Genomic DNA, 57,671 nt, shown 5'->3' on the forward strand with positions numbered 1-57,671 from the left:
CTTTCTTCGAATCTGCGACTCCATCTTTATCGGTATCTTCCAAAATAAGGATGCGGCTGTTCCCAAAATTTGAAAAACCTTCTTTTCGGTTTTCATAGTCTCGATTCTCGGCAATCCAAAGGCGGCCTTTATCATCCCAGCAAAAAGCCATTGGTTGAGTAATCATGGGTTCGGAGGCCCATGCATTTACTCCATAACCTTCCTTGATCGTCATATTATCAACCGCTTCCTGAGGATTTAGAAATTTAGCCTGCCGACCTTCTTCCTGTGCAAGCCCCCAAAGAGCCACACCTGTGTACATCCCATCTTCTCCGATAAAGGAATTCCAGTCATCGCGCATGGTAATATCATCCAAACGCCCTTTATAGAACAATAATTCATGTTGGTACAATAGAGACTCCCCCTTTTGCAAAGCCCTTCCTTTCTGACTCATACTTCCGCTCCCTAATCCCCTATTGCTTACTGTCCAGGCTTGAGGGAAATCGGCATTAGAAGGGTGATCAAAAAGCGCTACATGAAAGGGACTTTCCGACTGATCCAGACTTAAGTCTATCCACATCGCACGTTTGCCATTGGCCTGGGCATTTCTTTGTCGTGCTGCATTTACAATTTGCTTTTCTCCTACTATATGGGAGAAGAACAGGCCATTATCACTTGAGCTCCCTATTTCGACATCCGTCAGGGCTTTCCCTTCCCATTCCAAATCCAGACTCACCTTTTCCCCCAATACACTCATGGACCAAATCTGGCTTTCTTCCAGGATGCCAGTTCCTTCTTCATTCAGGTATTGATAAACGATTTGCCATTTGACTTGCTCTCCTTCTTTTTTCAATATCTCACTTGAAACCTTCTTCCAATAGCCCGCCCCATTTTCCTCTAAATAATTACGGCCATTGAGATTAGAGAAAGCCCAGAACAGACCTTCGTTTTCTGCCAGAAATTTTTGGGAACCGGGCAATTGTAAGGAATGGAGGTAAGGACGGGATTCCTCTTTCATTTCATGAATCAAAAGAGCAGCTTTAGTATCTCCTGCTCTGATCAGGTAGGAATCTCCGGATTCATTTTCGTATATCGAAAAGGAAGAAATCGTATCAGCAGATGGCTGAGAAGTACGACATGCTACGAATAAAAGGGCCAAACTGAGTAGATAGACCAGCCTATAAATTTGTCTGTTCATGTTATTAGTAGTAGTAATTTGTAAGATCAAGTTAGGAAATTTAATGTTCCTTTGTAAGCCAAATTTTTCGGAGAAAGCTAAGCCCATTTAAAGAGAAACTGTATTTGAGATGAAAGCCCTGGACAAATCAATTACTTGCCAAATCAAATGGTTGATCAATGGGAGAGCCCTGAAAAAACAGGAATTTGTCTCTACCAGCTACCTGAATCGCGGACAAGAAAGAAACCTGGCCCATCCAGATTTTCACAAGTTTCCCATTGAGATTCATTTAAGTCGAGATCTTTTTCTGGAGATATTTGCCCATGCTTATGATCCCTTTGTAGCAGGAGAAAAGGAAGAAGATCCCTATGAATGGGATCAATTTGAGGTTTTTGATAGACTGAGATGCCTATCCTATCCGGATTTGGAAGTCTTATACCAGGACCATAAAGACTTACTGACTCTTACTGTATTGGAATTGGAAACTGATTTTTCTGATCTCATTGCTATGGAAAGGGAATCAGAATCAGAGATTAGTGTTTATCTGCACCTTTGGAAACATTGTATAATAGAAAAGGAGCAGGTTTGTATACAGGGATTGGCTTTGAGTGCGCAGGCCCTGGATTGAAAGCTGCCAATTGCCTGCCCTAAAAGATTATTGCGAGACTTAAAATCAGAAGAAGCAATCTCCTGGAATCCCGATAGTATTTTAGGATCAAGGAGATTGCTTCGAAGCCTTGAGATATTCTTTCTATAAATTAGCTACTTCATCTTCCTCAAAGCATGCTGCGCCGATTCCATTTCCGGATCGAGGCTTAGGGCTTTTTCGTAATACTTTTTTGCATTAATCTTATCTCCCAGTTTTAGGCATACTTCTCCCAAACTATCCCAAACATTAGGGACCTCGGGAAAAAGTCGAGTATTCAATTCAAAAATATTTCGGGCGTCCTGTACTTTCTTATCTCTCATCAACTGATAGCCCAACATATTCAGAATCATATCTCTGGGGTCTGTCGCGTGAAAATTAAGGGTCAGCTCCTTGAAATTATTCTCAACATATTTGATTCCCGATTTTTTGTAGGCTTTAAATACATTTTGAACAGCAGGGAGATGGGGTTTGGGAGCTTCCTCTCCTTTGATCAAGTCCAAAATACCTGCCCCTAATTGTTCGGCAACCGGTTCATCCATATTGGCAAAAACCATGACGGATATTTTATCTCGCAGGTTTTCAAAATAAACTGTATTTGCTCCCTCATAGCCACCCGCATAAGCCATGGGCTGCCCATTTTCTTTAAATTTTTGCAAATAAGGATAGAGAGCATCCATCTGCTTTAATTCATCTGACCAAAGCTCCTCTCCATAAAAATAGGCCTGATAAAAACGCAAGATATCCCGAGTAGTAGATTGAAAACCTCCATCTGGTTTGGGAATTTCTACAAAGCCCGTATTATTCTGTAAGTCTCCTTTATAGTTTTTGAAATAGCCTATTGCTCTGTCCTTAATCTTATCCACCTCTTCCACATAGGTTTCTGTCATGGATAGGGGCTGGAGGATTTGCTCCTTTACATTTTCTGTGTAAGGTTTTCCACTCAGCTTTTCAATAATAGCTCCAAGCACCACATATCCGGCATTGCTGTATTCCTGTTCTTCCCCCGGAGGGAAAAGCAAAGCTTTCTTTTTTATCCTTTCCACCAAAGCTGCAATAGTTTTATCTTTTTTGGGTGCATCGAAATAGCCCGGATAAAAATAGGGAGCTATACCCGAGCTATGATTGAGCAACATTTCAACAGTAATTCCCTTTGCCGCTTCTGCTTGAAAACCGGAGAGAATATCGCCCAATTTATCCTCCATTTTCAATTGGCCATTTTCCAGCATTTTCATGATCAAGACCTTGGTAAAGGATTTATTCATCGAGCCTATATCAAATTTTGTAGTCAGTTTGTTGGGTAAAGATTTTTCACGATTAGCCAGGCCAAAAGCCTTATGGTAAACTTCCTTTCCTTGATCTGCAACCAGCACAATGCCAGAAAAAATATCCAAATCTACATACTGCTTAACCAAGCTATCTATTTGCGGCTCCAGGCGGGAAATATCCAGCTTTGCATCTTGGGCAAATGCCAGGGGTAAACAGAAAATTAAACTGAGAAATAGGGTAAGTACTTTCATTTTTTCCTCAAGAATACTGAGAATGCGAATAGCAGATAGAAAAATGGTAGGAATGGCCCTGCTTTTGGTAAGAACGAATCAAATAGACTTCCTCTGGCTTTTCATTGCTTTCATAACATAAATGCCTCGTTCATAACAGCAATTACCGTAGCTGCCCAAAGAATCCTATTTTTAAGCATGCAAAAGAAGTGGCTGGAAGGATGTATCAATCTTATTTTTTGGCTGTCCAGTGCCTGGCTGATCATCAGTAGTTTCTCTATAGAGGCTCAGGAAATCGAGATCATCAATGGAGTGGAAAATATCCAGATTAGTCGGAACGAAGGATTGATGCTGCAACTCAGCTTATTGGTCATTATTTCAATGGCTATGTTTTACCTAAATCTTTGGAACCTCAAAAAATTGCTGAGCGGCAAAGCCAGATTGTCAATTCTACTTTCTTCAGCATTTATTTTTATGGCTGCTTTTCTCCTTTATCTGGGCCTAAGGGGAGTCTCGGTTTTTAGCCTGGAATTGTATCCGGCAATTTCCCTGATTATTGGGATTTTGTTCTTTTATTTTAGCTTATCGACAGCTTATGGATTAGGGAAAGTTTGGCTGGCAAGTGATAAGCGAAATCAGGAGTTACTCTTTGCAAAGAAAAGTGCAGAACTCAGTCTATTAAGAGCCCAATTGCAGCCACATTTCCTATTCAATGTCCTCAATAATCTGCTGGCGATGGTAGATCAGCAAACAAATCCAAAGTTGGCGAAGAGCATTGGTAAATTATCTTCCTTATTGCGCTATGTTGTATATGAAGCAAAGCATGAGCAGGTTTCTCTTTCTAAAGAAATAGAATTCATTCGTGATTTTGCCGCTTTGTACCAGGATCGATTTGAAGAAGGAGAACTAGAGTTCAGACTAGAGGTAAAAGGAGATTCCGAAGCCATATTTGTCGAACCTGGCATTTTTATACCTTTTATCGAAAACGCCTTTAAATATGGTATTCTCCCTGAAAAGCAGTCCCTGATATCTATAACTTTTTACCTGGAGAAAGCAGGCCAAATCCTTTTCCAAATAAGCAATCCCATTCACCCGGAAATCCATAATCCAAATGAGGGAGGAAATGGTTTACCTGCTATCAAGAAAAGACTTGAACTGGTTTATCCAGATGCACATATTTTGGAAATTGATCGTTCGAATGACTATCGCGTAGAATTAAGCCTGAGCTATGATTAAGTTAATAATTGTAGATGATGAGCCTAAGGCTATACAAATGCTCGAATCCTATGTAGAGCATTTTCCTATGCTGTCTTGCCAGGCAAGTTTTCGGAATGCATTGAAAGCCTTTGAGTACCTGTCTCAGAGTAAGATTGACCTCATCTTGCTCGATATCAATATGCCACATCTCTCCGGTCTGGCACTTTCCAAAATGATTGACCCAAATATCCAGCTCATTTTTACGACTGCCTATTCAGAGTATGCTGCGGAAAGTTATGAGGTACATGCGATCGATTATCTTCTCAAACCCATCAGTCTGGAAAGATTTGGCAAAGCGATTTCAAAAGTCCTCAAACAAGAAAAACAGGCAGAAGCCCTCGAAAGCCAGCAATTATTGATTAAAAGTGGAAGCAGACAATATCCGGTACAAATTTCAGATATATTATACCTGGAAAAGGATGGAAATTATATGAGCTACTATTTGGCAGCGGGCAAGGTGATAGCAAGGCAAAGCGTAGCTGAGGCTCTCCTTCATTTACCTCAATACTTTGTTCAGTGCCATAAATCATTCATTGTAAATTGCCGTAAGATCAGTTTTTTTGAAAAGGATGAGATTAGCCTAGCTGAGTTGAAAATCCCTATTGGCAATTCCTATCGAGAAAATTTTCTTCTACAGATGCGTGCAGGTTTTTAATCAACAAAGAATTTCTTCCTAGTTTAGACCTATGAAGATTCTTTTTATCCAAACCGGTGGAACCATTGATAAAGATTATCCCAGAAAACAGGGAGGCTATGCTTTTGAATTTGGGGAAGCAGCGATGAAAAGAATTCTCGCAAAACTGGATACTCAAATTGAGTTTGAGATCATTACAGCCTTTCAAAAAGACAGCCTGGATATCACAGCCGAGGATCGACAAAATTTGGTAAAAATCATTGAAGGGCGCGAAGAAAAAAGGATCATCATCACCCATGGAACGGATACTTTAATTGAGAGTGCACAATATTTGGAACGTCAGGTAAAAAACCGATCTATCATCCTTACCGGAGCTATGCGTCCGGAGCGATTTAGCAATTCGGATGCAGACATCAATCTCGGCATGGCACTTGCAGCAGTTCAATTACTACATGAGGGGGTATATATATGCATACAGGCTTTGGTACGGCAGGCATCTCTCATAAAGCGCGACAAAGAAAGTGGCTCCTTTTATTAGGGAAAAATTATTGACTCACATGACCCGGAAATTTTATAACATTCACATTCTATTCCTTTCCTTTATTTTCACTCTTTCCTCTCTTTCTGCTCAGGAATCAATTGGCCTATATGCCAAAGCCAAAGATGATGGGATTGAGATATACAGAGATGGAAAGGCAGTTTTTTTCTACCAAACCAAAACCAAAAGCCTGGATGGACAATATCCTCGGGCCAATTATATTCATCCTTTGTACGGACTGAATGGCGAGGTTTTGACCGAAGACTTTCCAGAAGATCATTTGCATCAAAGAGGCATATTCTGGGCCTGGCATCAGATGATCGTAGAGGATCAATGGATGGCGGACCAATGGGATTGCAGAGGAATAAGCTGGGAGGTAGATAAGCTAAAGACGAAAAGCAATCAGTCAAGTTTGGAAATACATGCGAGCATAAACTGGTTAGGCATGCTCCCTTCTAAAAGTCGAGAAGAAAAGTTATTCCGGGAAAAAACCATCATCAAAGTCAATGGAGAACGCTCGGATGCTATTGAAATAGAATTTGACATCTCCATCACTGCCAATTATCTGGGGAGTAAGCTGGGAGGATCAAATGATGAAAAAGGATATGGCGGATTTTCAGCTCGTTTGAAATTACCAGAAGACATTAGTTTTCATGCCAAACAGGGAGTTGTGGAAGCTCAAAACACGGCCGTTGAAGCAGGTAACTGGATAAGCTTTCATGGAACTTTTGCTCCAGATGCATCTGTACAAAGCCGCATAACTATTATGAATCATCCCGATAACCCCTCCCCTTTTCAGGGATGGATTTTACGGGAGAAAAATAGCATGCAAAATCCCGCCTGGCCGGGCAGACATTCGGTCTTTTTCGTCAAAGGAAAACCCACTCGCCTTAGATATAAGCTTTTGATTCACGATGAAATGTGGACCAAAGGCATGATAGAAGAAAACTTCCGCAAATTCGTCCAGAGCCCCTAAAATTTACTTGCATATACAAGTATTTTATTTATCTTTGTTTTATGAGCAAAGATCAAAGACCGGCTACCCCAAATTTTGACAGGATAAACCCTGCCACTTGTGTCAATGCCCGTCTCCGACGTTTGCATCGCATGATCAATGCCGCATATCAGCAGAAAATCAATCCCTTTGGCCTAAGGGGAAGTATGCTTTCCATTCTCTTTATCATTGGTAAAAATCCGGGTATCAATCAAAAAACGATTGCTGATTTGCTGGTATTAGATGCTTCTACAATGAGTAGAGATCTAAAAAAGCTCATGGAGAAAGCCTGGGTCCAGATAAACAAAGGAGAGGATTCCAGAAGCTCTGTACTTAGTTTGACGGATGAAGGCTACAATCTCGTAGACGAAATTGCGCCAGTCTGGGAAAACCTTCATCATAAGGTTCAGGATATTCTGGGTAGTTTCAACCTCCAGCAAATCGACATCATCACAGAGGCCATTCGTTCAAACATGGAAGATATCAAAGCCTAAAATTTTACCCATACACTTGTATATACAACTAATTTAAGCACCACATCATGTTAGAAAATTTGCCAACTTATATTCCCCTCAGTTTTATACTGACAACTGTTGCTAGTCTGATCCTCTTCTATTGGGTACAAAGTCGATCAGGTATTGAAAAACGACTGAAGAATACGATCATAGGAGGTATTGTCCTCTGGTTGATTGTACATGCACTCCTGGCCATGAATGGTTTTTACCATCTGCATACCCAGGATATGCTGCCAAGATTTCTATTGGTATTTGGACCCATTTTTCTTCTCATTATCTACCTTTTCAATAGTGAAAAGGGGAAAGCTTATCTGGATAGCCTGGATTTGGAAGCTATGACCTGGCTTTCGATCATCAGAATCCCGGTAGAATTTGTGTTGTACTGGTTGGCCCTCAGTGAGGTCATTCCTGAGCTTATGACATTCGCAGGCAGAAACTTTGATATCATTGGAGGGATTACAGCGCCATTTGTGGCCTACTTTGGTATACAAAAAGGGAAAATGAATAGAAATCTCCTCCTGGCCTGGAATGTTTTGGGCCTATGCCTTTTGTTATTCATCATCGCAAATGCATTGCTTTCTGCCCCCTTCCCTTTTCAGCAGTTCGGATTTGATCAGCCTAATATTGCCATCCTCTATTTTCCCTTTGTATGGCTACCGGCTTTTGTTGCACCCGCGGTACTATTCTGTCACTTGGTGAGTATTCGTCAACTCCTTTATGCGAAAGAGGGAATAAAGACTTCTTTACATACAGCAGAAGCTTAATAAATGATATTCTGCTAATAGGTCCGGGCTTCCTTTTTCGGTCCGGACCTTTTTTTAATGGAGCCAGGCAAAAAACTCCATAAGTAGGGCAATGCCCGCATGAAGCAAGACACCGCCCCAGATATTTTCCGTTCGTAAGGCAAGCACGCCCAATATATATCCTCCGAATATTGAGGAAAAGGCTTCGAGGAAGGGTTTACCAAAATGAAGAGCCGCATAGGTACAAACCATAGGCAATACTACCTCAGGTCCCAGCAGGCGCACAAAACTATAGATGAGAAATCCCCGAAAGAAAAATTCTATTGAAAGGTAATTGAATCCATAGGCGCTCTCAAAGATCAAAACAGCCAGCCACTCAGGGATTGCGGTTTCCTTGATAAATCGAGCGGAACCACTTTTAGCATAGAGGGGATAGTAATTCTGAAACTGCTCGGCGAAACTTGCAAGACCGATAATTACCAACATAATCGCCAGCAGTGGGAAATACATTTTGAAACTTTCCCATTTGAACTTCATCCCATAAAAGGAATTGAGATGTTGTCGATCCTTTGGCCAAAAGATCAATAGAGGAATAAAAAACAGAATCAATCGATTGAATCGCCTCAAAACCCGCCAGACAAAGCGGCATCCATCCATTTCCAGCCATTGGCAAAAGGCTCCCTCTAACGCAATGGCCCGATACAGACCTAGTGCTACAAAAGCGATTATCACCTTTAACCAAAACTCTCTTTTCCGCAAAAAATCAGCTTTCTTAACTTTTGAGATACAAAAGGCTGCAAACAAAAAGGGAAAAAGCAGAAAAGTCGTATAGGCCAATGCCCGAGCCGGATAGTTTCTGATCGTATCAATGTATTGGTCCTCAAAATCCAGGCTGTAATTGAAGCTAAAAATCACCAATAAAAATATGGCGATAGGTAGGTATAGTTGCCAACGAAACTGTTCTTTACTATAGTTCCAAACATGAAGAAATAGCGGCTTCATAGATCGATCAATTCAGCCCAAACATACATATATGTATTTCCTATTCAAATATTAAAATAAAGAAGCCTATATTTAGTCTGATTCAGAAATGCTGCTGTCCTCATGCACAGGCCCAAATTATAAGAAAGTTGAGATGAGTTGATATGCAAAACACCTTCGACAATTCTGCCTCCTTTGGTCTTTCCTATGCGCTCAACCGCAGGAAATTCCTAAAACTGTCTGCTATGTATAGCACTAGTCTTTTGGTTGTACCTGCCTTAGCCTGCAGACCTTCCAAAGAGAGATTGAGATTTGGTTTACTGGCTGACTCTCATTATGCCCGAAAAGAGAATTGGAAAAATCGCCGTTATGATCAGTCACTGGCCAAAACGGAGGAAGCGGTACGGATCATGAATGAAGAAAAGGTTGACTTTCTTTTGCATCTGGGCGATTTCAAAGACGAGGGCAATACTCCTAATCGTGAAGAAACCCTGGGATTTTTGGACGAGATCGAATCCGTTTTTCAAGGCTTCAAAGGACCTACTTTTCATGCAATCGGAAATCATGATGTAGACAGCATTACCAAAGCGGATTTTCTTCAACATATAGAGAATACAGGGATTGCCAGAGATAAAAGCTATTACTCTTTTGATCAAAATGGTTTTCACTGTGTGGTCCTGGATGCCAATTACCACAAAGATGGCAGGGATCAGTTTTATGCTGAGGGAGCGGACTGGCAAGATCCCAATATTCCTCAAACACAATTGGATTGGCTGAAAGCGGATTTGGAAAAAACAAACTTGCCCACACTCGTTTTTTGCCATCATCCCCTTTATGAATTTCGGCGAAACGACAATCAATACCACGTAAATAATTTTGCGGAGGTTCAGCAAATCATGGAAAAGTCCCAGAAAGTCATGGTCGTCTTTCAGGGGCATGTGCATGCAGAAGAACACAGCAAGATCAATGGGATTCACTACATCACCCAATTAGCCATGGTGGATTATGAAGGTCTGGAAAACAATAGTTTTTCCATTGTAGAAATCAAGGATCATCAGATTCGCATAGATGGTTTCAAGCGAGTTTCCGATCAGCTCATAGAGTAAATGCCTGAACGCAAACTATCCATAGCAGAACGAATTCTGGGGCTCTCAAAAATATGGAAGGAGGCCAATTATAATTTCGCGTATTTTGATCAGGTTCCGGATTTGGATTGGGAAGCAGCTTATCAGGACTTTATCCCTAAAGTCATAGAAGCTGAGGATTTGTATGAATATTATCGTTTGCTCCAACAGTTTACTGCGCTTCTGGAAGACGCACATAGCAGTGTCTATTTCCCTCCACATATAGGCAAAAGCATCACATCTCTTCCCTTTCATATCGAAGCAATCGGAGGTAAATTTCATATAGTAAATGTTGCCAAAGGCTTAGCAGATAAACTTCCTCTTTTCGCCGAAGTGAAAAGTATAAACGGGAAAGCGACTTTAGCGTACCTGGAGGAAGAAGTTCTGCCCTATACTGCTGCATCTGCTCCTCATAGTAGACTTTATTGGGCGACTCAGGATTTGTTGAAAGGAAGGATAGGAGAAAAGATTGAGCTAGCCTATGAGCATGAGGGAATGACCGGGAAGTGGGAAGGCATACAAGAAGCAAAAGAATCGAGGGATTGGATAAGAAGTCCATTTAAAAAAGCTCAGGATGTAAGTTGCGATTTCACCGAAGAAGGAATTGCGCATCTACAGATCAATAATTTTAATAGCGAAGCAGTTTTAGAGTCTTTTCGCAAACTGCTTCCCCTACTCTATGCTGCCAATGCCATCCTCCTGGACCTTCGTTTCAATCTGGGAGGAAATAGCCAGATTGCGAGAGAAATCCTCAAATATTTCACAGATGCTCAGCTCATTCCTAAGGTACAAGGCAGTAGCCGCAAACATTTGCCCAGCCACAAAGCTTTAGGATCTTTCCTCGCCTTTCAACCCAATTCCGATTGGAAGCCTACAGAAGCCGATCAGGTATTGTTTATGAAGTATTATCAGGGCAGGGTTTGGGAATTGGAAGAGAATCGTCCCTACCTCAATGATCAGGAGGCTCCGAAAATCTTGTTTCCTATGCTTGTTTTGACAAGTCCCGATACGGCCTCTTCCAGTGAGGACTTTCTGGTTTCTTTTCAAGGTCTGAATAGAGGCAAATTGATGGGGAGTAAAACTTGTGGAAGTACAGGAGCAGCAGTCTTTTTAAAACTCCCCGGAGAAGGTATAGCAAGGATTTGTGCCCGAAAATGTAGCTATCCGGATTCCCGTGAATTTGTGGGCTATGGCATAGAACCGGATATTCCTGTCGAACTCACGCTTGAAGATTGGAAGCAGGGGGATATAGTAAAGGAAAAGGGAATTTCTTTTCTAAAAGACCTTATTCTTTAAGAAGTTGTGGGGGAAAGTTGGGCCTGGTGGATGTCCTATCATTCTCTTCTCTTCTTCATTTTCTGCCCGCTGCCGCAATACTTCCAGTTTAATACTTTTTTCTCCTCTGTGCATGGCCCATTCATGATTGAATTCGAAAATAGGTTTCAGGATAAAGGAAAAGTTTCTGAACAAAGGCTTTTCTGCCTTTATTCGCCAATCATAATGAACCTCGCAATATTTTGATCCACTTTTCTGCCGGATGTTCCATACACCTTTGCCTTCCAAATCCCCAAAAGCTTCGAGTTCCAATCGCTGAGGAAAAACCTTACGAGTAGAGCGAAAACTCCATTTAATGGTATAGGGGAGAAATCCTTTGGTAAAGACATTGACCAGCTGTTTCATCCCATCTACCGGCCCCTCTTCGATCACCTCCACATCCAGATAAACCGACGGCCACCAACGACTGAGTTGGCTGGGTTTATTGAGGATATTAAAAATTTCCTCTTCTGTGGCTTCTAATAGCCAATAGGTATTGAAGTGATAATCATTGGATTTGGGCATGTTTCAAGGGTTTTTTCCCAATATACGAGAATAGTAGAAGGAGCGGATTTCAACTTTTTTAAAAAAAATTAAAAAAACATAAGTACAAAAAGAAAGCTCAGGTCTTATCCTTATGAAAACAGTATAAATATCAGCTAATATGAAAAATCTGATCCTTCTCTCCAGCTTCCTCTTACTCTTCCTCACCTGGAAGGCTATGGGGGTCCAGGAGCTGGAAGGAAGATCAGAAAGAGCCACGACCCACTTAGGTCCCGATTACAACAACAAACCACAGGATAACTCGATAGCAATTCTAGCCCGCTCATCATTTAATAAACCTAACAAACAAGACGCAAGTAGAACACCCCTTATGGACGCTTTCACTGATGGGGTCCAAACTCCTGAGACCTGGAATAACTGGAAACAGGAGATTCATCAGCTTTTAAAGAAAGCGCCATAAGCTGTGTTCCAGCTTATAATCTCGACGACGTGTACATAAAGGACCTCATTTGAGGTCCTTTTTTTGTGTAAAAAAAGAAGTGTTTGGGTGTTAGCGTGTTAGGGTGTTGAGTTGGGATGCTCTTCTACCTTCTCCTACAGCATGTCATTGCGAGGGAACCGAAGCAATCCCCTTGACTACAAATAATTATTAGGTTTCAAGGAGATTGCTTCGCCTGTAGTACAGGCTCGCAATGACAGCTTAGCTGGGGTTTCTTTGGGGTTTCCTTTTACTCAACTACCACCATCCGATAAACTTGCCCTCCTTCAAATCCCATTTGCAACATATAATGGCCTGGAATCAATCCCGCTACGGAAATCTCTGAGGTGAATTGCTCTCCATTTAAAAGCGTTCGCCCCTGCAAATCCAACAAACGGTAGAACAGGAATTTCGATTCATTTTCTCCCACATCCAGCTTAAGGAGGTCTTTTGCGGGATTGGGATATACCAAAATCGCATCATGGCTCAGTAACTCATTGATAGAAGTAGTCAAAGAATAAGGATCGCTCCCATTATTGAATTCATCGATATTGCTAATGCCATCATTATCGGGATCGTCATTAGGGCCGTAAGTATAGGTGAGTAGATTGATAAATTCCCAGCTATCATCCAGTCCATCATCATCTACATCATTGCCTGTGCCGGAGAAATTGGGATGTGAAGGATCGAGGGAAGGCATACGTGCGCCTACATCTCGTAGGTGATTACGGAGTTTTACCCGAAGGTCATATTCATTGGCGGGCAATGAAGCCGAAAGGTCATTGGACTCACTTATATCATTGGCGAGATCGTAGAGGTAGAAATTTCCGGTCTCGTACTCTGCGATCATTTTATAGTCTCCTTCCACAATGGTCGAACGTGGAGTCTTTGCCGGATTGTTTTCATAGTGTGGAGAATGAAAATAAATAGGCTTGGCTGGATTAGGAGTACCTCCCAGCAGTGAAGCGGAAAAATCTTTCCCATCAGTAAGAGCAGGTAAGGCCTGAGTTGAACCACTAAGACTCGCAAGGGTAGGAAAAAGATCATACAGGACTATGGCTTCATCATTTCGGCTATCTGCAGGAATATTAGGACCCTTTATGATGAAGGGAACTCGAATACCTCCTTCAAATATGAACGTCTTTCCTCTGCTCAAAGGAGTATTGGAAGACTGGCCTGCAGAAGCTCCATTATCTGAGGTGAAAATCACATAGGTATTTCCATCAAGGCCGAGATTTGTCAATTCCTGCAAGAGCATACCAATACCCGTATCCAAATCCTCCGTCATAGCTGCGTATTCAGGATTTGTATGGGTGCTACCGGCTGCCCGACTGCTGGGATCATTATAAAGATCTATCGTAGCCTGCTGGGCCTCTATCCCCGTATGTACCGCGTAGTGGGAAAGTTGCACATAAAAAGGCACGCCATCGTTTTTGGCAGTCTGGATAAAGTTGATGGCTTTATTGGTAAGTTCAAAAATGCGTTTGGGATCGCTCTGGGCAACAGTACTCCCTGTATCTCCATCTCCATTGCTGGTACTTCCATCGCTGTCATCAAATCCATGAGCATTAGGACCTCCATTGCTCAGATGCCATTTGCCATAATGCGCTGTACGATAATTAAGTCCCGTATTCTTCAACCATTCAGCAAAGGTTGTATCCGCTGTCTTGATTTCTGAATCATTGGATGCAGGCACCAATAATTCTCCTGTTGTCAAACCGTTTCCTGTCGTAGTAGTCTTGGTTCTGGCGGTAGTCTTTCCCGTCAGTAAACTGGCTCGGGTAGGTGCACATTTAGGTGCAGGTGCATAGGCCTGAGGAAAGATCATTCCATCCTGTGCCAGTGCTTCCAGATTGGGGGTATAATAAAAATCACTTTTAGTGGCCGGATCATTGGCAAGCATTTGTACAGAGGTCCCGGTCCAACCTAAATCATCTGCAAGGATGACCACAAAGTTATTCTGCCCTGGCAATAGGTTTACCCAGGATAAGGCGATAAATAAAAAGCTGAAGTAAATTTTAGACATAGATTATTCCCTGAATGAAGTATTTTAGAAGCTTGGAAAGGATACTTTATATAGGTTTAGACTATTTTCCTAAGAAAATCCTTCCCCACTCCAAGAGAATGTCAACTTAAAGAGGAGAAGCAGATATCCAAAATGAATCTTCAGTATAATCTTTTCAATGTACTCATTCTTTTAGGTGCGATTCAGGGCCTTATCCTGTGCATATATTTACTCTTTTTTAGCAAATCACCCAGATCCACAAAGACAGCCTTTGTACTTTTCCTCTTTTCTCTTGCTTACATTAACCTCTACTATGCCTTATTAGACATAGATTTTTTTGCCATTTTCCGGCCTTTGCATATCCTTCCTATTCCGGCCAAATGGCTGTTGGGACCAGGCATTTATATCTATGTAAAATCATTAGTTCAAGCAGATAGAGGCTTAAAACAAAAAGACTGGCTCTTGTTTTTGCCTGCATTTCTCATCAATCTTCCCTATTATTATTGGTTTGCGATAGCCTGGAAAGAAGGGAGCTACCGCATCGTACGTGTGGTCATTGAAACGGATTTTTTTCGCTACAATGAGGTCTTTTCTATTCTATTCAATCTGTTCATCCTGCTTTATTTGCTTGCCTGGATAGATAACCAAAGAAAGCTCCATTCCTTTACTACCAAATCCTCCCGAAGATTCGGCATCCTTAACAGCATCCTGTTGATTTGCTTGCTCATTTTTTGCCTGAATCTGGAACTGGTCGCTATCGATCTTCTTGCCCATGATGGCAAGGAAACCCGTCGATGGTATTATAGTCTCTGGATCCTCCACACCTTATTCATCTATGGAATTGGTTTTCTTGGATTTTCTAAAGCCGAGGCATTACTTCAGCCTATGAAAATGCAGGCAAATGAGGATGAAAACTCAGATTTATTAAATGCTTTGGACCTCTTGATGAAAGAGGAAAAACTTTTCAGAAATCCTGAACTTCGAATTGCAGAAATCGCCATGAAGTTGGAAAGCAGTCCGCGAGAATTATCCCGACAAATCAATTCCGCCCTCCACTGCAATTTTTCTACCTATGTAAACCGATATCGCATTCAGGAAGTCAAAGAAAAACTCCTCTCAGAAGCCTTCGAAAAATATACCCTTCAGCATCTGGCCCATGAAGCAGGTTTCAAATCCAAATCCTCCTTCCATGAGAGTTTCAAGGCTGAAACCGGCATGACTCCCTCTGCATTTAGGAAAAAAGCCATAAAAGGCAGGAATTAGGATGGTCTAGCCCTTTTTGAAATAAGTACGGATTTCTGAATAGCGGACAATTCAAGGGTAAATTTCCTATACTTTCTGCCGTAGAGCTTCGAATATTGGAGAAAAAGCAAAAGATTATGAACAAGTATTTTTTATTTCTCCTACTTACATTTTCCCTTCCATTTTCATATGCCCAGGACAAATCATGGCTTGAAAATGAGGTACATCAAATCAACTCTATAGATGAGGAAGACTATGAGGATCTGAGTTTCCTTAAAGAAGAGTTGAAAGGAAAGCGCATTGTCCAATTGGGCGAAAGTTCCCACGGCATTGGAGACTACTATCACCTCAAAAGTCGCCTGGTCAAATACCTGCATCAGGAGCTGGGCTATGAAGTCCTGGCGATGGAAGGAGGCTTTGGGGATATCAATCTCGCCAATGTGGATAGAGATGCTTTGGATGCAAAGACCTTGATGCAAAAAACCCTCTTCGGCAATTTTCAGAATGAAGGCATGTTGGCTGCTTATCAATACCTCAAGCAGGTTTCGAATAGCGATAGACCGCTGGAATTAGCCGGTTTCGACTGCCAATCTTCCTCCTCCTATTTTCCAACATTTATGGGCAAGCTTCTGAAGGAATATGATCCACAATTGGCAGAGCGATTTGGAGAAGAATTCAAAAGTTCCTTTAGCCTTTATCATGAAACGAAAGACAGCGCAAAAATCATGAAAAGCATTCGGCAAAATGCGGGCTTGTATACAGCAATTCGAACTTTCCTTCAAGAACATAAAAGCGAGATAAAAAAGAGTTATCCTGATCATCCCCAGCTCATCCCTATTCTACTTCAAAGTCTGGATAGCTTTGAGGCCTATTGGGACTTTAGTTTTCACGACCTCAGCATCTTCAAGAATAGCAATATCCGGGATGAATTGATGGCGAAAAACCTCATCTGGCTGGCCGAGCATGTTTATCCACATAAAAAAATTATCCTTTGGGCACACAATGGACATGTTCAAAAAGGAGAAGCCAGTTGGACCAATCCTGATGGAGTAAAACCCCGATTGCAAGGAGAACTCCTCGATAAATATTTTGGAAATGAGAATTATGTAATCGGTATTTTTTCTATTCGGGGAGAAACTTACCAGCACTGGACTCAATCCTACATTTCCTTTGATCATCGGGACAAGGATCATTTAGCAGAATACAAGTTCAAAGACTTAGCAGGTCAAATTCATTATCTCCCTCTTTCTCAGATCAGCAAAACCAAAGCAAATAAATGGCTCTTCAAACCTATAACAGTCTACCAGGTAGAGACAGGAGGTGAATTCCAGGTTGATCCCTGGGTAGAATTGTATGATGCTGTCATCGTACTGGATAAGGTAAAACGCCCCAAATATTTCCATTAATCGACCAAAGCTGAAACTTTCGCTGGCGCATAGCGAACAATCACATAGACCTTAACACCCTAACAATTAGTTCAAATGCGCATACAACAACTACTATTAATTAGCCTGACCATTCTTTTATGGTCCTGTAAAGCCGAAGTTCAGGAAAAAGATTATTCAGAGGCCATCCAGTATATGGAAAACAAACTTCTGGGTGGTGTTGTCATCGAAGGAGAAGAACCAAAACGCTTCACCCTCGAGGAAAGAATGAACGAATTCAAAGTTCCGGGAATTAGCATTGCTTTTTTTGAGGAAGGAGAGATCAAGTGGGCGAAAGCCTACGGATATGCAGATAAAGAGGGGGCAAGAAACGTGAATGTAAATACCTTATTCCAGGCTGCCTCCATTAGCAAGCCTGTAGCGGCCTCAGCAGCCCTAACGCTAGTCCAAGAAGGCATATTGGATCTGGATACGGATGTAAATAGCTATCTGGATGGATGGCAAATAGAGGAGAATAAGTTTACGGAAAATGAAAAAGCCAGCCTCAGAAGACTAGTCTCCCACAATGCGGGTCTGACCGTACATGGATTCAGAGGATATGCTAAAGGAGAAGCTGTACCCTCTACCCTTCAGATACTGGCCGGAGAAAAACCTGCCAATTCACCCAAAATATTTCCCGACACCTTACCGGGAGCCATCTATCGATATTCGGGAGGAGGATATACGGTTATGCAAAAATTCATGGAAGACCAGACTGGAGAAAGTTTTGCAGATTTATTAAAAGAAAGGGTCCTGGATAAAACCGGCATGAAAAATAGTACCTATCGACAGCCCTTACCGAAAGAAATGCATCCAATAGCAGCTCATGGATACAGAGCCAATGGAGAAAAAGTGGAAGGCGATTGGCATACCTATCCCGAGCAAGCAGCAGCCGGGCTTTGGACCACTCCTTCAGATCTGGCTCACTTTGCGATCAGTGTCCAAAATGCCTATCAAGGAAGTACTTCAGAATTCATCAGTCCGGAAACCGCTAAAGAGATGCTAACCGCTCAAGCCAAAAATCATGGCTTGGGACCTGGTCTTACCATTCATGGAGATACCCTTTGGTTTGGACATGGAGGAGCCAATGAAGGATTCCGCTGTCAGCTTTTCGCCAATGTAAATCCCTTCAATTATCAGGGAGTCGCCATCATGACCAATAGCGATCAGGGCAGTGCCGTAGCATTCGAAATGCTCCTGGCCTTATCCGAATATTATGGATGGGACATTGTGAAGCCCAGAAGAAGGAAAGCCATTTCTATTGATAAAGAAGCTTTACAGAAGTTCATCGGGCATTATTTCTACCAAGAGGAATATCAGATGGATATTTATATGGGAGAAAATGGGCACCTCCAGATGCACCAAATCTGGGACGATCAGACCATAGAATTAAGGGCTACAGAGGAATTAAAATTTTTCGAAGTCACCACAGGCATTTACCTCGATTTTATCATGTCTGAGGATGGTAAGATCACGCAGGTTGAATCAAATGGGTTCACCGCTAAAAAAACAGAATAATACGGCCAGGCTCTTTTGAGCAGAAGAAAAATTCTTTAGACTTGTAGGTGAGGATAATAATCTTCACCTACATTTTTATTCAAGCATATGAAAATCTTAATCATTGGCGGAAAGGGTACTATCGGAAAAAGAGTGGTCGCTGCCCTGGAGTCGGAGCACGAACTTATCATCGGTGGGAGGAAAAATGCAGATGTGGAAGTAGACATTGCTGACAGTTCATCTATCGAAGCTATGTACAAGCAAGTCGGCAAAGTAGATGCTGTTATCTGTATAGGCGGAGAGGCGAAATGGGCAAAAATGAAAGACCTTAGTGAAGAAGATTATTATATAGGGATTCGTTCCAAGCTTATGGGACAGGTAAATCTCGTCAGACAGGGAGTACAAAACCTCAATCCTAATGGATCTTTCATATTGTCTACGGGTATTCTGGCGGATGATCCCGTACCCATGACGAGCAGTGCTGCCATGGTCAATGGAGCGATCCATAGTTTCGCCCAGGCCGCTGCCTTAGAACTGGAAGAGGGCAAACGCCTCAATGTGGTTTCTCTGGGTTTAGTTGCTGATTCTGCCGATAAGTACAAAGATTACTTTCCGGGCCATAATCCGGTTCCGATGGATGAGGCGGTGAATGCATACATCAAGGCTTTACGAGGTCGTATGAATGGGCAGATCATTCGTCATTATAGATAATTTCTTTTGAGATTTGTATACTTTTTTAGGTAGATGTTCATACTTTTTTTAGAAAAAAGTATGGCAAAAAAGCGCAGAGCCCAAAGCCAGCCGCAATGCCGCCCCGTCTCCCTATGGGCTCTGCAGGGCCAGCGCTCTTGGGTAGAGGGCTGGGTAGGGCTGGGAAGATTTAGCATATTCCTACCCTAACACCCTAACACTTTTCCCCTTCCTACCGAGGCGCTTAGGATTGCGGGCTGCTTTAAAATCTTGCCGGTTTTTGGGTACCTTTTTTCCGCAAAAAAGGTACGGAAGATCAAAAAAACAGAACCTAAATAAAGTAAGGCAACCTTAGCATTCCTGAGATCAAACAAAAAGGAGAAAAGTCTGATTTTTGCCCCTTAATCCTCCTCTATGTATATTCAACGATTCATTGAACAACAATCTAAGCTACTATAACTAACATGGAATTTCTAGAAATCATTCGAGTCGCGATTAATGACGCACTGGAATACCCGCTCCTGGTCATGCTGCTGGGTACGGGTATTTTTCTTACCGTGCGTTTGGGTTTTATCCAGTTTCGCCGTTTAGGACATGGCATCGCAGTTACTCGCGGAAAATATGACGACCCCAATGATCCCGGGGACGTAACTCACTTTCAGGCCCTAACCACAGCCCTTTCTGCTACCGTAGGTATCGGGAATATTGCAGGGGTGGCCATCGCCATTCATTGGGGAGGACCCGGAGCTGTATTTTGGATGTGGATGACGGCCCTTTTGGGTATGGCAACCAAGTTTACCGAGGTTACCCTGGCCCAGAATTTCCGGGAAGTTGAGAACTCTGATAACAAATTAGTGGGAACCGTATCCGGTGGCCCTATGTACTATATCGAAAGAGGTCTTGGAAAGAAATGGAAGCCTCTGGCTATGTTTGTAGCATTTGCCCTGGGTTTGACCGCTTTCTTTACCGGAAATGCTGTTCAGGCAAATACGGTTTCGGACCTCATGTCTGCAGAATTCGGAGTTCCCGTTTGGATCACAGGTCTGGTAACTATGGCACTTGTGGGTACGGTAATCTTCGGAGGTATCTCTCGGATTGGTAAAGTAACCGGAATTTTGGCTCCTGCCATGGCGGGTATCTATGTATTGGGAGGATTGATCATCATCATCATGAACTTCTCAGGAGTTATTCCTGCATTTACTTCCATTTTCACTGAAGCCTTTAACCCAACCGCTGGAGTAGCTGGGGTCGGAATCGGTGTATTTATCCAAACCATGCTTTGGGGGGTAAAACGAGGACTTTTCTCCAATGAAGCGGGTCAGGGTTCAGCGCCTATTGCTCACTCTGCTGCAAAAACTGACGAACCAGTATCCGAAGGGGTTGTTGCCCTATTGGAGCCTTTCATCGATACCATCATCATCTGTTCGATTACCGCTCTGGTAATTCTAACCACAGGGGTTTGGAACAAAACTACTCCTACACAGATTGTCATGGACTCCGGGGACATTAGCTATGTAGCAGCTGATGCCAAGGGCTATGAAGGTCTGGAAGCTCCCGCAGAAATCCTCATTGAAGATGGAAATTTTGCAGAAGGAAGCTCAATCCTGATGGCCTGGCATGAAGCGCCCATCGAAAAATTCTTCCTGGATGAAGAAATGAATCAGCCTTTTAGCGGAAAATTGGTTCCGGGCGAAGCATCAGCAGTTGCCAGTGATGGAAGTAAGCATGAAGCCCTGTATGGATTGGCATTTGAAAATGCTGCACCCCTCACAGCTCTTGCCTTCTCTCAGGAACTGGGAAGTATTGGTAATTATATCGTTATCCTCTGTGTATTCCTCTTTGGTATTTCTACAGCCATTTCCTGGAGTTACTACGGAGACCGTTGTGCTAACTACCTATTCGGACAAAAAGCTATAATCCCATACAAAGCCCTCTTCCTCGGCATGCACTTCATTGGAGCCGTAGCTTCTCTGAATGTTATCTGGGATTGGGGAGATACAGCGCTTTCATTGGTAACCATCCCCAACGTATTCGCGCTCTTGCTGCTATCAGGTACGGTAAAGAAACTTACCGACGACTACTTTGATAATAAGCCTTATTTGAAGCATAAGAAGGATTAAGAAGAATGTGTTATAGTTTTGTAGTGTTATAGTTAGTTCCTTATTTAGGCACTACAAAACTATAACACTACAACACTTAAACACTGTCCTATGAAAATCGAACACCTCGCCATCTGGGTAAAGGAGCTAGAAACTATGCGAGCCTTTTACGAAAAATACCTGGGTGCCACGGCCGGGGATAAGTATCATAATCCCACAAAAAATTTCACCTCCTACTTCCTTTCCTTTGCTGAAGGAAGCCGCCTGGAACTCATGCACAAGCCTGAGATTCCCGATTTGATGAATGCACATGAAACCCAACACATAGGTTTCATTCATTTCGCCATGTCTGTAGGCAGCAAGGAAAAGGTAGACAGCCTGACCGAAGAATTGAGGAAAGATGGCTATGTCATCGAAGGAGAGGCCCGAACCACCGGAGACGGTTATTACGAAAGCCTCATCCTCGATCCCGAAAATAACCGAATAGAGCTAACTGTATAGAACCTACAAGGAGTCTCCTACTCATCTGTAGGCGCGCCGGAGATGAAACGAGCAATTAGGGGACGGAATGTGCGTTGGCCTTCTCTGCTCGTTTCGATTTTTTACTCCACTTTTTTCTAAAAAAAGTGGAAAAACTCCCAAAATCCCTTTAATGAAAAAAGCACTGCTTCTACTAATAACTGCAAGCTTAATCAGCGCTTGTGAAGCCCCAAAATCAGAACCTTTAGTTGAACCCGACATTAGTGCTGTCCCTACTTGGGCAAAAGAAGCCATCTGGTACCAAATCTTTGTAGAACGCTTTCGAAACGGCGATCCTTCCAATGATCCCACAGCAGCTGATATCGTACAGGCCTATCCGGATTCCATTCCGGCAGATTGGCAGACCACACCCTGGTCCTGGGATTGGTATAAGCCTGATCCCTATTTCGCACATTTGGCTGCATACCAAAATAACTTCGGAAGCAAAGCACAGCTTCGCCGTTATGGAGGAGACTTGCAAGGGGTTCTGGATCAATTGGATTATTTGGAGGAATTGGGCATCAATGCCCTCTATTTTAATCCCCTGAACGATGGGCCTTCTTTACATAAATACGACCCGCGTACCTATCGACATTTGGATAGAAATTTTGGTCCTGATCCGAAAGGAGATATAGAGATAGCAGCAAGTGAAGACCCTGCTGATCCCCAGACTTGGAAGTGGACAAGTGCTGACCAACTCTTTTTGAAGATTGTAGAAGAAGCACACAAAAGAGGCATTAGGATCATTCTGGATTATAGCTGGAATCATACAGGCCGAGATTTCTGGGCCTTGCATGATGTACGGGAGAAAGGGGAAGCTAGTCCTTTTAAGGATTGGTATTCCATTCTGTCCTACGATGACCCTGCTACTGAGGAAAATGAATTCCAATATGAATATTGGTCTGGGGCCAAAACCCTGCCTGTATTGAAAAAGGATACGGTAGGCGAATTTAGGGGCTTGCCCTTTGAGGGGAATTTGAGTTCTGAATCCTTAAAAGCGCACATATTTGCCGTTACAGAGCGCTGGCTTGATCCTAATGGCGATGGAAATCCCGAAGATGGAATAGATGGCTTTCGATTGGATGTGGCCGCAGAAGTGCCCCTGGGCTTTTGGCGGGAGTATAGAAAAGTAGTGAAAAGCGTGAATCCGGAAGCCTATTTGGTGGGAGAAGTCTGGTGGGATAAATGGCCGGATAAACTTATGGATCCAAGGCCCTTTCTAGAAGGAGACGTTTTTGACGCCATCATGAATTATCGCTGGTATCGCAAGACAAGAGGTTATCTATCCAAAGGAAAACCTGTGTTGAGTGCGGAGGAATATGTCAAAGAAATCGACAGCATCAATCATGGCATAGGCGAGCAATACACCTATGCCATGATGAATGTAGCAGCCAGTCATGATTCCCCTCGCCTACTCACTTCTCTGGCCAATAAGAACAAATACAAATACCACGCAAATCCCAGCGAGGACAAGAACTACCTCATATCCAAACCGGATGCAGAGACGGATAAAATTCACCGCATGCTTTTGCTCCAACAATTCAGCTATCCGGGTGCACCGCACATTTGGAATGGCGACGAACTCGGGATGTGGGGCAGCGATGATCCCAATTGCCGCAAACCCATCATTTGGCCCGATTTAGAATTCGAGGATGAAGTATATCATCAGGAATTAGGCTTAGAACGACCTCGAGATGAGGTCATAGCAAATCTTGATCTTTTGGCCTATTATCAAAGCCTTAGCAAAATGAGAAAGGAGCATAAAGTCCTATCTCATGGCAGCTTCGACTTCGTCTACGCCAATGACAAAACAGATTGCCTGGTGTATAGAAGAAGCTGGGAGGGCGAAAATATATATGCGGTATTCAATCCTTCAAAAGATGATCAGGAAATAACTTTTGCCGTTTTGGAAGATGGCAGTTATCAGGATATGTTAAATAAAAGCAGGAGTTTCCCGAGCAATGAAAAACAGCTAATGGTAAAGATAGCTGCGCAATCTGGGATGGCTTTGAAGCTTGAATAAGTCATCTCGAAGCTTGGCAGTGAGTTGGCATAAGGGCTGAGAGATCGTGTATTTCAAAAAGCGTCTAAAATACAAGATCCCTCGGCGCGCCAGAGCCTATTCTCTAACAATCCTCGGGATGACAGGCTGTATTGGAAGAAGGAATGATTTATTCTTAATCTTGTGGAGACGATAGCAATCGTCGCATTCGGGAGATTATATAAATGATATGCGCGCTGGGGATGAAACGAAAACTCAGCGGATGGACAGTGGGATGGCTCGGTTTTTTCGTTTCGATTTTGCGCCACTTTTCTAAAAAGTGGCAATGAAATTTAAAAACATAATGAAAACAAAAGGACATAAAATCATCATAACAGGCGCCACTCGCGGCATAGGCCGCTCCCTCATGGCCCGCTTCCACAGCCTCGGAAATCAAATCGTAGCTGTAGCCCGAAACAAAGAACTCCTGCATAAGCTAGAAGCAGAATTCGAAGACATCAGCTGCATTGCCTGCGATTTATCAAAACCAGAAGAAGTTGAAGCGCTCATCAAAAACCTTCAAGAAAATCACAGCGACAGCAACATCCTTATCAACAATGCCGGCATACAAGTCGGCTTCACCAATGGCGAACGCTTTTCCGATAAACCCGAAAGGCTTTCCGAAATCGCCGATGAGATCCAAGTCAACTTCTCCACCCCCATTACTTTGTCCCAACAACTCATTCCCCTTCTTCTTCAAAATCCCGATCCCGTACTGGTCAATGTAAGTTCAGCCCTGGCCTTTGTTCCCAAGAAATCAGCTCCTGTTTACTGCGCTACAAAAGCCGGCCTCCACAACTTCACCAAAGCCCTTCGCTACCAATATGAAGATACCGCTCTCAAAATCTTTGAGATCATTCCTCCCCTCATCAAAACCGACATGACCAAAGGCCGTTGGGGAGATGCACCAACGCCCGACGATCTAAGCAATCAATTTTTCAAAGCCTTCGAAAAGGATCAATACGAGGTGAATATTGGAGTCGCAGGAAAACTGCGTTTGCTGCACAGGATTTTCCCTAAACGGGCGGAGAATAAGTTGAAGCATTCTTAAAACCACCACACAGTGTCACCAAAAGCGAAGTCGAAGGGTCTCATTTGAAATCTCCCATTCTCCTATCTCCTCCTAATTCGTCACTTTCAGCCTAGGCAGAAGAAATGGGAGAGTAAATAAGGGGGAACTAGATGCTTCGACTAGCTCAGCATGACAGTTCTAGTCTAAGCACCATGCAGGGGATAGCAGTCGCCCGCTGCAACCTACGGTTTCCCTAGTAAAACCTAACGGTTTTCCGTAGGTGTCCGAAATCACACAATCTATCTTTTCGACTGATAATCAGCATATTACAACCAATGCCCTAAACATGTATTGAGTAAACGAATTTTCCCTTTAGCAGAAATATTCTATATCTTGATTTAAAACAAACACGCAATACTATTTTTTTAACCTAATTCGAATACTATGAAAGCTTATGCCCTTGTTGTTCTAAGTTTACTGATTTTGTTCAGTTTTGCTTGTGAAGAAAAGAAGCAACCGCAAGACCCGGATCCACCACAACCTATTGCGAACTGCGATTGGGATTCTGAAATCTCGAATGAAACAGCCAAGGAAATTCAAAAAAATTGGAGTAAGAAATGGGATTTTCCCGCTTCATCCCCTTATGCCCAATACAACGGTACAGTACCCGATAGCTTTTTTATAAACAGTTTCGCCTTGCAAACTTTGGCAATCGCCCACTGTGGTTTCAGAGTTTATTATGGACTAACAGAAAAAGGAGACATGAGATCGATGTGCCTCGTTATTACGGCCATAAATGATCATATGGGTGATATTCTGGACGGTGAAAAACGAATACTTTTTACCAATATTACCCAAACGGAGATTAGAGGAGATACGGTAATTACTCCTGTAAAATACATCGGCCTCGACGAAGCCAAGAGGTACACAAGTAATTGGCGTTGCTATAATGGAGTCAGTAGAGAAAATGATGAAATAGGCAATGTCAAGTGCGATGTTGATCGGGTGATGCCTGCGCGAGGAAGGTACAAGGAGAATAAACCTCAATTAATTCCTTTAGGGAATGCCTTTGATTCTGATTCTGTATTTATCCATATAGAAGAAAGCGGTATGCCACCCAATGCTTATGTTTTTTATAACTCTTTGTACAAATACGATGATAAAAACAAAAAAGGCTTACGACAGGACCTATATATCAGAGGTTATGGCAGAACGATAGCAAAAGGAACGAATTCTTTTGGTCCGATAGAAATTGTAGGGGTTGGACCAGGTGGAGAAGCGATTGACATTACGGGAGGATGTCCAAATCAGTGTAATATCGAAGACGCTTTACAAGCCGACTAATTTGTAATAGCAATCTGATGTAACAAAAAGATTTGAAGCATTTGATATGCAAATCATATTTAAATACAGTCAATTTATCATTTTACTTCCTTTCATTATTGGATTAGTAAATAAGAGCTATAACAATATTGAAAGGAAGTATCTCTTTTCTGCTATTATTCTAGGGATTATAGCAGAAATATTAATGGTTGCAGCTATTTATTTATGGAGGAATAATATGCCTGTAGTCCATATTTACACTGTAATAGAATTTATTTTTCTAGCATCAGTATTCTACAATGGACAACTTAAAATTTTAAATTCTAAACAGTATAAGTTGTTAATACTTGCATTCATTTTTCTATCAATATTCAACACTATTTTTTTTCAAGGAATCTGGATGTGGAATTCAAATATCAGGAGTTTAGAGGGAGCTATATTGATTTCCTTATCGTTACTATACTTTTTCACTCTCATTAAAAAGCTGACAATTCCATCCCCTGCAAGAACTTTCCAATTTTGGTTTTCCATTGCTGTTTTATTCTATTTCTCAGGGAATTTATTAATTTTCATTTACTCAAATCACTTGACCGAGCTAGGAATCCAATCGGATGATAGCAGAATTCTTGAAGAACAAATCAGGGTTATAAGCTTTATCCTCAATATTTTCTTATATATTTTCTATTCCATAGCCTTTCTATGCAAGGAACAGAAGCCCTTCCCCAAATCTTCCTTGTCAGCACCCTGATCATGCTGACTTTGGTAGGATTCATCATCTTCTTTGTGCTGGTGTACCAAAGGAGGCTGATGCGGCAGCGTTTTGATATGCTGGAAAAGGAAGCTGAGCACCAACAGAAGCTTCTTTCGGCTACCATAGAAACCCAGGAAATCGAACGCCAGCGCATTGCCCGCGATCTTCACGATGAGATCGGGGCCATGCTCTCTGCTGTCAAGATGAACCTCAGTCTGGCCAGCCGTAAGACCGAAGAACCCAAAAAACTCAGCCCTTTACTGGATGAAACCAGTGATATGCTCAAGGACAGCATCCAGCAAGTCAGGCATATTTCTCATGCCTTACTCCCGCCCCTTTTGGATAAATTTGGCCTGGTAGCAGCCCTGAAAAGCATGGTCGCCAAAGCCCAACAGGAAGAAGGCCCTCAATTGCTCTTCAAGATCAAAGGAGAAGAAGTTCGCCTGGAAGCTCAAAAGGAATTAGGGCTCTATCGAGTCGCCCTGGAGTTCATCAACAATGCGATCAAACATGCCGAGGCCCGACAAATCCGCCTGCATCTGCAATACGAGGAAGACAAAATCAGCCTCGAAATTAAAGATGATGGCAAAGGCTTCGACCTGGAAGGCAAAAAGAAAGAAGCCAAAGGACTCGGCCTCCGAAATATCGAAAGTCGCATCAAAGCTATTGGGGGAGACTATGACTTTCAAAGTGCTCCCGGACAAGGCACCCAACTTTCAATAGAACTCACTCATGAAAATAGCTCTCGTTGACGACCACGCCCTCTACCGCAAAGGAATCGCTGCTTTATTGGAAGACATCGCAGATGCAAATCTCATCTTCGAAGCAGAAAACGGACAAGACTTATTGGACAAACTTCAACACCAGCAAGCCGAACTCATCCTTCTCGATCTGGAAATGCCCATCCTGGACGGCATCGCAACTTTACCTAAAATCAAAAGCAGCTATCCCGATTGCAAAGTCGCCATCATCTCCCTACATGCCGATGAAGGTCTTCTCTTCCAGCTCAAAGAGTTAGGCGCTAATGGCTTTATTCAAAAAGATGCGGATTATGAGGTCTGGGAAGAGGCGATTGAACGTTTGCGCACTGAAGGGACTTATTTTTGAGCCATTTCAACCCCTTCCCGCAAGCCCTAACAGACTCCCAAAAAAAATCACATCCAGGCGGCGACGGGGCCTCGCTGCTGCATCGGGTGCGGGGGCCGGACCGTGCGTTGGCTTTGCAGCAGCTTGATTTTTTGCTTCTTTTTCATCTAAGGAAAAAGAAGACAAGCCACTAAGACGAAATAAAAAACATTTTCCTTTATCTTTATTCAAAAAGAAACACCCAACACATGCTACTACAAAGAATCATCCTCATACTAGGAGTATGCCTGCTCCTTTCCCCAATAAAATCACAGGCACAAAAAAATAATGAATCTGATAATGGCATCGATGCCCGTTTCTTCGAAAAAATGGAGTGGCGCAATATCGGTCCCAATCGCGGCGGACGTTCGCTAGGAGCTTCAGGAAGTCCGGGCCGCAAAAACGAATACTATTTCGGAGCTACCGGAGGAGGACTCTGGAAAACCATTGATGGAGGCACTAATTGGTTCCCCGTTACCGATGGACAAGTGACCAGCTCATCCGTTGGAGCCGTGGCAGTTGCAGAAACCAATCCGGATGTCGTTTATATCGGCATGGGAGAAGTTCAGCTAAGAGGAAGCATCACCCAGGGAGATGGGGTCTACAAAACCACGGATGGAGGAAAGACATGGCGCCACTTAGGCCTCAAAGAAACCCAGGCGGTATCTCGCATTCGCATTCATCCTACCAATCCCGATATCGTCTACGTAGCTGCTTTAGGGCATCCCTATGGAGACAATGAAGAAAGAGGCGTTTTTCGATCTACGGATGGAGGGAATAGCTGGGAAAAAGTACTGTACGTGAGTGATAAGGCAGGTGCTGTTGACCTCATCATCGATCGCACCAATCCCAAAGTTCTCTATGCCTCCACCTGGCAGGTCTATCGCAAAGCCTGGAAAATGTGGGGCGGAGGTCCGGATTGTAAATTGTGGAAGTCTGTGGACGGTGGAGATAACTGGATCGATTTGACCCAAAATCCCGGCATGCCAGAAGGCCCTATTGGAAAGATCGGAGTTACCGTTTCCCCAGCTGATCCCAATCGCGTCTGGGCCATAGTTGAAGCCAATGAAGGCGGAGTTTTTCGTTCGGATGATGGAGGATGGACCTGGACGCGCACCAATAGCGAAAGAAAACTCAGGCAAAGAGCCTTCTACTATTCTCGTATCTATGCTGATCCCTGGGACAAAGAAACGGTTTACTGTTTGAATACCGGCTTCTATAAATCAACAGATGGAGGCGTAAATTTCGACCAAACCATCCGAGTTCCTCATGGAGATAATCATGACCTCTGGATCGACCCCAATGATCCTATGCGCATGGTCAATAGCAATGATGGGGGCGGCAATGTTTCTATCAATGGCGGAAAAACCTGGACGGAGCAGGATTATATTACGACCCAGCTTTATCATGTCATGACCACCAGCGATGTTCCCTACCATGTTGCGGGAGCACAGCAAGACAATAGTACGGTAGCCGTTCCCTCTGATGGCTGGGGGCACAGACAAGCCCGTGGACCCAATCATGGCTGGTATTATCCTGTAGGTGGGGGAGAAAGTGGCTGGATCAGTCAACATCCGACAAAGCCCGACATTTTCTATGCAGGAAGTCAGGGCGCACTTTTGACCCGCTATGACCGCAGCAATGGACAGACACGCGACATACAGGTATATCCGCGTTTCTTTTCTGGCGAACCCGCCTCTGCCCTACCCGAACGCTGGCAATGGACCTTCCCCATCATGTTTGCCCATCAGGACCCCAATGTGATGTACACCTGTTCGCAGCATGTTTGGAAAACCACCAATGACGGTCAGAGTTGGGAGAAGATCAGTCCAGACCTGACCTATGCAGATCCTTCTACTTTAGGAAAAACAGGTGGGATTATTACCATGGATATGAATGGTCCGGAGATTTATGCAACGGTCTTTGCATTGGCTCCTTCCTATCACGACATCAATACCATTTGGGCCGGTTCGGATGATGGTAAAGTGCATATTACCCGTAATGGAGGAAAGAAATGGACAGACATTACCCCTCCCGATCTTCCCAAGTTTTCTCGCATCAGCATCATAGACGAATCTCGCCACAATCCGGGTACCCTTTATCTGGCAGCCAATCGCTATCAGGTGGATGATCGTGAGCCCTATGTGTTCAGGACGACGGATTACGGAAAGACCTGGACCAAAATTATCAATGGGATCAAAGCCGGTCATTTTGCCAGAGCGGTTCGAGAAGATCATATTCGTCCCGGCTTATTGTTTCTGGCAACCGAACATGGAGTTTATGTATCTCAGGATGCAGGAGATCATTGGCAACCCATTCAGCTCAACTTACCCGATACACCGATTCGCGACCTGGTTATCAAAGACAATGATGTCGTACTGGGTTCTCATGGGCGAGGATTTTGGATTTTGGATGAAATCGGTCCGCTTAGAGAATACAAGAAAGAAATGCTGGAGGAGAAATTGGTTGTTTTTGAGCCCAGAGATGCCATTCGTGGGATCAATACAGCTGATATTCAATACTATTTAGGAGAAGAGGTTGATCAGGTCTTGGTTGAGGTATTGGATGCAAAGGGAAATTTGATCGATAGCTTTGAAGGTACTGAAGCCAAATATACAGTCGATCCAAATATTCCCTGGTGGAGAAGAGGCGGTTCAAGTAAACCTACTACCGCAGCAGGTATGAATAGCTTTAGTTGGGATTTACGGTATAAAGGGGCCAGTAGCTTTGATGGCATGATCATTTGGAGCGCCAGACCCACTCGTGGTCCCAAGGCTCCTTTGGGTAAGTATCAGGTCAGGATCACTGTGGGAGAGGAATCTCAAACGAAATCTTTTTCCATTAACATGAATCCTAATTTGAAAGGGATAACAGAAGCAGATTTACAGGAGCAATTTGAACTGGCTTCAAACATTCGGGACAAAACAACAGAAGCCAATGATGCGGTAATTCAAATCAGAAAAATTCGTGCACAAATCGAGGAAAGAATTTCGGCTATGGAAGATAAAGCTTTCGGAGAAATGGCAGAAAAGCTCTTGAAAACGATGCAAAATATTGAAGAGGATCTTTATCAGACCAAAAACCAAAGTGGACAAGATCCCCTCAATTTCCCCATCCGCCTGAACAATCGACTGGCTTCCCTGAGAAGAAGTATGGAAAATGGAGATGCTAAACCTACGGATGGAGCCTATCAGGTCTTTGATGAATTGTCCAAAGAATTGGCGGGACATCTGGATAAGCTGAAAGCAAATCTGGATAGTGATTTACCCAAACTAAATGAGATATTGAAGGCGAAGGGAATGGAGGAGATTGAACGATAAAATAATTTGATAAAATGGGGCAGATGATCATCTGCCCCTACAATTTTTAATTAGCTTAGAATATCTGATACGAGTATTTCCAGATCAAAGCCTTGAATTCTCAAAACATCAACATGCTTTTTGAGGTCTTTTGTGGAATAGTTTCCATCCTTCGGATTTGTATAAACTTCAATCTGCCCATTTTCCAAATCAACAATCCAGCAAACTGGAATATTTGCTAACGCATAATTTGGAAGTTTTAGTTGCTGATCATATTCAAGCGAACTGTCAGCGACTTCAATTATTAGAATGATATCCTCAGGACCAGGATGGCTATCCGTATAATCATCTGCTCGAAATTTAAGAATAGCAATATCAGGTTCAGGCTCCGAAAAATCATTCAGTTTGACTGGATCTTGGACACTAATAATCACCTCATTTTCAGGTAACTTATTCAGAATCCTGTTAATCCGCTTTACGTGTCCAGCATGCTTACTTCCGATTGGGCTTATGGTGAAAATCTCTCCCTGGATTAATTCCACACGATCCTCTCTCTTCAGAATACCTACCTCGGACATGAGGTGATATTCCTCCACATTAATCAATCTTCTAGCATGAAATAAAGCCATATCAATCAGATTATCCTTTACGAGATACTAAATTAAGCTAGATGAAAGAGGAAGGGTTTTTAACATAAGACCCCAATCATCCGCTCTATGTCAACATAGAGATAAGTTCAAGTTCAAGTTCAAGTTCAAGTTCAAGTTCAAGTTCAAGTTCAAGTGGATGTACTGATACAAACTCTTCCCCTATTCCAGAACACAAGAATACCAGAACACCAGAAAACTCCTATTCCACTCTCTCATAAGCCGCATAAAACCAGGTCTTTGGCGTTAGCTCTGGATCATCCTCCCCATAGTATCCCCAACCCACAATGAAATAGGTATTGGCCTTAATTTCCTCATAGAAATACTCCACTTTGGTAGGCTCTCTCAAATCACGGCCCCAGATAATTGTACTATCTGCCGGCACCATGCCCTGATGAATTACCTGCTCGTCGGGCTTATTCACCACACAGAGGATTTGGCTGTCCTCCACTTTATTATAGCCCGTACTTTCGACGACATTGACCTCCCCATTTCCATCGGTGTAAGTATCGGTAATCTTGACAGTTTGGTAAAAAGGAGAAGTAGATTCATATGCTTGCTCGACATCAATGCGAAGCGATTCTTCCAGCCCCATTCCATCCAGCAAAGCTTTACTGATCTCCCGAGGTTGGGCCTTTCCTTTTTGCTGACCATTGGGATCATTATAGACGATGAATTGCCCCTTCCACTTACCGTTCCAGGGAGCGAAAACATCCGCGAATTCCTCCTTAGTACTCATTTTTTGCTCAATGAGGGGCTTTTTTTCTTCCATAACCTTCTTTTTGGTCTGATTCTGCGTTTGACAGGAAATCAAGAGAATCAGCGAAAGAATAGACAGATAGGTTTTCATTATTTCAGGCTTTTAGGTTAATTCGCGGCGCTATGCGACTTTACAGTACCAAAAATAAGAACAATTTCCGTAGCCTCAAGGAAGCAGTCCTCAAGGGTTTACCCGAAGATAAAGGACTCTTCATGCCGGAGGAAATCCCTCAATTGCCCCCTGAGTTTTTCCAAAAGCTGCCCCAGATGTCCTTTCCGGAACTGGCCTATGAAGTGAGTAAATGCTTGCTGAAAGGAGCCATACCGGATGAAGAACTGAAAGCTATTATCGAGCAAGCCATCAATTTTGATGCGCCGGTGCATAGTCTGGATGAGGACAAGCATATTTTGGAACTGTTTCACGGGCCTTCCCTGGCCTTCAAGGATTTTGGCGCCCGCTTTATGGCCCAGCTGATGTCCTATTTTGTCAAACATGAAGGGAAGAAGCTCTACATCCTGGTGGCAACTTCGGGCGATACCGGAGGAGCGGTAGCTTCAGGATTTTATCAAACCGAAGGAATCGAAGTAGTCATCCTCTATCCCAGTGGAAAGGTAAGCTTGCTACAAGAAAAGCAGTTGACCACCCTCGGCCATAATATACAGGCATTGGAGGTAGATGGAACTTTTGATGATTGTCAGGCATTGGTGAAAGAGGCTTTTCTGGATAAAGAACTCAATGAAGAGATGAGACTGAGTTCGGCGAATAGCATCAACATAGCCCGCCTGATCCCGCAGTCTTTCTATTATTTCCGCGCCTGGCAACAATTAAGACAAAACGATAAAAAAGTTGCCTTTGCGGTGCCCAGTGGAAATTTTGGGAATTTGACAGCCGGATTATTAGCCAAACGAATGGGACTTCCCATAGATCATTTCATTGCGGCTACCAATGTCAATGACATCGTTCCCGCTTACCTGGCTTCAGGAGAATATAGCCCCAGGCCTTCTTCTCCAACCATTTCCAATGCCATGGACGTAGGTAATCCCAGCAATTTTGAACGAATGAGGGACCTATTCGGAGAGGATTGGGAGAAGATGAAAGCTGAGATCAGTGGGTTTAGCTACACGGATGAAGAAACGAGAGAAGCCATCCAGGCAGTTTATGATGCCTATGGCTATATCATAGATCCACATGCAGCCGTGGCCTATTTAGCTTTTCATGACTTCAGGAAAAATAATCCAAATTATCAGGGAGTCATTTTAGGAACTGCTCATCCGGCCAAATTTCTGGATGTGATTGAGCCTGTATTGGATAGAAAGGTTCCTGTTCCGGAAAGGCTGGAGATTCTCCGTGATCGCAAAAAAGAATCTATCGAAATTGGAATTGGCTATCCGGAATTTAAGTCTACTCTTTTGAGCCTGCTTTAATCACAAAGCCCTTCTATTTCCTGATAGGCTTTATTGATTCGGGTAGGCCTGATATTGAGGCTCTTCAGTAATTCATCCTTGCCCAGCAAATCACGGCAGAGGACAATTCCTTTATCCAGCAATTTTTGCTTCTCTTTTTTGGTAAGGGAGGTTAAAGTCGTAATAGGATATAGATTTTCTGCTTCGATCAGGTCTCGCAAATTTCCCTCTTTAGGGAATCCCCAGGAAACGAGATTCATCCCATAATAGGTTCCGTAATTCAGGGCATCCTCTGTAAAGCGTGAGTTGGTAACGATCCAGCCTTCATACTCCCGGCCTCGAAAGTCTGGATTTTCTTTCCATTCGTTTCGCAAGTCACGAAAACGAGAATGAATATACATGGCTACCCGTACATCCACTTTTTTGGAGGCAGTATTTCCGAATTTACATTCAACCATAATCTGCCGATTGCCCTTTACCCCAAATACATCGACTTCATGAGTAATCCCTTTCCCTTGCATCACCACTCCCACTTTCACTTCAAAACCCTGCTTCTTAAGAATCTCTCCCACGAATCTTTCGAAAGGATAACCCGAAGGCCCAAGCTCCATTACCGCTGATTTCAATTTATATTTTGCTGCACAAGGGCGGCCATTTTTTTTGAGCAGAGCATAGGCTTTTTGGTAAATTTTGCGGGAAGAAATGCCCGGTACCAAAGTCGCCTCTACCTCTTCTGCGATTTCACGTACTGTCAGTTCATCGGCTCCTGCCTTGGTCAGAGATTGCCTGAGTTTCTTTCCATCGTAGGGAACTAATTCCCCTGAGGCTTTCGTGATGTATAATTCTTTTATCTGCATTTTTCGAGTCTACAAGCAATTGTCATTGCGAACGAAGTGAAGCAATCTCCTTAAATCCAATAACCTTATAAAAATCAAGAGGATTGCTTCGCCGTAGTTTCCGGCTCGCAATGACAGCTTTGCTGGGTCTTTGGCTAAAATGTAAGCACTCATCTATTTCAAAAACTGATGATCAATCGCTAAGATAAGTCGAATCCTGTTAAGAAGGGAAAGCATCTTCTAATCCCGAAAAAATCTTTTTGCAAAGGCTTTTCCTTCATTCTCAGTCTCTTCGACAAGAAATTTGGCCTAGAGGCCTAAAAATTTAGCTTAATATTTGGAAAGCAAATGAAAGGTTTCCATATTTACAGCGTTCAAAAGAAAAAATGAAAATTTTGCAATCCATACTATCCATTATTATTAATGTCGTAAGCATTATTCTTCGTAATTGAAGGAGAGTGGTTTTGCATACATAACATAATAAAAACCATTCTCCTTACAGAGAATGGTTTTTTGCTTTTGGATCAGCAATTAAGAGAGAAAACGGAATTATTTAGAACTCATTCAAAAAACATACTTCTACATAGCTAAAACGATATGAACCGCTACAGTAAAAGATTGACCCAGGATGAAACTCAGCCAGCAGCATTGGCTATGCTATACGGTTTGGGTTTGAGTGAAGAAGACCTGAACAAGGCACAGGTAGGCATCGTGAGCACCGGTTACGAGGGCAATACCTGCAATATGCATTTGAATGATTTGGCAACACGCGTGAAAGCCGGAGTAATGGATGAGGACCTTTTGGGTCTGATCTTTCACACGATAGGTGTGAGTGATGGAATGTCAATGGGAACGGAAGGAATGCGTTACTCTCTTCCTTCCCGAGATGTAATTGCCGACTCCATAGAAACTGTAGTAAATGCCCAATGGTACGATAGCCTGATCACAGTTGTGGGTTGCGATAAGAATATGCCGGGTGCCATGATGGCTATAGCTCGCCTCAATCGTCCTTCTATTCTGGTGTACGGAGGTTCTATAGCTGGAGGACATTATAAAGGAGAAACCCTGAACATCGTTTCCGCATTTGAGGCTTTGGGCGAAAAAGTTGCCGGCAACATCAGTCCGGAAGACTTCAAAGGCATCATACAAAATGCATGTCCGGGAGCGGGTGCATGCGGAGGTATGTACACGGCAAATACGATGGCTACAGCCATAGAAGCCATGGGAATGAGTCTTCCCTACAGTGCTTCGAATCCAGCCGTAAGTGAAGATAAATATGCGGAATGCCTGAAAGCCGGAAGTGCTATCAGGCATTTGCTTTCTGAGAACATTCTTCCCAGAGATATCATGACCAAAAAGGCTTTTGAAAATGCCCTGACCATGATCATGATTATGGGAGGATCTACCAATTCTGCCTTGCACATGATTGCTATCGCCAAGGCAGCCGAAGTAGATATCACCCTGGATGATTTTCAGCGAATCAGTGATAAAACTCCTTATATCGGGGATCTAAAGCCTTCAGGTAAATACCTGATGAAGGATGTACATGCATTGGGAGGCACACCTGCTGTAATGAAAATGGTGTTGGAAGCCGGTTATCTGCATGGAGATTGTATGACAGTTACCGGTAAAACGCTGGCTGAAAATCTGGCTGAGCTTCCGGGACTTCCTGCAGAACAAAAACTCTTCTACTCTTTCGACAATCCCATCAAAGAGAGTGGCCATCTGCAAATCCTGTATGGGAATTTAGCTGAGGATGGTTGTGTAGCAAAAATCACAGGAAAAGAAGGAGAAGTATTTGAAGGAGTAGCTCATGTTTTTGATAGTGAGTTTGAGGCAAATGAAGCCATAGTAGCCGGGAAAGTAGTTTCAGGTGAAGTAATCGTAATTCGCTATGAAGGACCCAAAGGAGGACCGGGCATGCCTGAGATGCTAAAACCAACCGGAGCCATTATGGGAGCTGGATTGGGAAATAGTGTAGCCCTGATTACCGACGGAAGATTTTCCGGAGGCACCCATGGATTTGTTGTGGGACATATCACTCCGGAAGCTCAGGTTGGCGGCTTGATTGGCTTGCTGGAGAATGGAGATAAAATCACCATAGATGCAAAAGACAATAAGATCGTTGCACATATTTCGGAAGAAGAAATAGCGAAAAGAAGGGCCAGCTGGAGCCCCAAACCTCCCAGAGTAAGTCGGGGAGTACTTTACAAATACAGCAAAACTGTATCCACTGCCTCAGAAGGCTGTGTTACTGACCAATAGAATATTTTTAGACTAATATAAAAATGCCGACTGCGTTTAAAGCTTCTCAACAAGTCCTCTCAGCCACCGGGAAAAAAGTCTCGGGCTCAGAGGCCGTAATCCTATCTCTCATTGCCGAGGGGGTTGATACCATCTTCGGATATCCGGGAGGAGCCATTATGCCTGTGTATGATGCTTTGTATGATTATATGGATGTGCTTAACCACATTCTGGTCAGACATGAACAAGGTGCAACACATGCAGCTCAAGGCTACGCCAGGGTAACCAACAAGACAGGGGTCTGCCTCGTAACTTCCGGTCCGGGAGCTACCAATCTGGTAACAGGGATTGCAGATGCCATGATCGATTCTACCCCTATGGTCTGCATCAGCGGACAGGTGCCTCGCCATCTGCTGGGTTCTGATGCTTTCCAGGAAGTTGATGTGATCGGTATTACCATGCCCATCACCAAGTGGAGCTATCAAATTACCGATGCCCGTGAGATCCCCGAAGTTTTTGCCAAAGCCTTTTATCTGGCAAATTCAGGAAGGCCGGGACCGGTAATGATTGATATTTGCAAAAACGCAGAACTGGGAGAACTTGATTTCTTCTATACTCCCTGCAATAAAGTCAGAGCTTACCATCCCTATCCGGAAGTTGATCAGGCTTGCTTACATAAAGCAGCTGACCTCCTGAATAATGCCAAAAAGCCCTACATCCTGCTAGGACATGGGGTTTTAATTTCAGAAGCACAGCCTGAGTTTCGTGCTTTCATTGAAAAAACCGGTATTCCGGTGGGAAGCACCCTGCAAGGACTATCTGCTTTAGAATCAGATCATCCTCTTCATACCGGCATGCTGGGTATGCATGGAAATTACGGTCCCAATGTCCTGACCAATGAGGCTGATGTCATTATGGCTGTGGGTATGCGATTTGATGATCGGGTTACCGGTGATGTAAATCGATATGCCAAGCAGGCCCAGGTCATTCATATCGAAATCGATGAGTCTGAAATCGACAAGAATGTAAAAGCGGCTGTCCCATTAGTGGGAGATGCCAAAGCTGTTTTACGTGCGCTATATCCCCTGGTGAATGATAACTCACATGAGGAATGGATGCAGCGATTTAGAGATTGTGCAGCAGAAGAATATGAAAAAGTCATCATGAAGGATATGAATCCGGAAGGAGAGCTTTGCCATATGGCCGAAGTTGTGAATAAGCTTTCTGATAAAACAGAAGGAAAAGCAATCGTGGTTACCGATGTAGGTCAACACCAAATGGTGACTGCTCGCTATTATAAATATAAAGATACGGATGGCTGGGTGAGTTCTGGAGGCCTGGGAACCATGGGCTTTTGCCTGCCTGCTGCTTTCGGAGCAAAATTGGCAGTACCAGAACGAGAAGTTTTGGCCATCATCGGAGATGGATCTTTCCAGATGACTATACAGGAACTCGGATGTCTGAGCCAGAATAATACAGCTGTTAAGGTCATCATCCTGAATAATAATTTTCTGGGTATGGTTCGACAGTGGCAGCAATTATTCTTTGATCGTCGCTATTCTTTTACAGAATTGACCAATCCGGATTTTGTAAAAATAGCTGATGGATATGGCATTCCTGCCCAAAGGGTAAAAACTCGCGCAGAACTTGATCAGGCACTCGAAACCATGTTGGCTCATGATGGGCCTTATCTACTGGATATCGTAGTCGAAAAAGAAGAGAATGTATTCCCAATGGTTCCTTCAGGAGCTGCTGTATCTGAAATTAAACTTGAACCCTAATAACCATGGAAGATCAATCATATACCTTATCCATATTTACCGAGAATAAAGTAGGTCTTCTGCACAGGATCACTACGATCTTTACGCAAAGACATATCAATATTGAAAGTTTAACCACTTCAGAAACCGAAGTGGAAGGCATTTCCCGCTTCATCATTGTGATCAATACCAGAGAGGATCAGGTAGTAAAGCTCCGAAAGCAAATCGACAAATTGATCGGAGTAATCAAAGCCTTTATCCTGAGAGAGGAAGATGTCGTAATGCAGGAAATTGCCTTATATAAACTTACCACGGATAAACTGGCTTCTGATAGTTTTGAACGTATCATTCGGGAAAACAATGCCCGGGTCCTTAGCATTACTATGGATTATGTCATGGTGGAAAAAACCGGTCATCCGGGAGAAACCATAGATCTATTCCATAAGCTGGAACCCTTTGGTATACAAGGATTCTCCCGCTCAGGTACGATCGCTATCTCAAAGAAGCCCCTGATGATAAAATCATATCTAACTATGTAAATAGATTGCCAGCCGGTAAAAGAATTCACCACACGAAAAAGATTCCCCGGAGGCAATTTCAACTCAACACTATTAATTAAGCTTTAATTAAGAACAATGGCAGTAATCAATTTTGGCGGCGTCGATGAAACGGTTGTAACCCGCGAGGAATATCCCCTCGAAAAATCGAGAGAAATCCTTCAGGGAGATACTCTGGCGGTATTGGGATATGGCGTGCAAGGGCCCGCACAGGCACTCAATTTGAAAGAAAATGGATTCAATGTAATCATTGGTCAGCGGGAAAATTCTGCTAGCTGGGACAAAGCTGTTGCTGATGGCTGGGTACCTGGACAGACTTTATTCTCCTTGGAAGAAGCCTGCGCAAAAGCTACAATCATTATGAATTTGCTTTCTGACGCAGGTCAAATAGCCACATGGCCAACCGTAAAATCTCACCTGACAGAAGGAAAAACTCTTTGCTTCTCTCATGGATTTGCGATTACCTATCACGATCAGACTTCTATAATTCCTCCTGAGAATGTAGATGTTGTACTTGTAGCTCCTAAAGGTTCAGGAACCAGCTTGAGAAGAAACTTTTTAGCAGGAGCAGGAATCAATTCCAGTTTTGCTATCCACCAAAACGCTACCGGAAACGCCAGAGAAAAAATCATTGCTATCGGTATTGGTATTGGTTCTGGATTCCTTTTTGAAACAACTTTCAAGAAAGAAGTATTTAGCGACCTTACCGGAGAAAGAGGTATCCTTATGGGTGCTTTGGCTGGGGTAATGGAAGCTCAATACAATATTCTGAGAGAAAAAGGACATTCTCCTTCTGAGGCATTCAATGAAACCGTAGAGGAATTGACACAATCTCTGATCCGTTTGGTTGCTGAAAATGGCATGGACTGGATGTATGCCAACTGTTCTACAACAGCACAAAGAGGAGCTTTGGATTGGAAAGATCGTTTCCGCGATGCTACTGCACCTGTTTTTGCAGATCTCTATGAGAGTGTAGCAACTGGAAATGAAGCAAGAATCACGATAGAAGCTAATAGTGATCCTCAGTATAGAGAAAAGCTGGGTGAAGAATTGGCGGCAATCGCAGATTCAGAAATGTGGCGTGCAGGAGCAGCTGTAAGAGAGCTCCGTCCAGAAAGACAAAGCGCAAATAGTAACGCATAATTTATCATGTAGTCGGCGAGTGTATCGCCGACTACCCATTTTCCAACAATCATGGTCTCTGAAAAAACGAGCCTTTTGCCTCTGGGAAAAATAGTCGAGGCAAATGAGCGACTAAAGGGAGTTGTCATGCGCACTCCTTTAATGGAAAACCTCAACCTTTCCCATAAGTTCAGGAGCAAGATCCGCCTGAAGCGGGAGGATCTGCAAGTAGTACGATCCTACAAACTGAGAGGGGCATATAATAAGATGTCTCAACTGGATCCTGAAGTGGCCCGAAGGGGAATTGTCTGTGCCAGTGCTGGCAATCATGCACAAGGCGTAGCATTTTCCTGTCATGCCCTCAAGATTTCCGGAAAAATCTTCATGCCCGGGACTACTCCCAAACAGAAGGTTCAGAAAGTACAAATGTTTGGGCAAAACAGGGTTGAGATTGTGTTGGTTGGAGATACCTATGATGAAGCCTATAGCGCAGCTATGGGAGATTGTGCTGCACATCAGAAAACCTTTATCCATCCCTTCGATGATTTTGAGGTAATGGCAGGTCAGGGAACCGTAGCTATGGAAATCCTGGCTGATAGCCATGAGCCGATAGATTATGTATTCCTGGCAATCGGAGGAGGAGGCCTGGCTTCTGGCCTGGGTTCCTACCTAAAACAACTTAGTCCCAAAACAAAGATCATCGGAGTTGAGCCAGCAGGTGCACCCGCTATGCATGATTCTCTCAAAGCAAAAAAACTCATCACCCTGGAGGAGATCGATAAATTTGTAGATGGTGCAGCTGTCCAGAGAGTAGGGATCAAGACTTTTGAGATTTGTAAAAAAGTTCTGGATGATATGCTTCTGGTTCCGGAAGGGAAAGTTTGCAGTACTATTCTCCAACTCTATAATGAGGAAGCCATTGTTGCTGAACCTGCAGGAGCGCTGGCAATAGCCGCTTTGGATCAATATGCAGACAAGATCAAAGGGAAAAATGTGGTCTGTGTCATAAGTGGGGGGAATAATGATATCATGCGTACCGAAGAGATCAAGGAACGCTCTCTTCTCTATGAAGGTCTCAAACATTATTTTGTAATTCGGTTCCCTCAAAGAGCGGGCGCCCTCCGTGAGTTTTTGGTTAATGTACTCGGACCCAATGATGACATCACTCATTTCGAATACACCAAAAAGAACAATCGCGAAGCCGGACCTGCTTTGGTAGGCATTGAGCTGAATAAGTCGGATGATTTCGAAGCCCTGATTGATCGTATGAAGGAATATGAGGTCAACTATCAACACCTCAATGATTCTCCGGATCTTTTCACGCTTCTGGTCTAAAAGCCGTTAAAAAAACTTGTCCATCCCGAGTCAGAGCCTTCCTTTTCAAAACATATTTGCTATTTTTCGATTGAAATAGCATTCCTCCTCTTTGCGAAAGGATTTGGGTTCGGCTCCATGTGGAAGTATCTCAAATATTTTGTTCCGGCAATTTGTCCCATTATCTGGGCCTTATATGTCTTTGTCCTGCGGAATATGTTTTCCTACAGGCTTACAGATACCGTATTGATTATTTCCGGAACCTGCATGCTATTGTTTGGGGCTATATGGTACCTCTTCTATAGTAAGCCGCAACACAGATTTACCCCGGCTATCATCATTAGCCTGGTCTTTACCCTTTCTCCGCTTTTTCTGAGAGCAACAAGTCTGGTGGATATTGATTACATGGCAAAGTGGTGGCTCGATCGACCTCTTTTTGTCTGGCAAATTTGTTTGGGTTTATTGATCCTGGCTTTCTTTTACCTGCTTCGATTTTATTTTCGACCTGCACAGGACCCTTTTTCAGTATTGAAGCTCCTCATTATCCTCCTGGTAGTAATTCTGGCTATTGTTAATTTTTTGTTTATTGATGATGATACAACTCTGACATTCTCTGCAGTTACTGTCATCTCGCTACTCAGCATACTTCCGGTGGTACATATTTTTGATATGCTTTTCTGGGAGGGAAAAATGAAACGGGAAAAAGAGAATATAAATTCTCTGGATGATTTAATAGAAAAGATTTCCGGAAGCTAATAACCTATGACTAAATCCCTTAGATATACCTGGCCTGTTTTTGCCTACCTGATTATGGTAGTCATTTTATATGTGGGAAGTTTAGGTGAATTAGCCGAACTGGTACGACTCAGGGAGTTGATTAATGTTATACTCACTGTTGGGGCTATCTACTACTTATATACCAGCCCTTTTAGTCAAACTCATTTTCTCCCCTTATTTACGCTGCTCATTGTCAGACTTATGGTACCCATGCTGGTCCCTTTTAATGCTACTACCGGAGTGAGTTTTTATATGGGGAGCAATATGGCCGTATTGTTTTTTTATTCTCTGAGAACCCTGCACAAAGAACCCATTCGCAAAATTGATTATCGCAAACTGTACCTGGTAGGAGCGACCATAATCTTCCAATGTATTTACTACGGTATCCTGGTTTTTATGTATGAGGAGACAGAAGCTATGGACCGAAATGAATTCTTTACCGGAGCCTCAGCCGTCAATCTTCTGAGCCAGATATTCATTGTGTGGCTGGTTGTTATCCATTTAAAACTAGTTGGGAAATGGGAAAAAGATCAGTTAGATGAAGAGGAACTTGAGTTGATCGAAGAAATAGGAAAAGGGAAAGAAATTGAAGATCAGGAGGGAAAAAATGCGTAATTGATCTTTCAATTGAGGAGGGATATTTAACCGTTCCCCTAAGCTTACTTGGTCAGCGTCAACTAAATAGCTAATATCTGGTATACACCAAATTCCTGATATTAGCCGTGAAACAGAGACCCCTACAAAACTCCTTCTGGACCCATGCCAAATACTTGGTCCCATTCCTTGTTCCACTACTCACTTTCTTTTTGGTAAAAATCCTGGATGGTCGCTATCAATACTTAACTGAAAGTACGATTGTTGTATTTTGGTTGACTGCCATGGTCTTTATGATCCTTTGGTGCCTGAAGTTTACCAAGCCCATGCGAAAATTCTCCCTCCTATTACTGGGTGCTTTTCTGATTTCGCTTGCACCCGGATTTTTCATTTTCCTTGGGATCATTGATAGCAATTTTTATTCAGACCTCCCTCCGGCAAAGGGGCCCTATGTATGGTATCATTCCTTAACTTCCATTATGATATTTGGCATATATCTGCTGCGTTTTTTCTCAAAACCGGAAAAAGATCTTTTTGCCATTCTGAAATTAAGCCTCATCATATACCTCTGTGTATTGGTAAATGCCTTCTCTTTTTTCAATGAAGATGAAGCCTTGATGGTCTTTATATCGATCAGTGGGATTGCCAGTATTATACTTTTGCCCCTCATACATGGAATAGAGATGATGATGTGGGAAAGAAGCAAATCGGTTTGGATGAGCTATTTGAAAGAGGCTGAGTTTGGAGGAAAATTAACCCATAGTGAGGGATAAGGGAAAGAGAAATCTCAGCATTTTTTCTGGGACTATTGCTCACCATTATCCATCTGAGCATGTTGTACAAATGGAAAACTACCTAAATAATAGAAACTCAGGATAGGATGATTGATCAGATAGGAAAATAATTCCTGTACCTACAACTCATCCCCGCAAAATTTACAATGCACCGCATCCATATCATGCCCTTCCAGGCTACAAGAAGGACAAGCCTTTGTACTGACTTCAGGCAATTCTCCCAGCTCACCTCTTACGAGTTCGGCGGAGACGATACCTGTCGGAACCGCCAGCACCCCATAACCCAGAATCATCAGGATGGCAGATAAAAATTGTCCCATAGGAGTAACGGGAGCAATATCTCCATAGCCTACGGTAGTGACCGTAACTATGGCCCAATACACACTATGCGGAATGCTGTCAAAACCGCTCCCCTCCCCTTCTTCGATCAGGTACATAGCCGAGCCAATGATCAGAACTGCACTTAAAACTCCGACCAAAAAAACCGTAATCTTTCGACTACTACTAATGATAGCATTATATAAGGTACTCGCCTCGCTAAGATACTTTGCAGCTTTAAATACTCTGAAAATTCTCAGAAGTCTCAGGGCACGAATGGTAGCCAGATATTGAGTGCCCGTAAAGAATATACTGAGGTAGGTAGGTAGGTAAAATGGCCAGAAAGTCTACAATCCCATAAAAGCTGAAAATGTATTTCAGGGGTTTACCTGTGAGCCAGATCCGGAGCAAATATTCCAGGGTAAAAAGGATAGTTATGCCCCATTCGAGGTAGTAAAAGAGATCCGGGTATTTGCCTCCCAGACTTTCTACAGATTCCAGCATGACTACCAGTACACTCAGGACAATGAAGACCAATAAGGTAACATCGAAAGTCTTACCTGTGGGTGTATCTGCCTCAAAGACAATCTCGTGCAGCCTATCTTTAAAACTCTGTTTTTCGTTCGCCATCTTACAGCTTGAAAGTACTATAAGAAAATGAGATATGGAAATAGCAGAACCTTATCTCATTTTGCTTCGTTTATTAATATGCCTATATTTGCGCTTCCTATTTATGAAGCTATACAGATTTCCATATTATCTGATTCTTGTTATTGCCGCCTCGCTGGCAATGATTTTCTTTTTGAAGATCAACAAGAAAAGCTTCTATAACCATTACTTCCAGGAGATTGCCGATATAGAGTTAAGAAACTCTCAGGCCTTCAGTCTGGATGGTTCACTCGAAGTATTTGCCCTTACAGAACTCAAACCGGTAGTTCTGTCCATCTTTTGGCTAGGGTTAGGGCTTCTGTTTGGTGTAGTGTTCAGGATTCTTCCTTTGCACATCCGAGCCGAATTCTTACCTACAGCCAACCACACGCATATCAGCTTTGTAAAGCTGGTTCATCCAACCCGTGCTCCCTAGCACATTTTCCCTTTAGAATACTAAATCAAGCTTAGGTCATTTCATTGATCTGAGATACCTGTATGGGTTTCCCATATATATATCTAACATTCACCTTCTATTTTTTAAAACGAAAATTATCTCATGAGAAATAAGAATACCGTTATAGGATTGTTACTGGTATTTGTAGCAATATGTGCCTATAACCTGTATTGGACCTACCAACAATACAATATCGAAAACCAGATCTCTCCTTATAGAGAGGCTGCAAATGAGTTGACTCAGGATACTGCTTCCTGGGGAGACAATGAATATGCAACCCTGCGTGCTTATGACAGCATCCGTACAGCTATGGCTGATGAGCGTCAGAAAGCAGCTGCAAACTCTTTTACTCTGGGGCTTGACCTCCAGGGTGGGATGTATGTAACCATGCAGGTGCAGATTGAGGACATTGTTCGCCAATTGGCAGGCAATATTCAGGACACTTCTTTCACCAATGCACTTGCCTGTGCAAGAGAAAGAAGGCAAGCCGAAGCAACAGCTTATGTACCTCTTTTCATCGATTGCTATAAGACAGCAAATCCAGAAGCTCAATTAGGGGTTCTCTTTGCTGATCCGGATCAAGAGATCGATTTTGACACTCCTGATGATCAAGTGCAGGAATTTTTGGAAGAAAAGGCCCGTGATGCCATGGACCGTACTTTCCAGATTATTCGTACCCGTATTGACCAGTTTGGTGTAGTTTCTCCTAACCTTCAGCAGTTGGACAACAACCGCATCCTTCTGGAGCTTCCCGGTGTAAAAGATGAAGACCGTGTAAAAAGACTTCTGAAGCAAACGGCTAAAATGGAGTTCTTCACTACCCATACCGTCGATCGCTCTTATCCGGTACTTTTCGAAATCAATGATTACCTGAAAAGAGAGCAGGATGCAGCAGCAGAAGCCACTTCTACTGAAGATGGGGAAGCAGAAACAAGTGCAGACAGCGGCGAAGAAGAAGGAGAAGAAGATGATGCAGATGCAGACTCGACCCTGGCCAGCCCCGATACAGCTAGTACTGATTCGGCTAAGGCCTTTGAAGATATGACCGAGGAAGAGCGTCAGGCAGAATTGGAAAAGTATAGAGCAGAAAATCCCCTATTCGGACTTTTCGCTCAGACTTTCGACTATAATGCCATGATCGCCAATGGAGTTACTGAGCCTTTGGTAGCACGTGCACTTGAGCAGGATATTTCTCGCATCAATGCCATTTTTGCCAGAGAGGAAATCAAAAACCTCATTCCTCCGGATATGCGTTTTGTATGGTCTTATAAGCCGATTGATGATGAGACGGGTAGTCCTACCAATCTGTATGACCTGATCACTATCAAGACCAATGATGATGGCACTCCTGCCATGGGTGGAGACGCTGTTGCCAGTGCTCGTCAGGACTTCAACGGAAGAACAGGTGCTCCGGTAGTAACCATGAGTATGACTTCTGAAGGAACGAAAGACTGGGGACAGATCACCGAAGCTAATATTGGCAAATTCGTTTCTGTATTGCTGGACAACAAAGTTTATTCTTATCCAAGAGTAAATGATGCGATCCGTAGTGGTAGTACAGAAATCAGTGGTGGATTTACCATTGATGAGGCGAAAGACCTTGCCAACGTACTTGAGGCTGGTCAGCTTCCTGTAACTACCATTATTGAAGGTAGCCAGACAGTTGGACCTTACCTCGGTGAGCAAAATATCAAAAATGGATTGAGCTCTCTGTACTATGCAGGTATCGTGATCCTGATCTTCATGGCGGTTTATTATGCCAAAGCAGGTCTGGTTGCAAACGTAGCCCTGATTGCTAACGCAATCTTTATCCTGGGTCTTTCAGCAGCGATGACCATTGTATTTACCCTACCAGGTCTTGCGGCTTTGGTATTGACGATAGGTATGGCGGTAGATGCCAACGTACTGATCTTTGAAAGGATTCGGGAGGAATTGAGCAGGGACAAGACACTCAAAGCGAGTATTAAGTCCGGTTTCGCCAATGCATTCTCTTCTGTAATGGATGCAAACATAACCACCCTATTGACAGGGGTTGTGTTGGTAACCTTCGGAGTAGGTCCTATTAGAGGTTTCGCAGTAACCCTGATCATCGGTATCATTACCTCTTTGATCTCAGCATTGATCATCACGCGTTTGATTCTGGATTACTATGGAAATAAAGGCAGTCATGCCATGAACTTCGGATTCGACTTCACTATGGGACTTTTTGACAAAGTCAAAATCAACATGGTAGGACGTCGTAAGTTCTTCTACATGGTATCCGGTGCCCTGGTTATAACCAGCTTGATCCTGATTGGAACAGTTGGATTCAAAACAGGGGTAGACTTCCAGGGAGGTCGTCAATACACCGTTGAATTCACTCAGGGTAGCTCTGATGCAGCAACTGCCAGAGACCTTGATGCAACAGAAGTAAATGATCTTCGTGGTATCCTTACGGAGAGTTTCAATAAAAATGCTCCACAGATCAAAACGCTGGAAGCTGATAACCAATTGCTGATCACTACCTCTTATCTGGTAGAAGATCGTAATGCAGATTCTTTGGTTAAAAGCATCATGCTGACCGGAATTGGTGATAACTATGGAGATGTGAGTATCCTGTCTAGTACAGATGTCGGACCTACAGTTGCAAACGATATCAAGAATGCAGCTTATCGTTCGGTAGTATTCTCACTCATCATCATCTTCCTTTATATCCTCTTGCGTTTCCGCAGGTGGCAGTACTCACTGGGTGCAGTTGTAGCTGTATTCCATGATGTATTGATTGTACTGGGAGTATTCTCCTTCCTGAGCATGTTTGACATCAGCCTCAACGTTGAGATCGACCAGGCATTGATTGCGGCCTTGCTGACGATCATTGGTTACTCGATAAACGATACGGTGGTAGTGTTTGACCGGATCAGGGAGAATCTGGGAGAAATGAAGTCTTCGGTTCTTGAGACCATTTACAATACTTCTATAGACCAAACGATTAGCCGTACGTTGATCACCTCTGTAACTACCTTCCTGACTGTACTGATTCTGTACATCTTCGGTGGTGATGTGATCCGTGGCTTTACCTTTGCGATCCTGATTGGTATCATCGTCGGTACTTACTCTTCTATTTTCGTTGCATCTCCGATTTCACTGGATATGATTAACCGCAGTGGTGGTATTCAGCCAGTAGCTGATGAGGAGACAAAAGAAAAGACCAAGAGACCTCCGGCAAATATCAACAAGCCAAAGAGTAAAAAGAAATCTAGAAGATCATAGTATTTGCTATGATATCCAACCCAAGAAGCCGTCTGCTAAGCAGGCGGCTTTTTGTTTTTTGTCCTAGATGAGAAAAGTCACTTCCTCCATTGAGTTTGTATAGTTCTCTCTCAAAAACAATCTCTTATCATGTGAAGGAATTATAAATCTAAGATGACGTGGAAATTCTAGAAGCCCCCCCTTTATTTAGTATACCCAAGAAAAAGACGGGACAAAAAGGGATAGACACCTTTTTAAGAAACAGCTATCGAACCCATATCGCTTATAGCTCGCTCGCAGATAAGAAAGCCAATATCATGATCAAATTTAATTCGGTCGTGATCAGTGTTCTGATCGTTTTTTTCGAAAGCATCACTGACTTAAATCCAGCTGCATACTTATCAGGAATTATATTCTTATGTACAGCTCTGGTTTCCCTGGCATTTGGTACTCTCTCAGCCAGGCCTGAGATAACCAAACTCAATAAGCCCAAGCACGATTTGGACATCCGCAAAAGAAATCTCCTCTTTTTCGGCAATTATGTAGACCTGGATCTCGAAGATTATGAAATAGCCTTTGATGCTATGATGCAGGATTACAAACTGGTTTATGGTAATATGGCAAGGGATCTGTATTTTCTGGGGAAAGTATTGGACAAAAAGTTTATCTACTTGAAGTGGTCCTATAATACCTTTCTGACTGGACTTGGATTTACGGTATTTGCCTTTCTGATTTCTCTCTACGCACGAAGCTTTCATTAATCAGCCTTCTCTGACAATGGTAAGATAATTGCTGCTTCTCATGCATCATTGCCACAGCAAAAGTCGCCATTTATGCGAGAGACCAGCAAAATTCTTATCTACCTGACATGTATAGTAGGAAGTGGCCTTCTGATAGGCAGCATTATTCTCTTCTATAAAAATGCGAACCTCCACGGATTCCAGTTCCAGGGAGACTATATGGGTACGGGTAAAGGAGGACAGCTGAGAGCAGCCAGTCTGAGTTGGCAGGGCTTATTGATCCTAAGTTTATGCTGTTATGGAATCGGGGGATTTTTCTGGTGGACGAGTCCCCGGGGAAATGAGGCGGATGAAGATTAGGTCCTAATCCGTGAGCACATAATTGTAGGTACGATAGGCGATATTATAGCCTCCTCTTTCCAGTTCATGGACAACGGCTTCTATCATCATTTCTTCTTCAGCATCGTATTCTGTCTTGAGGTTTATACCAAACAAACGCCCAACCGTTTGCCAGAAAAAGGCAGAAGCACCGCTTTTGGTTTCTTTGATCAGATGATAGGTTGAATTTCCAGTTTGACGAGAAATGAGCTTGACCAACATTTTCCCTTGCGAACGGCTCATTTTCCTAAGATCTTGCTCATATCTGCCAAAAAGCTCTTCTTCCCGAGACTTCAGGTATTTTTTCCGATCCTTTTTATCGTGAATACCCGCCAGCTCTTTATTCGCATCTTCCATGACCTCTCCAACCTTTACAGCATAAGGATAAGTCTTATGGATGTTCCAACGAAGCTTGGTAAACTTGGCGATACGCCTTTTTCCTCTTCGTAGCTGTTTTTTGGTGGGATATGAATCAATAATATCAACAGGATCAAGACTTCCTGTCATCCACATTTCCCCCATATATTCATAGGCCTTAAAGCGATCCTCAGGCTTGGGACGCTCTTGTCCAAAGCTTAAGCTATATCCGATTAAGGATATTGAGGCCAGGAAAATAATATGTTTTAAAAATCTTTGCACGAAATGGAAAATACACAAATTCTACAACTATTACGAACTAAATCAGTGAATAGTTTGCTCATAATTAGGATTCGTAATCTTATCACAAGTCACTGAGTCCAAACAAGCAAAATTCGTGTACTATTGAGACAAGTCCAGCAGGATTAACCCTAGCTATAAAGCTCAAAGAAAGGATGATCTTAGTATTCGTAATTGATTTTCAGGCTGATTCCTCGTGTATTGGGAAGGTTAAAATAATCCCAGCCCATGATATTAGAATCTCCCCTAAGGTTGGTTTCCGGATCAATGCCGCTATATCGTGTAAATAAAAGTAGATTTCTTGCGGTAAAGCCTATCCTGATCTGTGAGTTTTTCTTACCCAGCCAATTGATCTGGAAAGGATAAGCTATATGTACTTCCCGAAGTCTGATCCAGGAGGCGTCTTCAATGTACTTTTCAGAGAGGCCCAAAAACCCATATCGCCTCCAGTAAATACCACTCATGCCTTCAGAAGGCTCAGCAAAAGCTACTGCTTTGGTATTGGGTTCGCCAGCCTCGCTAACTCCCGGAAATACATAATTTCGAAGCTCTCGCTGATCTCCACTTTCGCGAGAAACCCCCAGATAACTCATGACCCCTCTGGTCCCGTTCCATACATCTCCTCCCTTTCTGATATCCCAAAGCATGGAAAGTTGAAGTTTACCAATTCCAAGCGCATTTCTGAGGCTGAGGAAAAAGTCGGGATTGGGATCACCGATAATTGTATGAGCTTCATTTATCAGGGGAAAACCATCTTCCCCTATGATCATTTCTCCAGCCTCATTTCTTTTGATAGAAGTCCCACTGAAAACACCATAAGCTTGTCCGTTGATAATATTGGAAGAAATAGCCGTAAAGGAGGCCAGGGTGATTTGAGGCATGTTGATGGGGAGCTCACTCACCATAGATTTCACATGGGAGAAACCGATATCCAGATTCCAGAAAAATTTTCGTTTTTGAATCAGTTGAAGCAAAAGGTCTACCTCCAGGCCTTTGTTGCTGATTTTACCTGTATTTTGGGGAGCAGTAAGGAAGCCTGTAGCAGCTGACATTTGGGTTCTGACAATCTGCCCTTTACTTACAGATTTAAACGCATTTATATCTGCCCTTATTCTACCCGCAAACATCTGAAGTTCCAATCCAAATTCAAGGGCAGTAGAATGTTCGGCCAGGAGATCGTCATTACCCAGTAGGGTGGACCGTTCTAATGCAGTTACCCCAAAGGCGGGAAACCTGAGGCCAGGCAATAGGTCATCACCATCGGAAACGGCATAGTCGAAATAGGTATTGGTCAAAAAGCTCGCTGCATCATTTCCCGAAGAACTGACTGAAGCTTTCAGTTTTAAATAGGAGAAAGTCCCCTCAGCCTCGAAGTCAAGCGCCTCACTGAGCTCAAATGCACTCGAAATGCTTGGATAGAAAAAGGAGCGATTTCCTTTTGCGAGGGTAGAAGACCAATCGTTTCTTCCAGAAATATCCAGGTGTAGGAAGTTCTTGTATGAAAGTTGTAGGTCGGCAAAGAGGCCAAAGAGTTGTTTTTGCCGCTTGCTATGCTGAGAAGAAAGAGAATTTGCATTATCCAGTAAATATATGCCCGGACTTTTCAATTCTTCTCCTCGAAATTCTTTCATCTCAAAGTCTGCTCCATAATAGTTTTGTCCCAGAATCCCTTTTAACTGCCAATCACTAGAGAGGCTTTTTTCCGCTATCAATAAAAGGTCGGAATTGATATTTCGATTTACAATATCGGTTTCATCTATCTGTCCTTTGGGATGGGTTCCTGAATAAATATCATAAGCATCCAGGCGTTGGTCAGAGTAAAAGTCCAGGCCAGCTTTCCAACTCATTTTCAGCCAATTATTTAGCTGATAATCAAAAGAAAGGCTCTGAATCAGGCGATAAACTTTGTCCCGGAAGGGATTTCTATTTACTGTCCAGAAGGGATTGTCATATCTTCCTCCTCCCCGATAGGCCCGTTGATCTCCCCCTGGCAGAAGATAAGAAGAAGGCGTATTCGCTGCTTCCTTTCCCCTAAGCCCATTTCCAATATCAAAGGATACCGGATTTCGAAAAAGTCCCAGAGGCACCCCTGAGAACATGGATCCCCTTTTCATTCGATTGGCTTGAGAAAAAGTGAGCTGTGTTGAAATCCCAATCTGCATACGAGGATTTACCTGCACCTGAAACACACTTCGAAGACTATTTCGATTGAAAAAGGAATTTGGCACTACCCCATCATGTCTGAGAAAACCGCCAGAGAGATAATAATTGAGTTTTTCTGTGCCCCCGGAAACAGAAAGGTGCTGGCTATGCCTGATTCCTTTAACAAAGAAACTCTTATAAGGATCATAAGTCCGAGCCGCTGTTCCATTCCCTTCTCCTAAGGGTACCAGGGCTCCCAATTGATCGTAGGGATAGTCCGGATTCCCATCAAACTCCAATTGGTCCAGGGCAGGACCATAACTCGTACTTACAGAGCTTTCGGGACCTCTGTATTGGATTTGCCCAGCAGTGAATTTACCCTGAGCATAGCGATTTTGACGCAGAGGCAATTTGTTTACTTCTTCAAAGCCAATTTCAGAACTATATCGAATTCTGGGTTTTCCTTCCTGTCCTTTTTTAGAGTTTAGAATAAGGGCACCATTGGCTGCACGAATTCCATATAAGGCTGCTCCTGCTGGTCCTTTTAAAATACTGATGCTTTCTATGTCGTTCAGGTCAATGTCTATCAGCCTATTGGATACGTCTACGCCACCGGTTCCATTTCCGGTAGAGGTATTGTCAATGGGAATACCATCGAGGATAATAAGGGGTTTATTAGCCCGGCTAATAGATTTGAAACCTCTGATGATAATATTGGCAGATGCTCCCGGCGATGCAGAAGAACTATTGACCCACACCCCGGAAGATTTTGCTGCTAAAGCCGTGATCAGATTACTCTCCTGGCTATTGGTAAATTCCTCCGCTTTGAGAATATCCATCGCATATCCCAGTTTCCTCTTTTGTGCTTTCATCCCTACTGCCACAATCACGACTTCATCCAATTCCTGATTGTCTTCTTCCAGCAGGATCAATTGCCTGGATGCCTGATTTACTTTAATGAATTTGGTTTTATAACCGAAATAAGAGATGCTTATGGTATGTTCTCCTTTTTGTAAGCGAAGCCTGAAATTACCTTTATCATCACTAATAGCCCCACTTTTTCCATCTGTTCCTTTTATACTTGCCCCAACCAGTGCTTTTCCTTCTTCCCTGCTTTGGAGGCTTCCTTCAAACACAAATTCCTCCCTTACCTCCGGGCCTCTGCTTCTCCTAACATTCCTTTCTGGCGCCCGCTTTGGTTTACTTCTTTTGATCGCATAATTTTTACGCCCCATTCGCTTGAAATCCAGTCCCAGATCTGGCAGGATATCTTTGAGGATCTCATCAACTTTCAGAGAAAAATCGATTTTTTTATCTACCCTCAGCCCTTCTAAAATGCGAGCTTCGTACAGAAAGGATACCGCTTTTCGCTGACCTAATTCTTCAAGTAGGTCTTTGAGGCTGTAATCATGTGAATGGGAAAGGCTATTGGTGGTACTGGCAGCTATTTTTGCCTGCGCCCGAAGAGAATCAGGCGAAAGAGATAATAAACAGAGAAATCCTGCTATCAGGCAATAGTAGCGGTTTAGCATGATGAAGCCTAAGGTTATTCTATGTAAAGTACGGAATCTCCCGATTTTTTTATCTCGATTTCAAAAATATAAGATAAGGATTCGAGGAGTACCTCCATATTTTCTATAGAAACGGAACCTTCAAGCCTTCGGTGTCGCAGGCTGTCATTTTTTATTTCGACTTTGAGGCCATATTCGGCTTCAACGCGGCCCAGAATATCTCCAAAACTGATTTCATCATCAAAAAGCCAAACTTGTTCTCGCCAGGAATTCCAGATCTTATTTCTATCCGTCCGGGTAATGAATGTCTGCTCTTTTTCGTCAAAGAAAAGACTTTGTCCAGCAGAGAGTTTTTTCTTCTTTCCGGAGCTATGAGACACTTCAATCAAACCTTCATCAAGACTCAGGACACTGGATGCCTTACGAGTATTTAGGTTAAAGGAAGTACCGATGATACGTGAGTCAATATTCCCGGCATGGATTAGATAAGAACTAGCTCTGTCCTGGGGCTTTATGTCAAAGTATGCTTCTCCTTCCAGCCAAATTTCCTTTAGCTGCTTTTCGTTCAAGTCGCTGGCAAATTGGATTTGAGAATTGGCATTGAGGAGGATGCGAGACTCATCTTCCAGAACGATCTCTCGCGTTTCTGCAAAATCAGTCGTATAAGTCAGCGTTTCGGCAGAGGTCAGGAATTGATAAAGGAGGAAGGAAGAGCTGATAAGCAAGAGCAAAACTGCCGCCCATTTCAGAACAAGAAATTTCTTTCTTGCCGGTATAGAAATTTCTTTGGCTTCTTGTCCAATTGCATGTTGCAGTCGGCTGAGTTGGTCTTCCAATTCCTGCTTCTCAAGAGGAGCTTTCATAAAAGGAATCCCTTTGACCATGTATTTGGCTTCTTCCAGAAGATCGGCAGATTCCGGATGATTACTTCTCCAGTTTTCCCAAAATTCTGCTGCCTCATCCGAATTCCCTTTGACCCAGGACACGAATGATTCATCTTGTATGAAGTCTTCAATATTTTGATAGTTCTGCTCCATGCTTTATAAGGAGAAAAAAAAATATAGTTTATACTCTCTCTTCCTCAGATATCTTTCAGATATTCTAATACCTGGGTTTCTCTGAGTTTTTTTATTGATCTATGTATACTATTGACAATGCTTTGATAATTGAGATCCAGTATCTCAGCTATCTCGTCATAGTCAAGATTGTTGAAATATTTGAGGTAGATAATCTCCCTTTGTCGGTCAGAGAGTTCCTCTAGTGCTTGCTTAACTCTTTCCTTGGATCTTTTCCCCAAATCTGTTAGTACCAGTTCTTCCGCTTCGATTTTAATCTTTAAGATCTCCTCTTCATCCAATTGGCTATGCTGATTTTTTATTTTTAAGAGGCGAATACATTCATGTCTCACGGATCGAAGCAGGTAAAACTTTATCGATTGTACCTCTTTCAGTGATTCTCTGTTTTGCCAAAGATATACAAAGGTATTGTGAACAGCGTCCAGGGCCATCTCCTTTTCCTGACAGATCTTTTTCGCATAAGGAATAAGCTGAGCATAAAAATCAGAATATAAGCGAGCGAAAGCGTCCTGGCTTCCCCCGGTAAATTCATCCCAAATCCTTTTTGATGAATCACTGCTCATATCCCATAGATCCTGTCAGATAGTTAGTATCAATCTTGTGTTGCTTTAAGCTAAATCCTTTATTCAAAAAAATCTCGTATCCAGCTAAAAGTTCAAATTTGGCATTTCTTCCGCCTTTTTCCTTATTTTTAATTAAATATTTGTTCCAACTCCATAATTAAGTGCTTCTAAGATCTATTTTACTCTTTCTCGGTCTCTCACTGATAAGTGCTTCCTGCAACTTTTCGGGGACCAATATGGATCCTACCAGAGAAACAGAAGCCAGCCTTAAAGAAATGCTTCCCGCGGCTATTGTCCAGACCTACAGGAATAATGGCAGCATAGGAGCCCGAGTGAGTGGAATTGTCATTCAACATTTTAAAGGTATAGATGCCCAACCAGAAAGCTACAGTTCCTATCTGATTGATAGCCGAACCCTGGATGTGTATTGGAGGCTGGGAATCTATGCAGGAGCTCTTAAAGATTGCAATCAACTCATTACCATCTCCCGACAAGAAGAAGTCCCCTTTTATGAAGCCATTGCCTCCATTCTTTCCGCTTACAATTTAGGGATAGCAAGCACATATTGGGGAGACATTCCCTGGTCGCAGGCCTTTCAACCTAATCTTTTTCCTCAACCAGTATATGATAGCCAGGAAAGTATTTTTGAGGAAATGGATGCTTTACTGGATCGGGCTATCACCTTATTGACTGCCAGTCCTCAAGTTTCCGAAGCTCGGGAAGATGATTTGATATTCAAGGGAAACCATGAAGCCTGGATCAAAACAGCCTGGGCGCTTAAGGCACGTTATGCACTCCAAAGGTCAAAAAGAGACAATCAGGCAGCCAGCAAAGCTTTACAATACATTTCCGCATCAAGCCTCACTTCCATTGAAGATCAGGCACGCCTTTTCTATGGTTCCAGCATTAGTGAGTCTAATCCTTTGACCTTATATTCAATTGAAAGGCCTAATCAGATCGTGCTAGGAGATTTTTTGCTGGAATTGCTGGTCGAAAGGCATGATCCACGACTCAATGCTTATGCAGCCCTTAGTGAGGATATATATCGAATATATCAGGAAGACAATGATCAGATCTTTTGGGGCCAAATGGATGCACCAGTTTCCCTTATTAGCCTGAGTGAAGTAAAATTCATTGCAGCAGAAGCCCATTTGAGACTGGGAGAAGAAGTTGAGGCCGAGCAAGCATTCAAGGAAGCGGTTTGGAGTAATTTCGAAGAACTCGGCTTGAGCAGTGATCCGCTTAGTAGCCAAACCGTAGATATTGAAGCTTCTTTCGACGGCTTAACTTCTTTCGAAGAAAAACTGGAGCGTATCATTACCCAAAAATATATAGCTGCATTTGGTCAGGGGATTCATGAAGCCTGGGTCGATTACCGTCGAACTTCTTATCCAAATTTACAAGTACCTGAAAACGTAAATAGCAGTTTCAATCCTTCCCTGGTAATTCCTCAACGCTACCTCTACCCTATCAGCGAATCCAATACCAATTCTTCGAATATGCAGACAGCGATAGCCCGCCAGGGAGGTCATTTGCTGGATAATCAACTTTGGTTATTTGAGTAGGCGAAAGTTCAAATTCAAGAAGCAAGAGCAAGTGTCTATCTTCATTTTCAATTCGACGATTGGAAGGCGAGAAATCCACTTACTTGATTCACAAATAAAGGATAAACCTTCTCTTTCCCTATAGCTTTTCAAGCTGCTATTCCTCCTCCACATAAAGTTTTTTTCATAAA

Annotated in this window: 48 protein-coding genes and 1 pseudogene (1 of these 49 running past the window's edge); 36 read left to right on the forward strand and 13 right to left on the reverse strand. The window is 43.0% G+C overall.

All coding sequences use genetic code 11. From position 1 onward, the window contains the following. Positions 1-1,177, reverse strand: partial view of a DUF6807 family protein gene (locus R8P61_15250; GenBank protein MDW3648421.1) — the 5' portion only. The gene continues 2,615 nt to the left of window position 1, outside the view; only the first 1,177 of its 3,792 coding nucleotides appear in the window; the start codon lies at positions 1,175-1,177; its stop codon lies off the left edge, out of view. A 109-nt stretch (positions 1,178-1,286) separates the two neighbouring features. On the opposite strand from R8P61_15250, the gene R8P61_15255 reads away from it, so the two are divergent. After that, positions 1,287-1,784 carry a hypothetical protein gene (locus R8P61_15255; protein ID MDW3648422.1) on the forward strand — a complete coding sequence of 166 codons (498 nt, stop codon included), beginning with the start codon at positions 1,287-1,289 and terminating at the stop codon, positions 1,782-1,784. A 134-nt stretch (positions 1,785-1,918) separates the two neighbouring features. Here the strand turns inward: R8P61_15255 and R8P61_15260 are convergent, their stop codons facing one another. Then, positions 1,919-3,322 carry a serine hydrolase gene (locus tag R8P61_15260; GenBank protein MDW3648423.1) on the reverse strand — a complete coding sequence of 468 codons (1,404 nt, stop codon included), beginning with the start codon at positions 3,320-3,322 and terminating at the stop codon, positions 1,919-1,921. A 177-nt stretch (positions 3,323-3,499) separates the two neighbouring features. Here R8P61_15260 and R8P61_15265 point away from each other — a divergent pair, with 177 nt between their 5' ends. From R8P61_15265 to R8P61_15290, 6 genes are read left to right on the forward strand one after another with little or no spacing between them, the layout of a single operon-like run. Continuing rightward, entirely contained in the window at positions 3,500-4,537 is a 1,038-nt protein-coding gene (locus R8P61_15265) for a histidine kinase (GenBank protein MDW3648424.1), read from the forward strand. Further along, positions 4,530-5,213, forward strand: coding sequence for a LytTR family DNA-binding domain-containing protein (locus R8P61_15270; GenBank protein ID MDW3648425.1), 684 nt, complete (start codon positions 4,530-4,532; stop codon positions 5,211-5,213). Before R8P61_15265 ends, R8P61_15270 begins: the two co-directional genes overlap by 8 nt. A gap of 31 nt (positions 5,214-5,244) precedes the next feature. Beyond that, complete coding sequence (locus R8P61_15275) at positions 5,245-5,730, forward strand: asparaginase domain-containing protein (protein ID MDW3648426.1); 486 nt, start codon at positions 5,245-5,247, stop codon at positions 5,728-5,730. Between the two features lie 19 nt (positions 5,731-5,749). Beyond that, complete coding sequence (locus R8P61_15280; GenBank protein MDW3648427.1) at positions 5,750-6,706, forward strand: DUF6807 family protein; 957 nt, start codon at positions 5,750-5,752, stop codon at positions 6,704-6,706. Between the two features lie 41 nt (positions 6,707-6,747). Next, positions 6,748-7,218, forward strand: coding sequence for a MarR family winged helix-turn-helix transcriptional regulator (locus R8P61_15285; GenBank protein MDW3648428.1), 471 nt, complete (start codon positions 6,748-6,750; stop codon positions 7,216-7,218). Between the two features lie 47 nt (positions 7,219-7,265). Continuing rightward, on the forward strand, positions 7,266-8,003 hold the full coding sequence (locus tag R8P61_15290) for a hypothetical protein (protein MDW3648429.1): 738 nt from the start codon (positions 7,266-7,268) through the stop codon (positions 8,001-8,003). A gap of 54 nt (positions 8,004-8,057) precedes the next feature. Here the strand turns inward: R8P61_15290 and R8P61_15295 are convergent, their stop codons facing one another. Next, positions 8,058-8,984, reverse strand: coding sequence for a CPBP family intramembrane glutamic endopeptidase (locus tag R8P61_15295; GenBank protein MDW3648430.1), 927 nt, complete (start codon positions 8,982-8,984; stop codon positions 8,058-8,060). A 143-nt stretch (positions 8,985-9,127) separates the two neighbouring features. On the opposite strand from R8P61_15295, the gene R8P61_15300 reads away from it, so the two are divergent. Together R8P61_15300 and R8P61_15305 are read left to right on the forward strand one after the other, a co-directional pair. Further along, a complete protein-coding gene (locus R8P61_15300) occupies positions 9,128-10,069 on the forward strand; it encodes a metallophosphoesterase (protein ID MDW3648431.1) in 942 nt (313 codons plus the stop codon). Continuing rightward, on the forward strand, positions 10,070-11,383 hold the full coding sequence (locus R8P61_15305) for a S41 family peptidase (GenBank protein ID MDW3648432.1): 1,314 nt from the start codon (positions 10,070-10,072) through the stop codon (positions 11,381-11,383). On the opposite strand, the gene R8P61_15310 is transcribed toward R8P61_15305, so the two are convergent. Then, positions 11,363-11,926, reverse strand: coding sequence for an SRPBCC family protein (locus R8P61_15310; protein ID MDW3648433.1), 564 nt, complete (start codon positions 11,924-11,926; stop codon positions 11,363-11,365). The two genes, R8P61_15305 and R8P61_15310, sit on opposite strands and share 21 nt — an antisense overlap. Before the next feature lie 139 nt (positions 11,927-12,065). On the opposite strand from R8P61_15310, the gene R8P61_15315 reads away from it, so the two are divergent. Continuing rightward, positions 12,066-12,365, forward strand: coding sequence for a hypothetical protein (locus R8P61_15315; protein ID MDW3648434.1), 300 nt, complete (start codon positions 12,066-12,068; stop codon positions 12,363-12,365). Between the two features lie 268 nt (positions 12,366-12,633). On the opposite strand, the gene R8P61_15320 is transcribed toward R8P61_15315, so the two are convergent. Further along, positions 12,634-14,409 carry a sulfatase-like hydrolase/transferase gene (locus tag R8P61_15320; protein ID MDW3648435.1) on the reverse strand — a complete coding sequence of 592 codons (1,776 nt, stop codon included), beginning with the start codon at positions 14,407-14,409 and terminating at the stop codon, positions 12,634-12,636. A gap of 132 nt (positions 14,410-14,541) precedes the next feature. On the opposite strand from R8P61_15320, the gene R8P61_15325 reads away from it, so the two are divergent. The 12 genes from R8P61_15325 (at position 14,542) to R8P61_15380 (ending at position 31,431) form a co-directional block, all read left to right on the forward strand. Further along, positions 14,542-15,651, forward strand: coding sequence for a helix-turn-helix domain-containing protein (locus R8P61_15325; protein MDW3648436.1), 1,110 nt, complete (start codon positions 14,542-14,544; stop codon positions 15,649-15,651). Between the two features lie 116 nt (positions 15,652-15,767). After that, positions 15,768-17,036, forward strand: coding sequence for an erythromycin esterase family protein (locus R8P61_15330; protein ID MDW3648437.1), 1,269 nt, complete (start codon positions 15,768-15,770; stop codon positions 17,034-17,036). Between the two features lie 75 nt (positions 17,037-17,111). Further along, a complete protein-coding gene (locus tag R8P61_15335) occupies positions 17,112-18,572 on the forward strand; it encodes a serine hydrolase domain-containing protein (protein MDW3648438.1) in 1,461 nt (486 codons plus the stop codon). Positions 18,573-18,659: 87 nt separating this feature from the next. Further along, on the forward strand, positions 18,660-19,262 hold the full coding sequence (locus tag R8P61_15340; protein ID MDW3648439.1) for a short chain dehydrogenase: 603 nt from the start codon (positions 18,660-18,662) through the stop codon (positions 19,260-19,262). A gap of 443 nt (positions 19,263-19,705) precedes the next feature. After that, positions 19,706-21,361 (forward strand): sodium:alanine symporter family protein, encoded by a 1,656-nt coding sequence (locus R8P61_15345; protein MDW3648440.1) that lies wholly within the window; start codon positions 19,706-19,708, stop codon positions 21,359-21,361. Positions 21,362-21,451: 90 nt separating this feature from the next. After that, positions 21,452-21,841 carry a VOC family protein gene (locus R8P61_15350; GenBank protein MDW3648441.1) on the forward strand — a complete coding sequence of 130 codons (390 nt, stop codon included), beginning with the start codon at positions 21,452-21,454 and terminating at the stop codon, positions 21,839-21,841. 151 nt (positions 21,842-21,992) lie between these two features. Beyond that, positions 21,993-23,882: a glycoside hydrolase family 13 protein gene (locus R8P61_15355; GenBank protein ID MDW3648442.1), complete on the forward strand. Its 1,890-nt coding sequence runs from the start codon at positions 21,993-21,995 to the stop codon at positions 23,880-23,882. Between the two features lie 322 nt (positions 23,883-24,204). Beyond that, positions 24,205-24,951, forward strand: coding sequence for an SDR family NAD(P)-dependent oxidoreductase (locus R8P61_15360; GenBank protein ID MDW3648443.1), 747 nt, complete (start codon positions 24,205-24,207; stop codon positions 24,949-24,951). Between the two features lie 405 nt (positions 24,952-25,356). Continuing rightward, on the forward strand, positions 25,357-26,256 hold the full coding sequence (locus R8P61_15365; protein MDW3648444.1) for a hypothetical protein: 900 nt from the start codon (positions 25,357-25,359) through the stop codon (positions 26,254-26,256). A gap of 678 nt (positions 26,257-26,934) precedes the next feature. Beyond that, positions 26,935-27,738: a sensor histidine kinase gene (locus tag R8P61_15370; GenBank protein MDW3648445.1), complete on the forward strand. Its 804-nt coding sequence runs from the start codon at positions 26,935-26,937 to the stop codon at positions 27,736-27,738. Beyond that, positions 27,719-28,093 carry a response regulator transcription factor gene (locus tag R8P61_15375; protein MDW3648446.1) on the forward strand — a complete coding sequence of 125 codons (375 nt, stop codon included), beginning with the start codon at positions 27,719-27,721 and terminating at the stop codon, positions 28,091-28,093. Before R8P61_15370 ends, R8P61_15375 begins: the two co-directional genes overlap by 20 nt. A gap of 227 nt (positions 28,094-28,320) precedes the next feature. Continuing rightward, entirely contained in the window at positions 28,321-31,431 is a 3,111-nt protein-coding gene (locus R8P61_15380; protein ID MDW3648447.1) for a glycosyl hydrolase, read from the forward strand. 50 nt (positions 31,432-31,481) lie between these two features. Here the strand turns inward: R8P61_15380 and R8P61_15385 are convergent, their stop codons facing one another. After that, positions 31,482-32,039, reverse strand: coding sequence for a Uma2 family endonuclease (locus R8P61_15385; GenBank protein MDW3648448.1), 558 nt, complete (start codon positions 32,037-32,039; stop codon positions 31,482-31,484). A 220-nt stretch (positions 32,040-32,259) separates the two neighbouring features. After that, positions 32,260-32,907, reverse strand: a complete 648-nt coding sequence (locus R8P61_15390; GenBank protein ID MDW3648449.1) for a hypothetical protein — start codon at positions 32,905-32,907, stop codon at positions 32,260-32,262. 32 nt (positions 32,908-32,939) lie between these two features. On the opposite strand from R8P61_15390, the gene thrC reads away from it, so the two are divergent. After that, positions 32,940-34,241: a threonine synthase gene (gene thrC / locus R8P61_15395; GenBank protein ID MDW3648450.1), complete on the forward strand. Its 1,302-nt coding sequence runs from the start codon at positions 32,940-32,942 to the stop codon at positions 34,239-34,241. On the opposite strand, the gene R8P61_15400 is transcribed toward thrC, so the two are convergent. After that, positions 34,238-35,077, reverse strand: coding sequence for a restriction endonuclease (locus R8P61_15400; protein ID MDW3648451.1), 840 nt, complete (start codon positions 35,075-35,077; stop codon positions 34,238-34,240). The two genes, thrC and R8P61_15400, sit on opposite strands and share 4 nt — an antisense overlap. Before the next feature lie 576 nt (positions 35,078-35,653). Here R8P61_15400 and ilvD point away from each other — a divergent pair. From ilvD to R8P61_15440, 8 genes are all read left to right on the forward strand, one after another. Next, entirely contained in the window at positions 35,654-37,321 is a 1,668-nt protein-coding gene (ilvD, locus tag R8P61_15405; GenBank protein ID MDW3648452.1) for a dihydroxy-acid dehydratase, read from the forward strand. A gap of 23 nt (positions 37,322-37,344) precedes the next feature. After that, complete coding sequence (gene ilvB, locus R8P61_15410; protein ID MDW3648453.1) at positions 37,345-39,081, forward strand: biosynthetic-type acetolactate synthase large subunit; 1,737 nt, start codon at positions 37,345-37,347, stop codon at positions 39,079-39,081. Between the two features lie 5 nt (positions 39,082-39,086). Beyond that, positions 39,087-39,599 (forward strand): acetolactate synthase small subunit, encoded by a 513-nt coding sequence (gene ilvN, locus R8P61_15415; protein MDW3648454.1) that lies wholly within the window; start codon positions 39,087-39,089, stop codon positions 39,597-39,599. Between the two features lie 96 nt (positions 39,600-39,695). Next, the gene (gene ilvC / locus R8P61_15420; protein MDW3648455.1) at positions 39,696-40,760 is read left to right on the forward strand and encodes a ketol-acid reductoisomerase; all 1,065 of its coding nucleotides are present in this window, start codon (positions 39,696-39,698) and stop codon (positions 40,758-40,760) included. 51 nt (positions 40,761-40,811) lie between these two features. After that, a complete protein-coding gene (gene ilvA / locus R8P61_15425) occupies positions 40,812-42,074 on the forward strand; it encodes a threonine ammonia-lyase (protein ID MDW3648456.1) in 1,263 nt (420 codons plus the stop codon). A 117-nt stretch (positions 42,075-42,191) separates the two neighbouring features. After that, positions 42,192-42,809 carry a hypothetical protein gene (locus tag R8P61_15430; GenBank protein MDW3648457.1) on the forward strand — a complete coding sequence of 206 codons (618 nt, stop codon included), beginning with the start codon at positions 42,192-42,194 and terminating at the stop codon, positions 42,807-42,809. Positions 42,810-42,815: 6 nt separating this feature from the next. After that, positions 42,816-43,445, forward strand: a complete 630-nt coding sequence (locus R8P61_15435) for a hypothetical protein (GenBank protein MDW3648458.1) — start codon at positions 42,816-42,818, stop codon at positions 43,443-43,445. 107 nt (positions 43,446-43,552) lie between these two features. Then, complete coding sequence (locus tag R8P61_15440; GenBank protein ID MDW3648459.1) at positions 43,553-44,197, forward strand: hypothetical protein; 645 nt, start codon at positions 43,553-43,555, stop codon at positions 44,195-44,197. A 140-nt stretch (positions 44,198-44,337) separates the two neighbouring features. Here R8P61_15440 and R8P61_15445 read toward each other — a convergent pair. Further along, positions 44,338-45,166: pseudogene (locus R8P61_15445) on the reverse strand (ion transporter). Positions 45,167-45,269: 103 nt separating this feature from the next. Here R8P61_15445 and R8P61_15450 point away from each other — a divergent pair. From R8P61_15450 to R8P61_15465, 4 genes are all read left to right on the forward strand, one after another. Beyond that, positions 45,270-45,620 carry a hypothetical protein gene (locus R8P61_15450; GenBank protein MDW3648460.1) on the forward strand — a complete coding sequence of 117 codons (351 nt, stop codon included), beginning with the start codon at positions 45,270-45,272 and terminating at the stop codon, positions 45,618-45,620. Positions 45,621-45,743: 123 nt separating this feature from the next. Beyond that, entirely contained in the window at positions 45,744-48,890 is a 3,147-nt protein-coding gene (gene secD / locus R8P61_15455) for a protein translocase subunit SecD (GenBank protein ID MDW3648461.1), read from the forward strand. 158 nt (positions 48,891-49,048) lie between these two features. Continuing rightward, the gene (locus tag R8P61_15460) at positions 49,049-49,630 is read left to right on the forward strand and encodes a DUF5706 domain-containing protein (protein MDW3648462.1); all 582 of its coding nucleotides are present in this window, start codon (positions 49,049-49,051) and stop codon (positions 49,628-49,630) included. A gap of 72 nt (positions 49,631-49,702) precedes the next feature. Then, the gene (locus R8P61_15465) at positions 49,703-49,969 is read left to right on the forward strand and encodes a hypothetical protein (GenBank protein ID MDW3648463.1); all 267 of its coding nucleotides are present in this window, start codon (positions 49,703-49,705) and stop codon (positions 49,967-49,969) included. A 3-nt stretch (positions 49,970-49,972) separates the two neighbouring features. On the opposite strand, the gene R8P61_15470 is transcribed toward R8P61_15465, so the two are convergent. The 4 genes from R8P61_15470 to R8P61_15485 all read right to left on the reverse strand — a co-directional run bounded on the left by R8P61_15470 (position 49,973) and on the right by R8P61_15485 (position 55,936). Beyond that, complete coding sequence (locus tag R8P61_15470; GenBank protein MDW3648464.1) at positions 49,973-50,626, reverse strand: DUF4294 domain-containing protein; 654 nt, start codon at positions 50,624-50,626, stop codon at positions 49,973-49,975. Positions 50,627-50,805: 179 nt separating this feature from the next. Next, positions 50,806-54,318 carry a SusC/RagA family TonB-linked outer membrane protein gene (locus R8P61_15475; protein ID MDW3648465.1) on the reverse strand — a complete coding sequence of 1,171 codons (3,513 nt, stop codon included), beginning with the start codon at positions 54,316-54,318 and terminating at the stop codon, positions 50,806-50,808. Positions 54,319-54,332: 14 nt separating this feature from the next. After that, the gene (locus tag R8P61_15480) at positions 54,333-55,334 is read right to left on the reverse strand and encodes a FecR domain-containing protein (GenBank protein ID MDW3648466.1); all 1,002 of its coding nucleotides are present in this window, start codon (positions 55,332-55,334) and stop codon (positions 54,333-54,335) included. Between the two features lie 44 nt (positions 55,335-55,378). Continuing rightward, positions 55,379-55,936 (reverse strand): sigma-70 family RNA polymerase sigma factor, encoded by a 558-nt coding sequence (locus R8P61_15485; protein MDW3648467.1) that lies wholly within the window; start codon positions 55,934-55,936, stop codon positions 55,379-55,381. A gap of 236 nt (positions 55,937-56,172) precedes the next feature. Between R8P61_15485 and R8P61_15490 the strand changes: the two genes are divergently transcribed. Continuing rightward, positions 56,173-57,501, forward strand: coding sequence for a SusD/RagB family nutrient-binding outer membrane lipoprotein (locus R8P61_15490; protein ID MDW3648468.1), 1,329 nt, complete (start codon positions 56,173-56,175; stop codon positions 57,499-57,501). The last annotated feature ends 170 nt before the right edge of the window (positions 57,502-57,671 follow it).

The sequence above is a fragment of the Bacteroidia bacterium genome (assembly GCA_033391075.1).
In the GTDB taxonomy this organism is placed as follows: domain Bacteria; phylum Bacteroidota; class Bacteroidia; order J057; family J057; genus JAWPMV01.

Coding starts and splice junctions, on each gene's coding strand:
- R8P61_15255 (MDW3648422.1), top strand. CDS start 1,287: ATGAAAGCCCTGGACAAATCAATTACTTGCCAAATCAAATGGTTGATC.
- R8P61_15260 (MDW3648423.1), bottom strand. CDS start 3,322: ATGAAAGTACTTACCCTATTTCTCAGTTTAATTTTCTGTTTACCCCTG.
- R8P61_15265 (MDW3648424.1), top strand. CDS start 3,500: ATGCAAAAGAAGTGGCTGGAAGGATGTATCAATCTTATTTTTTGGCTG.
- R8P61_15270 (MDW3648425.1), top strand. CDS start 4,530: ATGATTAAGTTAATAATTGTAGATGATGAGCCTAAGGCTATACAAATG.
- R8P61_15275 (MDW3648426.1), top strand. CDS start 5,245: ATGAAGATTCTTTTTATCCAAACCGGTGGAACCATTGATAAAGATTAT.
- R8P61_15280 (MDW3648427.1), top strand. CDS start 5,750: ATGACCCGGAAATTTTATAACATTCACATTCTATTCCTTTCCTTTATT.
- R8P61_15285 (MDW3648428.1), top strand. CDS start 6,748: ATGAGCAAAGATCAAAGACCGGCTACCCCAAATTTTGACAGGATAAAC.
- R8P61_15290 (MDW3648429.1), top strand. CDS start 7,266: ATGTTAGAAAATTTGCCAACTTATATTCCCCTCAGTTTTATACTGACA.
- R8P61_15295 (MDW3648430.1), bottom strand. CDS start 8,984: ATGAAGCCGCTATTTCTTCATGTTTGGAACTATAGTAAAGAACAGTTT.
- R8P61_15300 (MDW3648431.1), top strand. CDS start 9,128: ATGCAAAACACCTTCGACAATTCTGCCTCCTTTGGTCTTTCCTATGCG.
- R8P61_15305 (MDW3648432.1), top strand. CDS start 10,070: ATGCCTGAACGCAAACTATCCATAGCAGAACGAATTCTGGGGCTCTCA.
- R8P61_15310 (MDW3648433.1), bottom strand. CDS start 11,926: ATGCCCAAATCCAATGATTATCACTTCAATACCTATTGGCTATTAGAA.
- R8P61_15315 (MDW3648434.1), top strand. CDS start 12,066: ATGAAAAATCTGATCCTTCTCTCCAGCTTCCTCTTACTCTTCCTCACC.
- R8P61_15320 (MDW3648435.1), bottom strand. CDS start 14,409: ATGTCTAAAATTTACTTCAGCTTTTTATTTATCGCCTTATCCTGGGTA.
- R8P61_15325 (MDW3648436.1), top strand. CDS start 14,542: ATGAATCTTCAGTATAATCTTTTCAATGTACTCATTCTTTTAGGTGCG.
- R8P61_15330 (MDW3648437.1), top strand. CDS start 15,768: ATGAACAAGTATTTTTTATTTCTCCTACTTACATTTTCCCTTCCATTT.
- R8P61_15335 (MDW3648438.1), top strand. CDS start 17,112: ATGCGCATACAACAACTACTATTAATTAGCCTGACCATTCTTTTATGG.
- R8P61_15340 (MDW3648439.1), top strand. CDS start 18,660: ATGAAAATCTTAATCATTGGCGGAAAGGGTACTATCGGAAAAAGAGTG.
- R8P61_15345 (MDW3648440.1), top strand. CDS start 19,706: ATGGAATTTCTAGAAATCATTCGAGTCGCGATTAATGACGCACTGGAA.
- R8P61_15350 (MDW3648441.1), top strand. CDS start 21,452: ATGAAAATCGAACACCTCGCCATCTGGGTAAAGGAGCTAGAAACTATG.
- R8P61_15355 (MDW3648442.1), top strand. CDS start 21,993: ATGAAAAAAGCACTGCTTCTACTAATAACTGCAAGCTTAATCAGCGCT.
- R8P61_15360 (MDW3648443.1), top strand. CDS start 24,205: ATGAAAACAAAAGGACATAAAATCATCATAACAGGCGCCACTCGCGGC.
- R8P61_15365 (MDW3648444.1), top strand. CDS start 25,357: ATGAAAGCTTATGCCCTTGTTGTTCTAAGTTTACTGATTTTGTTCAGT.
- R8P61_15370 (MDW3648445.1), top strand. CDS start 26,935: ATGCAAGGAACAGAAGCCCTTCCCCAAATCTTCCTTGTCAGCACCCTG.
- R8P61_15375 (MDW3648446.1), top strand. CDS start 27,719: ATGAAAATAGCTCTCGTTGACGACCACGCCCTCTACCGCAAAGGAATC.
- R8P61_15380 (MDW3648447.1), top strand. CDS start 28,321: ATGCTACTACAAAGAATCATCCTCATACTAGGAGTATGCCTGCTCCTT.
- R8P61_15385 (MDW3648448.1), bottom strand. CDS start 32,039: ATGGCTTTATTTCATGCTAGAAGATTGATTAATGTGGAGGAATATCAC.
- R8P61_15390 (MDW3648449.1), bottom strand. CDS start 32,907: ATGAAAACCTATCTGTCTATTCTTTCGCTGATTCTCTTGATTTCCTGT.
- thrC (MDW3648450.1), top strand. CDS start 32,940: ATGCGACTTTACAGTACCAAAAATAAGAACAATTTCCGTAGCCTCAAG.
- R8P61_15400 (MDW3648451.1), bottom strand. CDS start 35,077: ATGCAGATAAAAGAATTATACATCACGAAAGCCTCAGGGGAATTAGTT.
- ilvD (MDW3648452.1), top strand. CDS start 35,654: ATGAACCGCTACAGTAAAAGATTGACCCAGGATGAAACTCAGCCAGCA.
- ilvB (MDW3648453.1), top strand. CDS start 37,345: ATGCCGACTGCGTTTAAAGCTTCTCAACAAGTCCTCTCAGCCACCGGG.
- ilvN (MDW3648454.1), top strand. CDS start 39,087: ATGGAAGATCAATCATATACCTTATCCATATTTACCGAGAATAAAGTA.
- ilvC (MDW3648455.1), top strand. CDS start 39,696: ATGGCAGTAATCAATTTTGGCGGCGTCGATGAAACGGTTGTAACCCGC.
- ilvA (MDW3648456.1), top strand. CDS start 40,812: ATGGTCTCTGAAAAAACGAGCCTTTTGCCTCTGGGAAAAATAGTCGAG.
- R8P61_15430 (MDW3648457.1), top strand. CDS start 42,192: ATGTGGAAGTATCTCAAATATTTTGTTCCGGCAATTTGTCCCATTATC.
- R8P61_15435 (MDW3648458.1), top strand. CDS start 42,816: ATGACTAAATCCCTTAGATATACCTGGCCTGTTTTTGCCTACCTGATT.
- R8P61_15450 (MDW3648460.1), top strand. CDS start 45,270: ATGAAGCTATACAGATTTCCATATTATCTGATTCTTGTTATTGCCGCC.
- secD (MDW3648461.1), top strand. CDS start 45,744: ATGAGAAATAAGAATACCGTTATAGGATTGTTACTGGTATTTGTAGCA.
- R8P61_15465 (MDW3648463.1), top strand. CDS start 49,703: ATGCGAGAGACCAGCAAAATTCTTATCTACCTGACATGTATAGTAGGA.
- R8P61_15475 (MDW3648465.1), bottom strand. CDS start 54,318: ATGCTAAACCGCTACTATTGCCTGATAGCAGGATTTCTCTGTTTATTA.
- R8P61_15480 (MDW3648466.1), bottom strand. CDS start 55,334: ATGGAGCAGAACTATCAAAATATTGAAGACTTCATACAAGATGAATCA.
- R8P61_15485 (MDW3648467.1), bottom strand. CDS start 55,936: ATGAGCAGTGATTCATCAAAAAGGATTTGGGATGAATTTACCGGGGGA.
- R8P61_15490 (MDW3648468.1), top strand. CDS start 56,173: ATGGATCCTACCAGAGAAACAGAAGCCAGCCTTAAAGAAATGCTTCCC.